Raw genomic sequence first — 57671 nt, 5'->3', positions numbered from 1 at the left:
CCAGTTCGCGGTTGGTGTTCTCGATCGAACGCACGACGCCGTTGACCTGCGGGTGCCAGGCATCGGTGACGATCACCAGCCTCTCGGGCAGGTTTCCGGCGGCTGCGGAATTGGCCCAGCTCTCGCCGCTATTAGTGTTTGCCGGACGTTGCAGCATGTCACGATTTCCATCCGCGTTGCAGTGATATGCCAACGCTCAACCCCAAAGCGGGGTTCCGGAACGGCGATTCCCGCTTCTCTATTTTGAGGCATGACCATGATGGAAATATTACAGCCCATATTGCAAGGATTGCAGGGCTTTCGCCTGACCGATCGCCCCGATTATGTCGGTAGCCGGCGGCGGTTTTCATACGGGAAAAAGAAGGTCACGGCGCCGATCGAGGACCGGCGCCGTTCGGGAGGTTAAGCGGCAGCGGAGGCCGAGCTTGCAGTCGGAACTTCCGAGATCGTCTTCAGAACCTGCGAAGCGATCTGGTAGGGGTCGCCTTGCGAGTTCGGGCGGCGATCTTCCAGATAGCCCTTGTAGTCGTTCTTGATGAAGGAGTGCGGCACGCGGATCGAAGCACCGCGGTCGGCAACGCCGTAGGAGAACTTGTTCCACGGAGCCGTCTCGTGCTTACCGGTCAGGCGCTTGTCGTTATCGGGGCCGTAGACCGCGATGTGGTCCATGAGGTTCTTGTCGAACTGCGCCATCAGCGCTTCGAAATATTCCTTACCGCCGACTTCGCGCAGGTACTTGGTCGAGAAGTTGCAATGCATGCCCGAGCCGTTCCAGTCGGTGTCGCCGAGCGGCTTGCAATGATACTCGATGTCGATGCCGTACTTTTCGGTCAGGCGCTGCAGCAGGTAGCGTGCGATCCAGATCTGGTCGGCGGCCTTCTTGGAGCCCTTGCCGAAAATCTGGAATTCCCACTGACCCTTGGCCACTTCGGCATTGATGCCTTCGTGGTTGATGCCGGCAGCGAGGCAGAGGTCGAGGTGCTCTTCGACGATTTCGCGGGCAACGTCGCCGACGTTCGAGTAGCCGACGCCAGTGTAATAGGGACCCTGCGGAGCCGGGTAGCCCTGCTCAGGGAAGCCGAGCGGACGGCCGTTCTGGTAGAAGAAATATTCCTGTTCGAAGCCGAACCAGGCATCTTCGTCGTCGAGGATGGTCGCGCGGGCGTTCGATGCGTGCGGCGTGACGCCATCCGGCATCATGACTTCGCACATGACGAGAGCGCCGTTGGTGCGGGCCGGATCGGGATAAATGGCGACGGGCTTCAGCACGCAGTCAGAGCTGCGGCCCTCGGCCTGCATGGTCGACGAACCGTCGAAGCCCCACAGCGGAAGCTGCTCCAGCGTCGGGAATTCATCGAATTCCTTGATCTGCGTCTTGCCACGCAGGTTCGGTACCGGTGTGTACCCATCGAGCCAAATGTACTCGAGCTTAAATTTTGTCATCGCGACTCTCTCAGTGCTACAAAGGTGAGCAAATCCGGAGGCAATCTCGGCGCGCAAGCGCATCCGATCGCCAGGGATGACGATTTAAAAGCATGTAGCGTGCCAGTTTTGGCGCCGCGCGAAAGAAAAATCGCGAATCAGCGTACCGACCGATTTTTTCCCTTTTGGTTAATCGGGCTGTTTTTAACGCTCGCAGGCGGTATCGGCCATCAAAACGCATCTTTTCCATCTGGGCTCGGATGAAAAATGCGGCGTTAAGCTCAAATGATGAAGTGTTAAACAAATTGGCGGAAGCTTTTGGTCGAGACAGCATACCGACCGGCTACAATTGCAACATTGCTCTTATTTTGTGCAATTTGCATAAACTATGTGCATTATGCTATGGTAGCGGTCCTGAAATGTTGATGCGCCGAGCTGAATGGAGGCGATCTCATGCCCACCGGTTTCCACCGTGATTCCGCGACGATCTACCAGTTTCCCGTCAAGGCGATACGCAACGCCAACCGGTTCGAACGCGCCCGCCTGATGGAGCGCGAGGCAGCCGAAGTCTGCGATGCCGCGCTCGACAGCTGCTGGTACCATGACGAGGCAGTTCGCGAATCCGACCGGCCGACGAAGTCCTGATTTCCCCTGGTCGCGAGGCAAGGACGCCGACAAAGCGGAGCGCGCCCGCACATGGCGTTCATACTGCGTCACAAAGACCTAAAGCTCGGTAAGCTGAAAGTTCACGAGGCTCAGCTGCCATCCAATCCAAGCTTTTCCTTTACGACCAATGCACCATGTTCGCTGACGACGCGGGCAGCGACCTTTGCTGCGAAACGGGCGGCGGCAGGCGCATCACCTGCTTCGAGATATCGTGCGAGAAACGCGCCGTTGAAGCTGTCGCCGGCGCTGGTCGTGTCGACCACCTTCTTCACCTTTTCGGCCGGAACGAAGGTTTGCTCGCCGGCAAAATTCAGCGTGACACCGTCAGCGCCGTTCTTGACGACGATATCGATGGCACCTAGCGCGCGGTAGCGATGGATCGTCGCCTCGATGGAATCATCGCCGAAATGGGCGGCCTCGTCGTCGAAGCTCGGCATGACGAGCACGGAGGAGCGGGCGCCTTCGCTAATCGTCGTGTGCATCACGTCGTAGCTCGACCAGAGGCGCGGGCGGATGTTCGGATCGAAGACGACGAGCTTGCCGGCGGCCTTGGCGCGACGAACTTCGGCGAGCAGCGTCTCGGCATCCTCATGCGGCAGGATGGCAAGGGTGATGCCGGAGAAATAGATGACGGCAGCGCTTTCCACCGCCTCGCGCAGACTGTCCGGATCGGCAGCCAGGCTGCGGGCGGCCGAGCTGTCGCGCCAGTAGCTGAAGGAGCGTTCGCCATTTTTCAGGTTGATCATATAGAGGCCGGGCGTCCTGCCCCGGATACGGCGGATGAGGCTCGTGCCGATGCCTGACGTGTCGATGAAGGCCAGCATCTCATCCGACATGGCGTCGTCACCGAGGGCGGTGAAATAATCGACCGACCAGTCGGCGGCAAGGCAGGCGCGGGCATACCAGGCGGTGTTGAAGGTATCGCCGGCAAAGCCCTTGCGCAGCAGGCCGTCGCCTGCTTGCGAGAGTTCCACCATGCATTCACCGATCGATAGAAACCGTCCGCTCACTCTGTCCTCCCGGCATTTAGGGCGCCGCGCGTCCAACAGGACGCGCTATCACTTTGAATTGGCGCACAATCGCTGATACGCGGAGCCGGGCAGAGTGACAAGCGTCGATATTGCGAGAGATGAAAGCCCGCCTTCACGGACGAGGCGAAGGCGGGCTCTTAATACCTATTCGTGGATGGTGTAGCTGCCCATCGCGCAAAGGTCCTGCGTATCTTCGGTGGTTTCGAGGTTTGAGTCTTCCTCGAATTCGAAGCGCATGTCGTATTTGCAGACGGTTCGGCCGTCGGCGATGGTGATATCCATGGTTTCGCCCGGATCGAGAACATTCTCGCCGAAGACGTCTTCTTCCCAGTTGTCGACGCCGGTCGGCGAGCTGTAGAAGCGCGTCAGCACGGAGTTCGTTCCGTTGATGAGCTTGAACGTCAGATCTTCGGCATGCGACGAAACGGCGGAGACGGCAATCATGGCCGCGGTAAGTGCGATTACACCTGATATTTTCGATTTCATATATGCGTTCCCCTGGCTTGCGATTAGGCCGAAATGGGATAACACATGCTTATAAAGGCTTTCTTATCAGGGTCTTTAGACCCAAAATAAGTCTGCTTCGCCCCGAAACGACCGGGCATTCTTATGAGCTGACGGCCGCTTGCGCGACCGCCGTTCCATTCACGGCCTGTCCATATGATAACAGGCGGCTGTCTGGCCGGGGCGGACCTGCTCTGTTGGCGGCATTTCGGTGCGACAGATGTCGGTCGCCTTCCAGCAGCGCGGTGAGAAGACGCAGCCTTTCGGCGGGTTGAGCGGCGACGGCGGATCGCCCTGCAGGCGGATGCGCGTGCGCAGCCGTGCAAGTTTCGGATCCGGGACCGGCGCGGCGGAAAACAGCGCCTGCGTATAAGGGTGGGCGGGATGATCGAAGACGGTGGCGCAGTCGCCGGCTTCCACCACCCTGCCGAGATAGAGCACCAGCACATCGTCGGAGATCAGGCGCACGACGGAGAGGTCGTGGCTGATGAAGATCAGCGTCAGGCCGAATTCCTTGCGCAGCTTGCGCAGAAGCGTGATCACCTGTCCCTGGATCGAGACGTCGAGGGCCGAAACCGGCTCATCGCAGATGATGAGCTTCGGCTTGGTGACCACCGCGCGGGCGATGCCGATGCGTTGCGCCTGGCCGCCGGAGAATTCGTGCGGATAGCGGTTGATCATCTCCGGCACCAGGCCGACGGCGGTCATGATGTCGCGGACGCGTTCGGTGCGCTCGGCCCTCGTAAGCTTCGGCTCGAAGACGGTGAGCGGCTCGGCGATGATATCGCCGACCGTCATCCGCGGGTCGAGCGAGGCGATCGGATCCTGGAAGATGATCTGCATGTCGCGGCGGGCGGCGCGCATCTCCTCATCCGTGAGGTCGAGCAGGTTGCGGCCCTGCCAGAGGATGCGGCCCTTCTGCGATTTCAGCAGCCGCAGGATGGAACGGCCGAGCGTCGACTTGCCGCAGCCGGATTCGCCGACTATCCCGAGCGTGCGACCTTCGCTGAGGTCGAAGCTGACATTGTTGACGGCGGTCAGGAAGACCGGCGGCTTGAAGAGGCCCTTGGCTGGCAGTTCGAATTGGGTCGTCAGATTCTCGACCCTCAGGAGCGATCGATCAGCCATGGTTCAACAGCTCCTCGCGGCGGGGAAAGGGGTGGTAACAGGCCGCGCAATGGCGCAGCGCCAGCGTTTCGAGCGGTGGCGGGCGGTCGATGCAATCGTCCTGGACCTGCGAACAGCGCGGCGAGAAATTGCAGCCCTTCGGCAGGTGCTGCAGGTTCGGCGGACGGCCCGGAATGACGACGAGGTCGTCGACGTCCTGGTCCGGGCGCGGGATCGAGGCATGCAGCGCTGCAGTATAGGGATGGGCGGGGTTGTCGAAGAGTTCGTCGACGGGCGCCTCCTCGACGATGCGGCCGGCATACATGACGGCGACGCGGTCGGCGAGGCCGGCAACGACGCCGAGATCGTGGGTGATCATGATCAGCGCCGTGTTCATCTCCGCCGTCAGATCGTTAAATAGATCAAGGATCTGCTCCTGGATTGTGACGTCGAGCGCTGTCGTCGGCTCGTCGGCGATCAATAGCTTCGGCCGGGTGAGCAGCGCCATGGCGATGACGATGCGCTGGCGCATGCCGCCCGAGAGTTCGTGAGGGTAGAGGTGGAAGCGCCGCGTCGGGTCGGGGATGCCGACGCGTTTGAGCATGTCGAGGGCAGCAGTGGATGCGGCGCGTGCCGTCAGCCCGCCGTGAACCTCAAGCTGTTCCGTCAGTTGCCTTGAAATCTTCAGCGAGGGGTTCAAGGCGGTCATCGGGTCCTGGAAGACCATGGCCATGTCCTTGCCGCGGATCTGGTCGAGCTCGCGCGGCTTCAGCGCCAGCACGTCCTTGCCTTCGAGCAGCGCCTGTCCCGTTGTTTTGCCGTTCTTGGCAAGCAGGCCCATGATGCCGAGGAAGGTCTGGCTCTTGCCGGAACCGGACTCGCCGACGATGGCGATGCGTTCGCCGCGCCTGACCGTCAGGTTCATGTTGGAGACCGCCTTCACCTCTCCATCCGGCGTTTTGAAGGTGATCGAGTAGTCTTTGAGTTCGAGAAGGGTGTCTTTTTGTGTTTCGTGGAGCATTCTTAGCGATCCTTCGGGTCGAACGCGTCGCGCAGGCCGTCGCCGATGAAGAGCAGGCTGAGCAACAGGGCCACGAGGAAGCTTGCCGGGAAGACGAGCAGCCACGGCATGCTTTCCATGGCATCGGTTCCCTCGGCGATCAGCGTGCCGAGCGAGGTCAGCGGTTCCTGCACGCCGAAGCCGAGATAGGAAAGGAAGCTTTCGGTGGCGATGATTTCAGGCACGGTCAACGCTGCGAAGATGACCACCGGTCCGACGAGGTTCGGGATAATGTGCTTGATGATGATCTTGAACGGCCGCTGCCCGGATGCGCGAGCCGCTTCGATGAATTCGCGATGCTTGATCGACAGCGTCTGGCCGCGCACGATGCGGGCCATGGTCAGCCATTCCAGCGCGCCGATGGCGGCAAAGAGCAGATAGACGTTGCGGCCGAAGATCACCATCAGCAGGATGACGAAGAGGATATAGGGAAGCGCATACATGATATCGACGAAGCGCATCATGATCGCATCCAGCCTGCCGCCGATATATCCCGATACCGCACCGTAGAGCACGCCGATGAAGACGGAGACGACGGTCGCCGTCAGCGCCACGGCCAGCGAGACGCGGGTGCCGTAAAGGGCGCGGGCGAGAAGGTCGCGGCCATTCGGGTCGGTACCGAAATAGTGGCCGGTCTCGAGCGAGGGCGGGATGCGGAAGGCCGCCCAATCCGGATCCTCGTAGTTGAAGGGAATGAACCAGGGGCCGAGGAAGGCGGCGAGGATCAGAACCGTTAACACGACGATCGACAGGACGGCGGCCTTGTTGCGCCCGAGGCGGCGCAAGGCATCCTTGGTGAGCGAGCGGCTTTCAGGCGCAAGGCCTTCCGCCTCCAGCAGCTCCTGCGCGAGCAGCTCGCGCTTTGCGGGGTTGAGGATCATCTGTTTCTCACTTTCGGATCGAGCCACGCATAGGCGATATCGACGAGAAGGTTCAGGAACACGATCAGCACCATGTAGAAGATGACGGTGCCGAGAACCATGCCGTAGTCACGGTTCAGCGCTGCGTTGACGAAATAGCGGCCGATGCCGGGCAATCCGAAGATGCTCTCGACAACCAGCGAGCCGGTGAGAAGGTAACTTGCGGCCGGCCCGAGGTAGGAGACAACAGGCATCAGCGCAGGTTTCAGCGCATGGCGCATCACGGTGAGCCGCGGGCCGATGCCCTTGGCCTTGGCGGTGCGGATGAAGTTCTGGTTCATGACCTCGATCATCGAGCCGCGCGTGATGCGCGAGATACGGCCGGCATGCGGCAGGGCGAGCACGACGATCGGCAGGATGAGGTATTTGATCGAGCCGTCACCCCAGCCGCCAACCGGAAACCACGCGAGATGGATGCCGAAGACGAGCTGCAGGATCGGCGCAATCAGGAAGTTCGGCAATACGACGCCGATCAGGATGAGCGCGCCCAGAATATAATCCGGCGCCTTGTTCTGATAGAGCGCCCCAAGACAGCCGACGGCCACGCCAACAATGATAGCAATCAGGAAGGCGGCCGTACCGATAGTGAAGGTATAGGGCAGACCGATCATGATCTGCTGGGCGACGGTGAAATCTTCGCTGGCGAAGGACGGGCCGAGATCGCCTCGGAGCAGGTCACCGACATAAATCAGGTACTGCTGGATGAGCGGCTTGTCGAGATTGTAGTGGATCGCAAGGTTCTTCAGGATCACCGGCGGCAATGGCCTTTCGCCATCGAAAGGGCCGCCGGGGGCAAGGCGCAAAACAAAAAACGAGGCTGTCACGGCGATCCACATGACGGGGATCGTCGACAGCAGGCGACGGAGGGCGTATTTGATCATGGTCGTGGGCCGGTCCTTTCCGCAACGCGCGGAAAGGACCGTTTTCCCTTACTCTTTCATCGACAGCCAGCGGGTGCGGTGGATGTCCTGAATGTTGTCGACGAAGCCTTCGATCTTCGGCGAAACGACATTCTTCGAGACGTAGTAGTAGATCGGCAGGGCGGCGGACTCATCGAGCGCCAACTGTTCGGCCTTCTTGAAGATTGCGGCACGCTTGGTGAGATCCGTCTCGGCGTTGCCTTCCTTGATCATCTTGTCGTACTCGGGATTGGACCAGCGGCCGTAGTTCATCTGCACGCCTGTCACCAGGAGGTTCAGGAAGTTGTCCGGGTCGTTGTAGTCGGCGAGCCAGCCGGCGCGGCCGATTTCGACCTGGCCACGCTGCATCTGGTCGTAATGCACCTTGGTTTCGGCGTTGACGAGCTCGACATCGACGCCGAGCGGCTTCCACATGGAAGCGATGGCGACGGCGATGCGCTTGTGGTTGTCGTTGGTGTTGTAGCTCAGCACGGCGTGCAGCGGCTTGTCCGGGCCGAAACCGGCTTCGGTCAGAAGCTTCTTGGCTTCGGCGACCTTCTCGCTATAGGGCAGGTCCTTCCAGCTGACATAGGCCGGCTCGCCGTAATTCGCCGTGCCCGGCGGAACCCATGAATAGGCCGGCAGTTCGCCGGTGCCGAGAATCTGCGGGCCGATGACTTCACGGTTGATCGCCATGGAGAGCGCCTGGCGGACGCGCTTGTCGCTGAAGGGCGGCTTCTGCGAGTTGACGACGTAATAGTAGAGGCCGGAGAAGGGGGCGACATGCGCCTGGCCAGGCAGGTTCTTCTTCATCCATTCGTATTGGTCGGTCGGGAAATCGGTGAGGATATCGAATTCGCCGGCGCGGTAGCGTTTCAGCGCCGCTTCCTGGTCTTCAAGCACGAAGAACTTCGCGCCGTCGATCTTCAGGTCCTTGGTGTCATACCACTGATCGTTCTTGACTGTGGTGACATGCGAGCCCGGAACCCATTCGACCGGCTTGTAGGGGCCGTTGGTGACGATGTTGCCAATCTTGACCCAATCCTGGCCCTTCGCCTCGACGACATGCTTCGGCAGCGGATAGGCAGTGTAATGCATCAGGGCATTGAGGAAATAAGGGGTGGCATTTTCAAGCGTGATTTCGAGCGTCTTGTCGTCGATCGCCTTGACGCCAAGCTGGTTGAGGTCGGTGATCTCACCCTTGTTGATCTTTTCCGCGTTCTTGATGGTGAACTGCAGATAGGCATAATCGGCGGCATTCTTCGGGTCGACGAGGCGCTGGAAGGCGAAGACGAAGTCTCCTGCCGTTACCGGCTGGCCATCGGACCACTTGATGCCGTCGCGAAGCTTGAAGGTGTAGACCTTGCCGTCAGGCGAAATCGTCCAGCTTTCAGCCTGACCGGGGACCGGATTGTCCTTGGCGTCCTCGGTGACGAGACCTTCGAAAATGTCGCCGGCGATACGGTTCTCCCAGTCGCCGGAAAGCTTCTGTGGATCGAGCGACTGCGGGTCGCCACCATTGTGAATGTTGAGCGTGGCCGCATGGGCCGAAAACGCCAGCAATGTGCCAAGCATTGCAGAGGCGAGAAATTTTTTCCCGAAATGGTTCATGGTGGGTCCACCTTTCTAGGCTTTGCGCCTTTATTAGACATTTGTTCCCGGTGTTTGACCTCTTACGTGCAGGTCAGTGCGCACATTATCGCAAAGGCTTCGCGTTGCAACCCCAAATCCGGAGGGTATAAACGGGTTGTGGACAAGCCTATATACGTCTCCCCCTTGTCGGATCGCGACGACCCGCCGCTGCCTTCGCAGGGCCTTCATAAAGGCTTCACATGGTTGTCTTTTGTTTCGTCCGCTTTAGTGTGGCGAGCGCAAACGAGGCAGGAGATGTAGCCGATGGCATTGCAGGCAGGCGGGAGTGCGGACTGGTGGCGCGGCGCGGTGATCTATCAGGTCTATCCGCGCTCGTTTCAGGACACCAACAGCGATGGGCTCGGCGATCTCAGGGGAATCACCCGCCGGCTGCCGCATATAGCCAGCCTCGGCGTCGACGCGATCTGGCTCTCGCCCTTCTTCAAGTCGCCGATGGCCGACATGGGCTACGACGTTTCCGATTATTGCGACGTCGATCCGATCTTCGGGACGCTTGATGATTTCGACGAGATGATGGCCGAAGCGCATAGGCTCGGCATCAAGGTCGTGATCGACCAGGTGATCTCGCACACCTCCGACCGGCATCCCTGGTTCGTCGAGAGCCGATCGAGCCGGACCAATCCGAAGGCCGACTGGTATGTCTGGGCCGATCCGAAGCCCGATGGTACGGCGCCGAACAACTGGCTGTCGATCTTCGGCGGGCCGGGCTGGGAATGGGACGGTGTGCGCCGGCAATATTACCAACACAATTTCCTGACCTCGCAGCCCGACCTCAATTTCCACAGCGCAGACGTGCAGGAGGCGGTGCTGGAGACGGTGAAGTTCTGGCTCGACCGCGGCGTCGACGGCTTCCGGCTGGATACGGTCAACTATTATTTCTGCGACAAGCAGCTCCGAAGCAATCCGCCGCATGAGCCCGATACCAGCGACGGCGGCCTCGATGCGCCCGACACCAACCCCTACGGCATGCAGAACCACCTCTATGACAAGACGCAGCCGGAAAATGTCGATTTTCTCAAGCGCTTCCGGGCGCTGCTCGATCAGTACGAAGATCGTACGACCGTCGGCGAAGTCGGCGATGGGGCGCGTTCGCTGAAGACGGTTGGCGCCTATACGAGTGGCGGCGACAAGCTGCACATGTGCTACACATTCGATCTCCTCGGGCCGGATTTCACCGCCGAGCATATTCGCGGCTGCGTCGAGGCCTTCCAGAAGGCCGTCACGGACGGCTGGGTCTGCTGGGCTTTTTCCAACCACGACGTCATGCGCCATGTCAGCCGTTTCGCGCGAACGGAGGAAGAGCGGTCTGTCATCGCCAAGCTGGCGATCTCGGTGCTTGCGGCGCTGCGCGGTTCGATCTGCCTTTATCAGGGCGAGGAGCTCGGCCTGCCGGAGGCGGAGCTCGCCTTCGAGGATCTGCGCGACCCCTACGGCATCCGCTTCTGGCCGGCCTTCAAGGGCCGCGACGGATGCCGCACGCCGATGCCTTGGGAAGCTGGCAAGGCGCATGCAGGCTTCACCTCGGCCGAGAAGAGCTGGCTGCCGGTGCCTTACGAGCAGGCAGCGCTTTCCGTGGATACGCAGGAGGCGAGCGACAGCTCGGTGCTGCATCACTACCGCAGGACGCTTGCATTCCGGAGGAGCCATCCGGCGTTGATCGACGGCGACATGACCTTCATTGGCACCAACCAGGATCTGCTCGCCTTCACCCGCGAAAAGGGCGGAGAAAGACTGCTCTTCGTTTTCAACCTGACGCGCAAACCGGCGGAATTCCGCCTGCCTGATGGCCTGGTGCTCGGGGAACCGCTTGAAATGCCGGGCTTCGAGGCGGTGGCTGACGCGGGGCTGGTGAAGCTTGCTGCGCTGGACGGGTTTTGCGCGCGGGTTTGACGGCTATTTCGGAAGCTTATCGTAATCTGCATGCGAGCCGATCCAAAACCAGATGATGTCATCTCCATCCCTGACGGCTAGAGCGGGATTGTTTTATGTCCGTTCATATCCGGCTTCCTTGAAGTAGTTTTGGCACTCTTTCGGCGAGACGGTTTGAAGGGTGGCTGCCAGCGCGTCGTCGATGGCCTGTCGGGTTCGAGCCTGCGCCTTGCGCAGCTCGTGCTTGATCTTGGCGAAGAGTTTTTCGATCGGATTGAGATCGGGGGAATACTGCGGCAGGAAGAACAATCTGGCGCCGGCCTTGCGGATGGCGGCACGGATAGCGCCGGCCTTGTGCGAGCCGAGATTATCCATGACGACGATGTCGCCGGGTTTGAGCTCCGGTACCAGCACCCTCTCGACATAGATGCGAAAGCGTTCGCCATTGATCGGGCCGTCGATGATCCACGGTGCGCTGACGCGGTCGGCCCTGAGGGCTGCGACAAAAGTCATGGTATTCCAGTGGCCGAAGGGCGCATGGCCCAACAGCCGTTCGCCGCGCGGCGCCCAGCCCCTGAGCGGCGTCATATTCGTCTTCGTCCAGGTTTCGTCGATAAAGACAAGGCGAGATGGATCGATGCGATGGCGATGCTTCAGCCAGCGCGCCCGCCGGGCGGCAACATCGGGCCGCTCGCGCTCGCTGGCGACCAACGTCTTTTTTTATAACTCAGCCCTTCCTCATGCACGAAGGTCCGGACGGCGCTGTAATCCACTTTCAGGCCGCGCTCTCCGAGTTCCGCCACCAACCCGCGCAAGGTGAACGCCTGCATGTGGCAGCGATCGATCAACCAGACCCGATGTTTACCTGAGATCGCCCGTGGCTTGTGCCCGCCCATCTGGCCGGGAGCCGCGCTGCCCGTCTCACGCAAGCGCCGGACCCAGTCGATCGCGGTGCTGATGCCAATGCCGAAGCGCTTTGCCGCCGCTCGACACGACAGGCCCTCGCGCGTTACTGCGCCAACAACGCGTTCCCGAAGATCATCCGAAAAAGGTTTCGCCATCCAGACCGGCCTCCTGCACCGGCCAGAATGGTGAATCTGATTTGCACCAGAAAGGGAATCCCTGTTCCGATTCCGACTAAAACAATCCCGCTCTAAAGCTCTCCAGGATGTGCCGACGCGCGCCGACCAGAAGCGGCCGACGCGCTTGAAATGCAAGGAGGGATGCCTGGGATCTTGTTTGAGCAAATCGAAGTTTCCGCCGGCCAACTTCCGTATCTGCTCAGGTAAGCAGTCATAGGCCTCCCAGAAGACGGGAGTGGCGTGGTGTTTCAAAGCCGTCTTGTCTTTCCGGCACGAAAATCGGTAAAGGCTTTCTCGGCGAGATGATCGAGGTTGCCACTCGCTGCGTCCGCTTCCATCTGCCTGTCCCAGCGTTCGGCTTGAAGGGCTTCAAACCACGCCGAAAAGGCTTCGAACTCGTACTTATCGAGTTCGGCAACGATTTTTTCAATCTGTTCCAGCTTCGTCATGATCGGCTCCAACGTTACCGCAAAATAAGCGCTGTCGCGGAACTTGCCAAGGATGCCGTCACCCAATCAGCGCGAACTTGCCCACGTCCACCATGCCGCGGTCTGATATCTTCAGGTGCGGGATGACCGGCAGCGGCAGGAAAGCGAGTTGGAGGAAGGGTTCTTCCAGCGTGGCGCCCAGCGCCAAGGCGGCTTTTCGCAGATGGTGCAGCGTATCGCGGACCGCCTCGTAGGGCTCAAGGCTCATAAGACCGGCGATCGGCAGGGCGATTTCACCGGTGATCTTGCCGTCTTCGACGACCACGAAGCCGCCCTTGATCTCGCCGAGGCGGTTTGCGGCGCAAGCCATGTCGTCCTCGCTGACGCCGACGACGCAGATATTGTGGCTGTCATGGCCGACAGTCGAGGCGATCGCGCCCTTCTTCAGGCCGAAGCCCTGGACGAAGCCGTTGGCGTGGTTGCCGTTCTTGCCGTGGCGCTCGATGACGGCGACCTTGATGATATCATTGGCAAGATCGACCGCCGTCTCGTTGCCGCTGACGGGCAGGCGGTAGCGGTGATGCTCGGTGATGATCTTGCCCGGGATGACGCCGATGACAGGCGTTTCGCCTTCGGCGACCGGGACGCCGAAATGGGCGGCGTTGACGGGTCGGGCCTTGACGCTGTCGAGGCCGATCGGGGCAACCGGTCGGCGCGAGGAAAAGAGCGCATCGGTGACGCGGCGGCCGGCGGAAAAGACCATGTCGGCGCGGCAGCTTTCCAGGCTGTCGAGTACCACCAGATCGGCGCGCCAGCCCGGCGCGACCAGGCCGCGGTCCCTCAGACCGAAGGCGCGTGCAGCCGAAATCGAGGCGGCGCGGTAAATCGCCAGGGCCTCGACGCCGCTTCCGATGGCTGTGCGGATCATATAATCGAGATGGCCCTGTTCGGCAATGTCGAGCGGATTGCGGTCGTCGGTGCAGAGCGCGAGGAAGGGTGAAAGCCGCTCGGTGATAATGGGTATCAGCGCCGCGAGATCCTTGGATACCGAACCCTCGCGCACGAGGATGTGCATGCCCTTGCGGATCTTTTCCATCGCTTCGCCGGCAGTCGTGCATTCATGCTCGGTTCGGATACCGGCGGCGAGGTAACCGTTGAGGTCGTTGCCGGACAGTAGCGGCGCATGACCGTCGATATGGCCGCCCTGGAAGGCGTCGAGCTTGGCCATGCAGACGGGATCCTTGTGGATCACGCCGGGAAAATTCATGAATTCGGCAAGGCCGATGACCTTCGGATGGTGGCGGAAGGGCAGGAGGCGCTCGATCGGCAAGTCGGCGCCGGAGGTTTCGAGATGCGTCGCCGGAACGCAGGAGGAGAGCTGGACGCGGATGTCCATGATCGTCTCCAGCGCGGATTCGAGAAAGAATTCGATGCCGGCGGTTCCGAGCACGTTGGCGATTTCGTGCGGATCGCAGATGGCGGTGGTGACACCATAAGGCAGAACGCAGCGATCGAATTCATGGGGTGTGACGAGCGAAGATTCGATATGCAGATGCGTGTCGATGAAGCCGGGAACGACGATCCTGCCCGATATATCGATCTCGGTTTCACCTTCGTAGCTACCTGAGGTTCCGACGATGCGATCGGCGCCGATGGCAATGTCCGACAGGACGAGTTCGCCGGTGACCAGATTGAAGAAACGGCCACCCTTCAGTACGATATCGGCCGGCACGCGGCCGACGCCCTGGTCGATGAGACGTTCGAGCTTGGTGGTCATGGCATTGCTCACATTACAACCGATTCCAAAACTTATAACCGATCTGCCGCCACAAGCGAGTGCCGCAAAACGAGACCGGGCGCCGTAGGGGCGCCCGGTCGTCGACGGTCAGCGATGGTTTATTCGGCGGCGACGATCTTGCCGGCTTCCCACTTGTAGAGCGAGAAGCTCTGCGAGGTCAGGTCGCCGGTCTTGCCGTAGGTGACCTTGCCGATGGCAGTCGGGATCTCCTTGCCGTCCTTCAACGCGGTCGCGACGGCTTCCGCATCCTCGGCACTGCCGGCCTTCTCGATGCCGGCCTTCAGCACCTCGACGGCGGCATAGGCGTTCAGCGTGAAGGCCTCGGCCGGGATGTTCTTGGCGGCGAGCGCGTCGGCTGCGGCCTTGGAATCCGGGCTCTTGGTGGCGTCCGAAGCGTTGGTGAAGATCGTGCCTGCTGCCGCATCCGTGCCGATTGCCCAGAATTCGGTGTTGGAGAGGCCATCGCCGCCGATGATCGTCGCGTTGGCGGCGAGGTCATGCAGCTGGCGGGCCAGCAAGCCGCCTTCCGGGTGGTAGCCGCCGAAATAGACCACATCGACCTTCTCGGACTTGATGCGGGTGGTGAGCGCGCTGAAATCCTTGTCACCAGGCGTGATCGCGTCATTGACGACTTCGGTGATGCCGCCGGCGTTCAGCGTCGCCTTGAAGGCATCGGCGAGGCCCTTGCCGTAGGCGCCCTTGTCGTTGACGATGGCGACGCGCTTGTCCTTGAAATTCTTCAGCACATATTTGGCGGCGACTTCTGCCTGCTGGTCGTCGCGGCCGCAGGTGCGCAGCACGTTGGTGAGACCGCGCTTGGTCAGGTCGGGGGCCGTCGCGGTCGGGGTAACCATCAGCACGCCGTTTTCAGCAAGCACGTCCGAAACGGGAATGGCGACGCCCGAGGTTACCGGGCCGACGACGAAGCGGATGCCGTCGCCGACGACCTTGTTGGCGGCGGAAACGCCCTGCTTCGGTTCGCCGGCATCGTCGGCCAGTTCGAGAACGACCTTCTCTCCGAGAATCCCGCCCTTCTTGTTGATCTCGTCGACGGCCGTCTGAGCGCCGTTCTTCACCTGATCGCCATAGGCGGCGACGGGGCCGGTCAGCGGCGCGATCAGGCCGATGGTGATATCGGCATGGGCAAGCGGCGCAAAGGCGAGTGACGCGACGAGGGTCGCCGTCAATGTCTTGAGGGTCATTGTCTGTCTCCTTGGATGGGGTCATGCGACCCGCGATGAAGCGTCGCGCCGGCTTTTCCGGATCGTTCAACGGCCCAGGAGCCGTGCCAAGAACGATCGATATCGGCGCGATCAATGCACCCTCCGGCCATATTTGGCTCGAGTGGTGCAGCGACAAGATTTCTAGGAATTTTGGTGAGATTGCGCAAGTTGATAACAAAATGGAACGAAAATCGGCTCGATCCGACACGAAGTCTTGCCAAAATCGTCGATTTTGGCGCCGTCTGGTGATTGTTTCGAGGGTGGCGGTACCCGCACAATCGCGGTGCGCCGATGAACCTGCTGCATTTCGCGGAAGCTCGCTTGGTCTTTCCGAATATTCAAATTCTGTTTTGAGATTAACACTTGATTCTACCAATTAGAGTAGAACCATTGTTCCCGCATATATTGCTGCGATGCAAAAGAACGGTCGGTCATAAACAGAGAGATATTTCAGGAACTGAGATCTGGATGCTGAAGCGTATCGAAGCCAGACAGGTGCGCAACGGAATGTTTGTGGAGGCGATCGAGGGTGCATGGCATGACCCTCTTCTGTCCAAGCGAAGATTTCTGCTGCGCCGTGAAGCCGATGCCCTAAAACTTCGCAAGAGCGCTATTGAAGGTGTTGTCATCAACACCAGCAGAGGCCTCGACATCGACGGCCTGCCAGGCGGCAATATCGAGATCGACACCAAGGCGGCACGCGAGACCATCCAGAAATCCGTGCAGGTGCTGGAAAGCGTCTTCAGCCGGCTCCAGCATGGCGATGGCATCAGCGTCGATCAGGTGGCGCCGGTGATTTCCTCTGTCTCCAAGTCGATTGATGACAATCCCACTGTCTTTCTCAGCGTTACGCGTCTGAAATCCAAGGACGAGGCAACGTTTCTGCATTCCCTTTCGGTGAGCGCGCTGATGATCCTGTTCGGCCGTCATCTCGGACTTGACGAGACTACCGTGCAGATGCTCGGCACGGCAGGATTGCTGCACGACGTCGGCAAGCTCGAAATTCCGCTTGAGATACTCAACAAGGAAGGGCGCCTGGACGAGGACGAGATCAAAATGATCCGCGATCATCCGGAAAAGGGGCATGCAATCCTGTCGCGCCAACAAGGCATGTCGGAGATCGTTCTCGACGTCTGCCTCAACCATCATGAGCGTATCGATGGCAAGGGCTATCCCCGCAGGCTTTCCGAGGCGCAGGTGAGCTTCCATGCTCGTCTTGCTGCGATTTGCGACGTCTATGACGCCGTGACCTCCGTGCGGCCGTACAAGGCGCCATGGAGCGCGAGCCAATCACTGACATGGATGCTTGGCAGCGAAGGGCAATTCGATCGCCGGCTCCTGAAGAAATTCGCCCTCTGCCTTTCCGTCGCCGCGGTGAGCTGAAATCTATCTGGCTTCGCAACAAAAGGGCCTGCGTGGGCTTCCAGCGCCGCGCGTCTTTTCAGACGCGCAAAGGACGCTGTAACACTTTCAATTGCCGCGTAATTTTATCCTTAAATCGACTCCGACTTAAGGAATTATAACAGGAGGTCCGCCGCAGGCCCTGTTGCCGGAAGCCTCAGAGCTTTCTCAGACGTTGTTCTGCAGGATGGTTCGCAGCTTGCCGAAGAGCTCGTCGATATGGTGCTTCTCGATGATCAGCGGTGGTGAGAGCGCGATGATATCGCCGGTGGTGCGGATCAGCAGGCCGCTTTCATAAGCTTTCAGGAAGGCGGTGAAGGCGCGCTTGGTGGGCTCGCCGGCGATCGGGTCGAGTTCGATCGCGCCGATCAGGCCGGTGTTCCGGATGTCGATGACATTGGGGCAGTCCTTCAGCGAATGCAGCGCGTCGGCCCAGTAGTCGGAAAGCTCGGCGGCGCGTGTCAGCAGGCCCTCCTCCTTGTAGGTGTCGAGCGTGGCGAGCGCGGCGGCGGAAGCGATCGGATTGCCGGAATAGGTGTAGCCGTGGAAGAACTCGATCATGTGCTCCGGGCCGTTCATGAAGGCATCATGGATCTCGGAGGTAACGAAGACCGCGCCCATCGGAATGACGCCGTTGGTCAGCCCCTTGGCGGCGGTGATCATGTCAGGCTTGACGTCGTAATATTGCGCGGCGAAGGGAGCGCCGAGGCGGCCGAAGCCGGTGATGACCTCGTCGAAGATCAGAAGGATGCCATGCTTGGTGCAGATCTCGCGCAGCTTTTGCAGGTAGCCCTTCGGCGGGATCAAGACGCCGGTGGAACCCGCCACCGGCTCGACGATGACGGCGGCGACGGTGGAGGCGTCATGCAAGGTGACGATACGCTCGAGTTCGGTAGCGATGTCGCCGCCATGCTCGGGCTCGCCGCGAGTGAAGTTGTTTTTGCCGGGCTGGTGGGTGTGCGGCATGTGATCGACGCCGGTCAGAAGTGTGCCGAACATCTTGCGGTTGGTGACGATGCCGCCGACGGAGATGCCGCCGAAATTGACGCCATGATAGCCGCGCTCGCGGCCGATCAGGCGGAAGCGTGATCCATTGCCCTTCACGCGGTGATAGGCGAGCGCCACCTTGAGCGCCGTCTCGACGGATTCCGAACCCGAATTGGTGTAGAGAACGTGGTTCAGGCCTTCCGGGGCAATGTCGACCAGGCGGTTCGCCAGTTCGAAGGCCTTGGGATGGCCGAGCTGGAAGGCCGGCGCGTAATCGAGCTCGCCGGCCTGCTCGCGGATCGCTTCGGTGATCTTCGGGCGGCAGTGGCCGGCATTGACGCACCAGAGGCCGGCCGTTCCGTCCAGCACCTGACGGCCGTCATGGGTCGTATAGTACATGTCCTTGGCGCCGACGAACAAACGCGGCTCCTTCTTGAACTGGCGATTTGCCGTAAACGGCATCCAGAAGGCGCGAAGATCGTTCGGTGCATTGAGGCGATTGGACATGCTGTTCTCCTGGCCGGTGACGGCCCTTTCCCGGGGCTTTACGCCCATATTTTTACTGCCCGGTCAAATTATCAGGGCTTCCCAAGGCGTCAACGGGAAAAGTCCCGAAAGCTCCTCCTGACAGCAGGCTGAAGCTGCGTCGATCGATCACGGGGCGAGCGCTTCAGCGCGATAAGGCTGCAATTCCTTCGCGGCCGGCGAAAGAAGCAGAACGACCAGGGCACTCAAAGGCACGACCGGCAAATCGGAAGATTTGCCGGTCGTGCCATAAGGTTCATGTGCTGAAATATCGTTGCCAGGCCTCGGGGAATATCCCCTTCCCGCACGGCATCGGCCGACATTCATGTCAGCGCTATCATCAAGCGGCGGATCTGTTTCTCTTCTGCACGAGGTAGATGTCTTCGAGCGTTGCCAGGATCTTCATGACCGGCTCGGAGGTGCTCGAATAATAGATGGTTTGTGCGTCTCGGCGGGTCTTGACCAGTTTTTGAGCGCGTAGTTTCGACAGGTGCTGAGAGAGAGCCGACTGGCTGAGGCCGACCTGCGTCGCAAGCACGCCGACGGCCACTTCGCCCTTCACGAGGCTACACAGGATCAGCAATCTTTTCGGGTTTGCCATGGCCGACAATAAAGCTGCCGCCACGTTCGTGTGATCGGCCAAATCAGAGGTTTCCATATGTTATCTTCCTAATGCGAAACGTACATCATTCGTGCTGGCACAGGCCGTCAGCCGGGATTTTGACTGACGCTAAAAACTAGCAACTGGGCTCGAAGATTGTATATACCTAAATTTAAGGTATCGAGTATGCTATTTTAGTCATGTTTGAACAAATGTGATCGGTATCCACAGCGAGGGTTTCGAACTCGTATCGCAGCAGCAAGTCGCTGGAAATCATGTCAAAACCTGAGGAATCGATACCACAAATGCGCCAAGGACCCGATTCCGGCGCCTTCAGCCTGATAGCGAGGGCTTCGGCGACATCGGGATGGCGTTCTACTAAATCTCGCACTGTCTCTTCCGCCTCGGTGGCAATTGCCTCATTCGCGGCCGACTGGATTATGAGATCGTTTCCATCGAGTTGGTAGGCGCGGCCGAAGCCGCCATTGAGGCTGGCCTGTTGCGGCTTAAGACGGAAGAACAGGAAATCAGGAAAGTCGATATAAATCTTCGCCTTGGTATGGCGAGCGAGAAAACGCGTGCGGATACGCTCGTAGAATGCACTGCTGCGCTCGACGGGTTCTGCCAGGCACTGGGTCGTCAGACGCGGAAAGGCGAGGGGATCGCCCTTGCCAGGCTCGCCGGTCAGGAGCGAGGCGCGCGGGTCTCTGGCAAGCGCCCTCGTATGGGCCGATAGCATCGAAACGAGGATGACGGGGGCGCCGTCGATATCGGTGGCGACCAGCACGCGACTGGCAAAGGGAAAGCCGGTCTCGGGGTCGAGAACGGCAATCGCCGCGTGCCGGGCGGAGCGCAGAAGCACGCGGGCGAGCTTGCGGGCATCGTCGTCGGTTTCGCGTAAGGGTGAGGCCGGATCTTTCATATCCGCTTTGTGGCAAAGCGCATCGAAAACATCAAGCTTCCTGCTTGCGGCGATGGCGGGTGAGGCCGGCGACAATATCTTGGGCGGAGATGGTACCGACAATCGCGCCGTTCTCGACGATGCCGATACTGCCGGGTTGGCGGGCCAGGGCGTCGAGGACATCGATCAGCGGCGTCGCGGCACGAGCCGTGGCGCTGACACTCATGCCGGCGGCAGTCTGGCCAAGGCCGGGCTGCATCACGTCGGCCGCAGTCAACATGTTGATCGGATTGAGGTTCTGCACGAAATCGGCGACATACTGGTCTGCGGGATTCTTGACGATGTCGTGCGGAGTTCCGCATTGGATGATGCGGCCGCCCTCCATGATGGCGATGCGATTGCCGATGCGGAAGGCCTCGTCGAGATCGTGGCTGACGAAAAGAATGGTCTTCTTCAACCGCCGCTGGAACTCCAGGAGCTCGTCCTGCAAGCGGGTGCGGATCAATGGATCGAGCGCCGAGAAAGGCTCGTCCATGAGCAGGATCGGGGCGCCGGTGGCAAAGGCGCGGGCAAGGCCGACACGCTGCTGCATGCCGCCGGAAAGCTCGTTGACCTTGCGGCCTGCCCATTTCGTCAGGTTGACCAGTTCAAGCTGCTCGCCGACGCGGAGCTTGCGTTCGGCTTCCGGCATGCCGGCGAGTTCGAGGCCGAAGCCGACATTTTCGGCGACCGTGCGCCAAGGCAAAAGGGCGAACTGCTGGAACACCATGGAGACGGTGTGGGTGCGCAAATCGCGCAGCGCCTTGGCATTGCATCTGTAGGGGTTGACGGGGCCGGTGGTCGTGGAGACCGCAACATCGCCGCGCACCACGGGAGCGAGCCCATTGACGGCGCGCAGCAGCGTCGACTTGCCAGAGCCGGAAAGGCCCATCAGCACCAGGATCTCGCCTTCCTCGATCGTCAGTGAGGCATCGGCGACGCCGAGCACCAAGCCGGTCGCGGCGCCGATTTCGTCTCGCGATTTGCCCTGATCGACCATGGCAAGCGCTGTTTCCGGCCGATCGCCGAAGATGATGCTGACATTGTTAAAGTTTACCGCGGTCATGCAGCGCCTCCTTCACCCGCCGTGCGGAACATCCGGTCGAGAATGATTGCCAGGATGACGATGCAGAAGCCCGCCTCGAAGCCCTTGGCGATATTGACGGTGTTAAGCGCACGGACGACGGGCACGCCAAGCCCGGGAGCGCCGACAAGGGCGGCGATGACGACCATCGACAGCGACAGCATGATGGTCTGGGTGAGACCCGCCATGATCTGCGGCGTGGCGAAGGGAAGCTCGATCTTGCGTAGCACCTGTATCGGCGTCGCGCCGAAAGCGACGGCGGCTTCGACGAGGGACGGCGGCGTCGAGATGATGCCGAGGCGCGTCAGCCGGATCGGGGCGGGGATTGCGAAGATGACGGTCGCGATCAGGCCTGGCACCATGCCGAGGCCGAACAAGATGAGCGCCGGGATCAGATAAACGAATGTCGGTATGGTTTGCATGAGATCGAGCACGGGGCGCATGGCCGCATAGACCCAAGGGCGGCGAGCAGCGGCAATGCCGAGCGGAATGCCGATCACCATGCAGACGAAGGTGGCGGCGAGCACGAGGGCGAGCGTCTCCGTCGTTTCCTTCCAATAGTCCTGGTTCACGATCAGCAGCAGCCCGAGACAGGTGAAGACCGCGACCGCGATCGATCGGCGCAACCAAAAGGCGATGGCGGTGATGGCGGCGATGACGATCAGCGGATGAGGCTTCTGCAGCACGAAGAGCAGGCCGTCTATGGCGCTCGACAGCAGGAAGGCGACCTGGTTGAAGAACCATTCGCCGTTCGAGGTCAGCCAGTCCACGAAGGATTTGGCCCAGGAGCCAATGGGAATCTTAAATTCGGTGATCCAATTCAACGGCGCGCCCATCCAAAAAAACAACAACCGGACAAAAATGAACCGGGGCGGCGAGCCGCCCCGGTCGTATCGTCAGAGGCCGAGGCCGGTCTTGGCGGCCGCGAGAGCGTCGCCCTTGCCATCGCGGGTCTTGACGCCATTAAGCCAGGGCTCGAGTGCTGCGGGGTTCGCCTTCAGCCATTCGGAAGCTGCAGCCTCCGGCTCTTTGCCGTCGTTGAGGATTTTGCCCATGATGTGGTTCTCCATGTCGAGGGAGAACGTCAGGTTCTTCAGCATCGTGCCGACATTCGGGCATTCGTCGAGATAACCGGCGCGGACATTGGTGAAGACCTTGGCGCCGCCAAAATCCGGACCGAAGATATCGTCGCCGCCTGTGAGGTAGGTCAGCTTGAAGTTGGTGTTCATCGGATGGGGTTCCCAGCCGAGGAAGACAACGGGCTTGCCTGATTTGTCGGCGCGCGCGACCTGGGCGAGCATGCCCTGCTCGGAGGATTCGACGACTTCCAGATCTTTCATGCCGAAGGTGTTCTTTTCGATCATGTCCATGACGAGGCGGTTGCCGTCATTGCCAGGCTCGATGCCATAGATCTTACCGTCGAGATCGTCCTTATGAGCGGCGATGTCCTTGAAGTCCTTGATGCCGAGTTCCGCACCCTTGGCGTTGGTTGCGAGCGTATACTTGGCACCGACGAGGTTGGGGCCGAAAGATTCGACCGACTTGTCGTCGAGATAGGGCCGGACGTCCTTTTCCTGTGTCGGCATCCAGTTGCCGAGGAAGATGTCTATGTCCTTGTTCTTCAGCGAGGTGTAGGTGACCGGCACCGAGAGAACCTTGATGTCGGTCTGATAGCCGATGCTCTTCAGGACGACGGATGCGGTGGCGGTGGTGGCGGTGATATCCGTCCAGCCGACGTCCGAGAAATGAACGGTGGAGCAGCTGTCGGGATCGGCGGCGAAGGCGGCGGTCGCAACGGAGAGGGCGGCGACGGCAGTTGCGGTAACGAGTTTGAACGTGCTTGTTGTTTTCATTTTAGACTCCCAGTCTTTAAGTTCCCAAGCCAACCATCAATAACCGAGTTTGACAAGCGACCTCAGCGCGTTTGCGTCGTATCGACCTATGCGATTGCGACGTCGGCGGATTTTTTCCGAGCGCCTGGTTTTCAAGGCTTTCGCCGGTTTTCGAGCCGGATTCCTGTGATTATCGTTCTCTCGGGGCTTTTCTTTGCCATTCCGAGCTTTCAATAAGCCGATTAAGGAGAAATCGGATGGCAAAACTCTATTTCAACTACTCGACGATGAACGCCGGCAAGTCGACGATGCTGCTGCAGGCCTCCTACAATTACCAGGAGCGCGGCATGCGCACGGTGCAGCTGATCGCCGCCTTCGACGAGCGCGCCGGCCGTGGCGTCATCGGCTCGCGGATCGGCTTGGAGGCGAGCGCCATTCCCTTCGAGCCGCATGAGGATCTGTTCCGGCTCGTCGCGGCGCTGAGCGGCGAAGGCGCGCCGATTTCCTGCATCTTCGTCGACGAGGCGCATTTCATGACGCCTGTCCATGTCTGGCAGCTTGCCCGCGTCGTCGACAGGCTTGGTATCCCTGTCATGGTCTATGGGCTGAGAACCGATTTCCAGGGCAAGCTGTTTCCGGCCTCGCAGGAACTGCTGGCGATCGCCGACGAAATGCGCGAGGTGCGCACGATCTGCCATTGCGGGCGCAAGGCGACGATGGTTGTGCGGCTCGGCGCGGAAGGAAACGTACTGCACGAAGGCGCCCAGATCGATGTCGGCGGCAACGAGAAATATGTCTCGCTCTGCCGCAGGCATTGGGACGACGCGATGAACGGAGCCTGGATCGCCGAGCCGGTCTGAAGCCGGCGATGCCGCCTGTTTTCTTTAGCGCCGCAAGCGACTAGCTTGAGCAGGAGATTCCCTGGAGAGATCAGGTGCGCAAACCCCCGCCATTCGATAGCCAGTACGAAGCTGTAGGCAGCTTTGCCGAGAGGATTGCGGCCGAAGGAGCCTATTGCGTGGCGGCGATCGGCGCCTTCAGCGGCGAGGAAACGCGGTCGGCTGACGAGGTTTTCCTGGAACAGAATGCCCGCTTCCAGGCCCATATCGCCGATGCTGCGGCGCTCGACGCCCAGCTGGCCGAGCTGGTCTTTTCTCTTGACCGGCTGACGGCCGAGGTTTCTGCCGATCTCGATAGTTTCCGGGGGCTGACGCTGGGTGAGAAGATGGCCGGCTGGGTGTCGCGCCAGCGGATGTGGCGCATGTATACCGAACGCGTGCGCGAGGCGCCGGTCATCGAGCGGCTGCTCGACCTTTTGACGAAATCGGACGCGCTCGCCAAGCTGATCGCCGGCCAGCGCGCCTCGCTCACCGAACGGCACAGGGCAGCCGAACGCAGCCTTGTCGATATTGTCGAGCAGCGGCGCCGGCTGGTCGATTCCATCGATATCGCCCGCCTCAAGATGAAGGAGCTCAATGCCAAGGCGCTGACCACGCAGGGCCGTATCGGCGTCTATGGCAACAGGGCTCATTGGGAGCAGATGGAGGCGGAACGGCGGGCGCTGAAGGCGGAGGCCGAGCGAAATTCCGCCGAAGAGCACGAGATGCGAGACGACAGCCAGCGGCGCGAGCGCTTCATCGGCCTGTTCCAGGCCTTTGTCGATTCGCTGAACGGCCGGATCGCCGCCTGCAATGTGCTGCTGCGCAAGCTGTTGATAGACGTCGAGGAGCGGCTGATCATCTACCAGGCGCAGGTCGATACCGACAGGCCGGGCATGAAGGCGAGGATCAAACCGGAACTCTTTCCCGATATCGCCACGCCGATCAGGCTGTTCGAGAAGGGCATGCTGGTCGCCCAGGATCTGGAGCGGCGCAAGAGCCGCGCCGATCTCGAATTCACAAGAAGGTTTCCGACCTATGCCGAGCCGTCGGCGGAAACATCGGGAGCGCCTCTGATCGATACGGCGCGCAGGTCCTTGCGCTTCCGCCTGCCTCTCCTGCGCTCCTGACCGGCAGGGCGCGGGCAATACCCCTCTTGCGCAATGCTTTCATTCCGAAAAATCGAAGGGCTCGTGTTGTGCTCGGCCCATCGAGCGCATATGTGGGATGCAGCGGGGCGGCAATGTCCCGATGTTCGCCTCGCCTGACAGGAGACGACGATGCTTGACCGGATAGCCGGTTTTTTCAGGCTGATCGGCCAGACGATCGGCCGCTGGGCCCGCCTGTTTTTCGCTTGGGCTTTCTGGCCCTTTCTTGCCGCGCAGGGCTGGTATCAGCGCCGGAGTTGGATGATCCGGCTGCCGGTGATCGCGTTCGTGGCGCTGCTGGTCGTGCTCTACGGTTATTTCTTCTGGCAGACGCAGGTCTGGTCGAATTTCAACCCCGCCTTCGTCGACGAGTACCGGCTTTCCGAACGCAAGGTCGCAGCCGGGCAGGACGTGCCGGCGGCCGGCGGCGCGGCGGCGACGGCGCCGAAGACCTGCCAGCGCTCGGCGATCGTCGACGTCGCGGCCGATCTGACCGATTTCAATGTCAACCAGAACGCATGGATCTCCTCCATGCTGCTCTACAAGATGGGCTTCTTCGGCATCGACTGGGATCACACGCCCTTCCTCGACAACAAGGCGTCGTTCCAGCGCGGCGTCAACCAGGCGGTCCGGCGGACTTCGGCGGAGCTTGTCGATACGCTCGGACGCGTGCGCGGCACATCGGGCATCAACAACGACCTGCAGAGCGCGCGCGGCAATCTGCAGTTTGACGAAAACAGCTGGTATTTCGGGCTCAATCCCTTCGGGCCGAAGACGCCGACGCCTTCCTATTACCGCTCGGCGATCGGCAGCCTGCGCAAGTTCAACACCGATCTCGCCCTCTGCAATGTCATTTTCGACGGCCGCGCCGACAACCTGATGCAGTTTATCGACCGCATTGCCAACGATCTCGGCGGCACCTCCGACATGCTCGCCGAGCGCTCGGAAAACCACAATCGCGGCTGGTTCGATACACGCGCCGACGACCGGTTCTGGTTCGCCTATGGCCAGCTCTATGGCTACTACGCGATCTTGGCTGCCGCCCAGGCGGATTTCTCGCAGGTGGTGGCGGAACGCAATCTCGGAACGATCTGGGGCGGGACCATGCGGCAGTTCCAGGCGGCGCTCCGCATCCAGCCGGCGATCATCTCGAACGGGCGCGAGGACGGCTGGATCATGCCGAGCCATCTCGCCACGATGGGCTTTTATATTCTGAGGGTGCGCTCAAACCTCGTCGAGATCCGGTCGGTGCTCGATCGCTAGGTCATCAAGTCGCGAAGAATCCCCACTTGCCTTAACGAGGCGGGGCGATGGAAGCGCGCAGGATTAACTGGCATTCCATCTTCAGCCGCACTGGTGTCCTCTTCGGCTGCGCCACCTTTTCCAGAAGCTCAGCCACCGCCCATTGGCCCATCTCCTCGTGCGGCAGTTTCAACGTGGTGAGTGGCGGCAGGATTTTTCGGACAAGGCTGTCATCATCGAAGCCGACGACGGAAATGTCTTCGGGGATTTTCAAGCCTCTTATTCTGATTGCATCATAGGCACCCATCGCCACCCGGTCTGAAAAACAGAATACCGCAGTCGGCGGGGATGGCAGGTCGAGCAACTGCAGCATTTTCTCGCGCCCGAGGTCGAGCGACCAGGCGCCGGACACAATCAGCTCTGGATCCACCGCGATATCGTAGGTGGTGAGCGCCTGGCGGTAACCGCTTAAACGATCTCGGGACGCTTCAAGCCGCTCCTTGCCCGCGTCGATCATGGCTATGCGGCGATGTCCGGCCTTGATTAGTGTCTCCGTCGCCGCAAAACCGCCGGCAAGATCGCCAGGAATGATCGACGAGAATTCGGCCCGCTGCTGATGGCAGTTCAAGAGCACGGTCGGGTAGTTGGCAAGTTTGGAGGGCAGCACTGGCGCCAACTGGGTGATGAGGGTGGCGTAGACCACTCCGACGATCTGACGCCGGCCCAGATAGTCGAGAATGACCTCTGCGAATTCGACCTGTCCGCCGGTAACGACGGTGATCGCCGCCAAGCCCCGTTCTTCTGCTGCCTCACGCACGCCTTCAATCAGCGGCGCGGCGTGATGCGAAGCCATCAGATCGTCGATCAAAAGCACGATGATGCCGCCGATCGGGCCATTGACGGGCCTGGTCTTCTGATAGCCAAGCTCCTCGGCCACAGCCAGCACATGACTACGCATCTTCTCGGAAACGCGCTTGCCGGGCGCCTCGTTCAGCACCAGTGAAACCGTCGCATGCGAAACGCCGACCTTTGCAGCGATGTCGGACATTGTCGGTCGTTTCGTTATTTTGTCGTTCACGCAGTTTCTCTCTCAGACAGTTGGCATGCACGTTAGAAAATCTAACGGACAATGTGAAGCGGCGGGCTTGCGGGAGTTACATTTTTGAGTTACGAAACCTATCTGTAACTTATTTTGTGACTACATCCAACTGGAAAGCTTGCGGCTCATGACCATCGCCTCCCGCCGTTTCGCCGACACCCATTCCGGGCCGCGTGCGCGCCTCTCTCTCGACGGGACCTGGGACTTTCAGCTGCAGGGACACGAGCCCGCGACGATTGCCGTGCCCGCTCCTTGGCAGGCGTACCTTCCGGATCTACGCGCCGCTGCGGGCGTGGCAACTTATTCGCGCACGCTTACCGTGCCGCAGAAATGGCAAGGTCGTCAGGTGATCGTGCATTTCGGCGCGGTGAACTATTTCGCCGAAGTGTCGGTCAATGGCAGGCACCTTGGCTCTCACGAAGGCGGCTATCTGCCGTTTGAATTTGTCATCCCCGCCGATCTGCTGGGCGGTGAAATGCGTCTTGACGTACGGGTCACGCTGCCGAGTTCTGACGGACAGGCTTTCCCCGACTTTCCATTCGATGAAATCCCGCACGGCAAGCAGAGCTGGTACGGTATGTTGGGCGGCATCTGGCAGTCGGTCTGGCTGGAGTGCCGCTCCGAGGCGCATATCGCTCACCAGGGCATTCGCGCCGACCTCTCCACCGGCGGCGTGACGGTTGATGTCGAACTGGCCGCGGCCTTCACTGGTGCGTTGAACATTAGGCTTCTCGACCGCAATGGCGCGGTGGCGGCGTCCGCCGAGCTTGCTCTCAACGGCGCGGCACACGCCTCCGTCGCGCTCAAGGTCGCCAAGGTCGAGGCCTGGTCGCTCGATGATCCCGCGCTTTACCGGGCTGTCGTCGAACTGCGTCAGGGCGACGTCGTCATCGATGCCGACGTCCAGGATTTCGGCTTTCGGACGTTTGAAGCGAGAGATGGAAAGTTTTTCCTGAACGGCCAGCCATTCTACATGCGCGGCGCGCTGGATCAGGATTACTATCCCGAGGGCATCTACACGCCGCCGTCACTGGAGTTTCTGGAAGACCAGGCGCGTAAATCGAAGGAGCTTGGCCTCAACCTCCTGCGCTGCCATATCAAGGTTCCCGATCCGCGCTACTATGATGTGGCTGACCGCTTTGGCCTGCTGGTCTGGACGGAAATCCCCAACGTCCAGACGTTCACCGAGAAGTCGGCGCAGCGCCTGCTCGATACGATGGAAGGGATCCTGCGCCGCGACAGCAACCATCCCTCTATCGTGATCTGGACCATCATCAACGAAGACTGGGGGACGCGTCTTGTCGAAAGCGCCGATCAGCGGAGCTGGCTGGACAACGCCTACCATTGGCTGAAAAAGAAGGACCCGACACGGCTGGTGGTGGACAATTCCGCCTGCATTCCAAACTTCCATGTCGTCTCCGACATCGATGATTACCACTATTACGCCTCGGTTCCGGAAATGGCGCGCGAGTGGGCCGATTGGGTTTCGGCCTTCGCCAAGCGGCCCGACTGGTCCTATTCGCCGGACGGCGATGCGAAACGGCGCGGCGACGAGCCGCTCGTCGTCTCCGAGTTCGGCGTCTGGGGCCTGCCGCGTCCAGACAAGCTGCTGCAGGACGGCAAGGAGCCGTTCTGGTTCAGCAACGGACTGGAGTGGGACAGCGAAGGTGCGACCTATCCGCATGGTGTCGAGCAGCGCTTCCGCACCTTTCAGTTCGACAAGGTTTTTCCGTCCTTCGACTCCTTCATCGAGGACACGCAATGGCATCAGTTCAATGCCCTCAAGTTCGAGATCGAAGAAATGCGCCGCCATGCCTCGATCCAGGGCTATGTCATCACCGAGCTGACCGATCTGCACTGGGAAGCCAATGGCCTCATGGACATGGAGCGCAATACGCGCGCCTATCACAACCGTTTCCATGAGATTAACACCGACGTGGTCATCGTGCCGCGCATGCAGCGCTATGCGGTCTGGGCGGGCGACACGGCCAGCATCGAGCTCGAAATCTCGACGGGCGGCAAGGCGCTGCCAGCGACCGAATTGGGCTGGAGTGTCGATGGCGCAGCTGCTGGCAAGATGGCGGTCGAAGCGGTGGATGCGACGTCAGTGTGCCGCCTGCCAGCAATTGATCTATCCTTCGCCGCAGAAAAAGCCGGCAATCAGGCCAGTGTCCAGTTCACGCTGACCGCCGGCGACAACGAGCTGGCGCGCAACAGCCTCGATATCAGCGTCTATGCCCGACGGTCCAAAACTGTGCGTTCGGTTTCGTCGGCAGAGCCCGAGATCGCGCAATATCTGACCTCCCTTGGCTATGAGGTCGTAAACGCCGACAAGGCGCATGTGCGGGTTGTCTCGACATTGAGCCAGGCCGATATCGATGCCCTGGAGCACGGCGCCCATTACGTGTCGCTGGCCGATGTTGCGCTCCTGTCGTTTGGCAATCTGCGCAATGATCAGCCAAACTGGAATTATCCGACCGGAGGCGATCGCGGGCAGCCCATGCCGCAGATGCGCGTCACCGAACGCAACGGCACCATCTGGAAGGGTAACTGGGTCACCGGCTTCAGCTGGGTGAAGCGTTCCGGGGTATTTGAACGTCTGCCGGGCGGCCCGCTCACCGACCTATCCTTTGTCGGCGTCAACCCCAACCGCGTCATCACCGGCTTCCGACCGATCCATTTCGATGGGCTGGTCCATGCCGGCACGATGGCGGGCTGGATTCACAAGCCCTGCGCGACCATTGCCGAACGGCGGGTCGGCTCAGGTCGTATCGTGGCGACGACCTTCGGCCTGATGCGCGAACCCGCGGGCGCCGATCCGGTCGCAGCGACCTTGCTTGATTGCATCATCGAGACGGCCGCCGCGGGATAGGCCGTTTGTAGAATTGAACCGCCGCACATGACCGGGAGGAGGTTTAGGTGGCCAAGACAGATGCAGGCGTGAACATCCGCAACGTTTCCAAGAGTTTTGGGGCGGTGGAAGTGCTCAACGACATCTCGCTCGGGATAGACAGCGGCGAGTTCATCGTCTTCCTGGGCGCTTCCGGCTGTGGCAAGTCCACCCTTCTGCGCATGATCGCCGGGCTGGAGACGGTTTCGGGCGGCGAAATCTGGATCGGCGGGCGCCGTGTCGACCAGCTTGCCCCCGGCCAGCGTGAGGTATCCATGGTGTTCCAGTCCTATGCGCTCTATCCGCATATGAGCGTGCGAGAAAATCTTGCCTTTGGACTGGTCAATGTCGGTACGCCGAAAGCCGAGATTGCAACCCGCATTGCGACGGCGGCCAGGATGCTGGAGATGGACCATCTCCTCGACCGCAAGCCGGCGCATCTGTCCGGCGGCCAGCGCCAACGCGTTGCGATTGGCCGCGCCATCGTGCGTGAGCCAAAAGTCTTCCTCTTTGACGAACCCCTGTCGAACCTGGACGCCGGCCTGCGTACACGCACCCGTTTCGAACTGTCGCAGCTGCATGATCGTCTTGGCGCCACGATGGTTTTCGTAACCCATGATCAGGCCGAGGCAATGACGCTGGCGACCCGGATTGTCCTTCTGAACAAAGGAAGGATCGAGCAGGTCGGCGCGCCCATGGATATTTATGCCCGCCCCAGCACCCGCTACGTTGCCCAGTTCGTCGGCTCGCCGCCGATGAACTTCCTGCCGGCGGCACGGATTGAGAGCGGTCTGGACGGCGCGATTGTCACAACCGGCGGCGGCGTCGGGCTGCAAACCTCGGTTCCGTTCGACAGTTTGCCTGGTGCCAACCTCACGCTTGGCTTGCGGCCGGAGAGCCTGACGGTCTCGCCGCACGGCACGCTAAGGGGCAAAGTCGTCACAGTGCAGCAGATGGGCGACCGCTCTCTGGTCCACGCCGAACTCGCCGACGGGACGCAGGTCGTCGGCGTTGACGCCCCAATCACCACGGCCCGTGGTGGTTCCGAAATCGCGTTTGCCGTCGAAGGAGCGACGGCGATGCTGTTTGATGAAATGGGCAAAGGTTATCACGCGGCCGGCTAGGCTGCGGCGCGAGACAGCAAGGCCGCCCTCCGAAGGAGGTCCCGGCAGGAAAACCGATCATTCTGGAGGAGTGAGAATGCGTAACCTGTTGAAAACATCGATTGCGGCGTTCGCCGTCATGATTGCCTTCCCGGCATTTGCAGCCGAAAATGTCGTTTGGTGGGACTTTTTGTCGGGAGGCGACGGCGTGCGAATGAAGGCGCTGATTCAGCGCTTCAACGACGAACATAAGGACAAGATCCAAATCAAGGGCACCACCCTCGAATGGGGCATCCCTTATTACACCAAGCTGCAGACATCAACTGCTGTCGGCCAGGGACCTGACATCGCCACCTACCACCTGTCGCGCCTGGCCGGTGCGGTTTCGGCCAAGACCGTGTCGCCAATCGATCCGAAGGAGCTTCAGGCTGTCGGTTTGAAGGACAGCGACTATCCGCCGAATGCAATCGCCGCCTCGACGGTCGACAATATGCGCTACGCCGTACCGTTCGACGTGCACGGCGAGGTGCTCTACTACAACAAGAATGTACTGAAGGAACTTGGAGCATTGGGCAAGGACGGCAAGCCGACCGGCATCGATACGCTGGAAGGCTGGCGGGCGCTGTTGGCCAAGGCCAAGGAAGCCGGCAAGAACGGCGTCGTCATCGCGTCGTCCAGCGGCGATTTGCGCGACATCTATACTTTGTTCGGCCAATTGGGCGGTCAATTGACCACCGATGGCAAATTCCTGCAGGGCGACAATTTCGACAAGATGCAAAAGGCCTATGGCGAGATCACCAATTGGGTGAAGCAAGGCTGGGCGCAGCCCTATATCGACCCTGAAACCATCACTCCGACCTTCCTGGCCGGACAATCCGCCTTCTTCTTGAACGGCAACTGGGAGCTGCCGACCATGGAAACCGAAGTGGCCAAGGGCAGCGGCTTCGATTACGGCATGGTGAACATTCCCGCCTGGATGGGCAAGCCTGCCAACTGGGCGGACTCGCACTCGTTTGTCATGCCCAACAATGTCGGCGTGACCATGACGCCGGAAAAGCGTGCCGCAGTTCTCGAAGTCATCAGATGGATGAATGTGAACTCACTGGAATGGGCCGGCGCCGGCCATATCCCGGCTTATTTGCCGGTCAGCACGTCTGACGCCTATAAGGCGCTCAAGCCGCAAGCGGACTATGCCGCCATGGCGCTCAACGCCTTCTATATGCCGAAGACGCCGCTCACCGGCGCTGCGTCCAAGTTCGACGACGACTGGCAGAACATGGCGTCCGGACCGCTGAACGGCGACGGCGATCTGAAGGAGACACTGGAGACGTTCCGCGATCATATGAACTCTCAGTGACGTTTTCCTTCAACAGTCCCCGGGGCAGTTCCTGGCCCGGGATCGCATAACCGAGGCAGGTGATAGATGGCTGCAGTCAGCAACAAGAAGCAGGACAGCCTGATTGCAGCGCTGCTGGTCGCACCGGCCGTCATCGCGTTTCTGGTGATCTTTGCCTATCCGACGTGGCGCATGGTGGCGATGAGCTTCACCAATGCGCCGCTGATCGGTCCCGGCGAGTGGGTCGGCCTCGACAATTACGCGCGCCAACTCTATTCGCCTCAATTTCAGAAGGCGCTTCTGAACACGCTGTACTTCATCGTTCTGACCGTCATTCCCGGCACGTCTCTGGCGCTGTTCGTTGCCATGGGGGTCAATCGTCTGACCGGGCGCATACAGATGTTGGTCCTGGCGTGCTTTTTTCTGCCTTCCATTCTGCCGGTATCGGTGGTGACCCAGATCTGGACCTGGATCGCAAACATGCAATATGGCGTCATCCAGAATGTCATCGGCCTGTTTACCGGCGGCCGCCCGCTGCCGGTGCTGCGTTCGCCGACCTATTTCATGCCCTCCGTCGCCGTCGTCACGATCTGGTGGACGATCGGTTTCAACATTCTTCTGTTTCTTGCCGCCTTGCGCAGCATTTCGTCCGACATCTACGAAGCGGCGGCGCTCGACAATGCCAGCCGCTGGCGGGTGTTCTCAAAGATAACCTGGCCGCTGATCTGGCCGGTGACAGCGTTGGTGCTGACGCTGCAGCTGATTGCGCAGTTCAAGATTTTTTCGCAGCCGTATCTGCTCGGCTATTTCGCCCACACGCCGGCTGACGCGCAATCCGTGGTCATGACCGTCATCTACGACCTCGCCTTCAAGCAGAACAAGGGTGGAGAAGGTGCAGCCGTCGCTACCATACTGTTCATCATCATCCTGATTGCCTCCGTTTTCCAATATCAGTTCCTGCGGGCGCGAGGTGAAAAATGAGCGTTCTGGCAACCGATCAACAAGCGGCTCTGGCGCGGACGAACGGTAGCATTGCCGCAAGCAATTGGAGCGGCCGCGCGCTGACTGCTCTGGCCGTGCTCGGGGCGCTGATCTGGTTCTTCCCGCTTTACTGGGCGATCGTGACTTCGCTGAAATCCGACACTGAGGTGGCGAGCCCAGCATCCGGGTTGTTACCTAAAGAACCGACGATCGAGCCCTATCTCTACGTGATCGACCGCTCCAGTATCGTGCAATGGTATATCAACTCGGTCGGCACATCGACGATCATTGCGTTGGTGGTGCTGGCAGCCAGCGTCTGCTGTGCCTATGCCTTGAGCCAAATTCACTTTCCCGGCCGCCGCCTGATCTACGGCGCGCTGATTGCCTCGGTGATGGTCCCGGCGGAGGCGCTTATCATCAACCATTTCGTGCTGATGAACTCATTCGGGCTGATCAATAGCTGGGGCGGCATCATCATGCCGCAACTCGTGGTGCCATCGGTCATTATCATCCTCAAACAGTTCTTCGACCAGATCCCGAAGGAATTCCGCGAGGCGGCGATGCTCGACAATGCGGGCCATTTGCGAACGTTATGGAAGATCTATGTGCCGATGAACTGGGGCGTGATCATCGCGCTTGGTATCACGACCTTTATCGCGGCATGGAACAATTTCCTATGGCCGTTCCTGGTCGCGACTTCGGACGCCACAATCACCATTCCCGTCGGCATCACCCAGGTGAAGGACGTCTTCGGCGTGCGCTTTGCCAAGGACATGGCTGCGGCGGTATTGGCCGGTCTTCCCGTCGCCATACTCTACCTCCTCTTTCAGAAGCAGGTCACGCGCGCCATCATGCTCTCCGCCGGAATAAAGGGATAATGGGGCTTCGTGGGCATTTCTGTAATAACACCCTAGAGCGCCGCCCAAGTCGACGACACGCAGTTTCCCGACGAATTCATAGGTGATGCCGACGATGCCGCCGCCGATTTCATCGTCGCGGAAGCGACCGACGCTGCGCACCATCTTGTGGCCGCCAAGCCGGTTGTCGACGCGATAGACGAAATGGAAGCCGACGCCGTCAAGGCTCGCGTCTTCGAAGGTTTGGGCGATCAGGCTGCGATCGTCCTCGTGGAAACGTGACGTTAGCCTGTCAGGTTGATAGGGCCGTCGCTGTAGGGGAGGTCGAAGATCGCGTGGACGTCCTCGCTTGCAAAGAAATGTCCTGTCTCGATATCGATGCGCCAGAAGCCGAAAAGACGATAGGCAGCAAGCATCTGGACAACTTCAGCATCGGTGATGCCGATTTGAGCGCGGGATTGCTCTGTCTTGTTAGTGACGGGCTGTTCGAAGTGAACAGGCACGATTCCCCCAGATCACGGGACGACGTGCCGACTCTCTTCCGATTCCTCAGTTGATCAGCTTCAATCGAATTGCCTTAGCTACCAACTGGGTGCGGTTGACGCAATCGAGTTTTTTGATCGCGTTCGTCATATAGGCGTTCACCGTATGATCCGAGAGCGTCAGGATCTGGCCGATTTCGATCGAGGTCTTGCCCTGAGCAGTCCAGCGTACAACTTCTAGTTCTCTGGTCGATAGCGCGTTATGCGCGCATTCCTCGTTGCGCTTGACTGCATTGTATGCATCGAGTGCATGGAGAATGATCATTGCCAGCTCATTGATCTCGCTCTGGCCGAGTGCGGCGCGGTCGCCGCAGAACCAAAAGACCAGGCGCTGGCCGTCGGCTGCAATGGTCGGCATGGCAACACCCGCCGGTATGGCATGGCGCAGCATCAGGGCACGAAGTTCGGCGGGAAAGGCCTGGCCATTGACAGCGTCGTTGAGATGCCAGGCCGGCGGCACAACGGACTGCCTCAGCCTTAGGCCGAAAGGGCAGCCGCGCATCATGTGGGCGTGGTCGAAATCCCTGATATAGGCGGCCGGAAGCGAGCTCTCGATCAGCAGGGGTTTTAAGAGAAGATCTTCGGGGGAAGGAGCGTGCATCAGCGTCGCATGCGACAATCCGAAGGCTGTGGACACTCTGCCGAGCGCGTGCGCAAACAGGCTGCGGGTTCGAGCGGTCGCAAGCTCTGCCGAAAGCAATGACTGTCTTTCAGAGGTAGTCATGTAAGACATTTGTGCGCCCCGCCAGCCTCAATGTTAACGCTATCAAACATGGAAAGGCGGCCGGATGCTAGTCCCAATTGACTTAACGTCGGCCGATTTACTCATATTGTGTAAAATTATTGACAGCAGATCGCGCTTTAGTTGAGTTTCGACTTGCGGATATAGCGTTGTGGTATCTTTGATTTCCTCCATGCGCATCCGTCATGGGTTTCGCGCAGTGATGTAGGAAGAGAATCACCTTGGAAGAGCCTGGCGGCAACACTTGTCGAAAACCGGCTTGCTGGCGATCAATGCAATTGCTAAGCGTCTTACCATGTATAATTGAGGCAATTCAACCGTGCGTTCTGCGATTTCTTTTTCAGTGAAGTCCCTATTTTCCCTGATATTACTCGTTTTATTATTTCTAACCCTGCCGATAGGAGCGGCAACCTCGCAGGCCGCCGGGCAGAAGAAGCAGGCAGGGCAGCCGCCGATGCGCTTCATCCTCGTGCGCAGTCTCCTCTGCATGGAAGACTGTCCGGAATGGATATCGGCAGAGGGACGCATAACCTCCGATACGCCGGCCCAGCTCCGAAAAATTCTGAAGAAGATCGGCGATCGGAAATTGCCTATTGTCCTGCTTTCGGAGGGTGGCGAAGTAGACGCGGCCTATGCAATGGGCCGAATGATCCGCAAGGCCGGGCTGGAAACAGCGGTCGGCGGCACCCGGTTGAAGGATTGCCCGGCGGAAGATATGCGTTGCGATGCTGCTGTCGCGAAGGACGGGCCCTCGCTTGGCGACGCCTATTCCTATGGTGCATACTGCTTTTCCGCTTGTCCACTGGTGTTCGCCGGCGGGACTGTGCGTGCGGCGCCGCAATGGGCTTTCATCGGCGTCCACCAGATCACGACCATCTATAGCAAGGTGCGCGTTTCCTATCGCATCGAATACAAGATCGTGAACGGCAAGAAGACGGAAATTTCCCGCAAGGAGGTTGGACGCAAGTCAGCGGGGCAAAGCAGTTCGACCAAACTTGGAAAGAAGGCAACCGCTGCCCTGACAGTCTATCTGAAAGAAATGGGCGTCAGTGCCGATCTCATCGGTGTGATGATGAGTGCCACACCTGACAAAATCAATGTCGTACCGCCCGAAGACGCACTTCGAATGGGTCTCGCAACGGACGTGCTGGCGTATAACGAATGGCCCGGCATGCCGCTTTGCGCGTTGGATGCGGCGGCTGAGGCTGTTTGTCACCGCCGTCCGGCGACCGAGGGGCGGGCGCAGGATGCGGCGGCGATAACCAGCGAGACTCCGGCGGAAAATCGGCCGATGGATTTTCTGCTGCTGTATGACGGCAATTGCCAGGACGAATGCACACAGTGGATTTCTGCGGAAGGAGACATCACGCCGGAGACACCGGCTCAGTTCAAGGCAATCTTGAAAACGCTTGGCGAAAGAAAGCTGCCGGTCGTCCTTCAGTCTAATGGCGGGGACATGGATGCGGCTTTCGCGATGGGGCGTATGATCCGGGCTGCTGGCCTGGAGACCTCGATTGGCAGAACGCGGTTGCCGAACTGCCCGACGCTGGATCCGCGTTGCAAGGCGAGCATGGCAAAAAGCGGCCCGACCAAGGGCGAGGTCTCTGCCGGCGGCGCATACTGCCTTTCGACCTGTGCTCTGGTCTTGATCAGCGGAACGCCGCGGCTTGTCGGATATTCCGATATCGGCCTCGCCAGACCCACGACGGCTGAATATCCAAAATTCTTCGCCTATTTCGACGAGATGGGTGTCAGTTCCGCGACATTCGAGACGATGATGCTTGTGACATCGATCGAGCAAAAAACCATGCCTCGTTCTCAGGCGCTCGAGCTTGGCCTCATCAATGGTATCATCCCTTATGGTGACGAACCCGGCTATCGCTTGTGTGGACCTGATGCCAAGCAAAGTCTTCGATGCCCCAGAAAAGCTGAAGCAGAGATCGCTCCTGCTGCTGCTTCGCTAAATTGAAATCGGAATGCGGAACAGGCACAGCTCAGCGTTTCGCGTCCGGCTGCCGCTTGGTCAAGCTCCGAAGGCGCCCGTGCCGCCCGCTAATCCTTAACTGACGCAAGGCGCAGCACTATTCACACCCCGCCGATATTTCGCTATCTCGATCAAGAGAAAAACAACGGCTCCGCGCCCGCGGATGTCGGACGGGGGAACATCCATGCCATCCATCAAATCCGATATCGAAATCGCGCGCGCCGCGGCCAAAAAGCCGATCTTCGAGATCGGGGCGAAACTCGGCATTCCGGTCGAGCAGCTCGTTCCCTATGGTCACGACAAGGCAAAGGTCAGCGCCGAGTTCATCGCCGCCCAAGCGGGCAAGAAGGACGGCAAGCTGATCCTCGTCACCGCAATCAATCCGACACCGGCGGGCGAGGGCAAGACGACGACCACCGTCGGGCTCGGCGACGGCCTGAACCGGATCGGCAAGAAAGCCGTCGTCTGCATCCGCGAGGCCTCTCTCGGCCCCTGCTTCGGCGTCAAGGGCGGGGCGGCCGGCGGCGGTTACGCGCAGGTCGTGCCGATGGAAGACATCAACCTGCATTTCACCGGCGACTTCCATGCGATCACCTCGGCACACAATCTGCTGGCGGCGATGATCGACAATCACATCTACTGGGGCAACGAAGAGAATATCGACATCCGCCGCATCACCTGGCGGCGGGTGATGGACATGAACGACCGGGCACTCAGAAGCATGGTCTCCTCGCTCGGCGGCGTCGCCAACGGCTTCCCGCGCCAGGGTGGGTTCGACATCACAGTCGCCTCCGAGGTGATGGCGATCCTCTGCCTTGCCACCGATCTCAAGGATCTGGAGCGGCGGCTCGGCGACATCATCATCGGCTATCGTTTCGACCGGACACCGGTGCATGCGCGCGACCTGAAGGCCGACGGCGCCATGGCGGTGCTCTTGAAAGATGCGATGCAGCCGAACCTGGTGCAGACGCTGGAGAACAATCCGGCCTTCGTGCATGGCGGCCCCTTCGCCAACATCGCCCATGGCTGCAACTCGGTGACTGCGACCAAGACGGCGCTGAAGCTCGGCGATTATGTGGTGACGGAAGCGGGCTTCGGTGCCGATCTCGGGGCTGAGAAATTCTTCGACATCAAGTGCCGCAAGGCAGGGCTGAAGCCGGATGCGGCGGTCATCGTCGCGACCGTCCGGGCGCTGAAAATGAATGGCGGGGTGAAGAAGGAAGATCTCGGCTCCGAGGATGTCGTGGCGCTGAAAAAGGGCTGCGCCAATCTTGGCCGGCACGTCGCCAATGTGCGCCGGTTCGGCGTGCCCGTCGTCGTGGCGATCAACCATTTCGTCTCGGATACCGAGGCTGAGATCGCGGCAGTCAAGGAATTTGTCTCGAGACTTGGCGCCGAGGCAATCCTCTGCCGTCACTGGGCGCTGGGTTCGGCCGGCATCGAGGACCTGGCGCACAAGGTGGTGGAACTGGCAGAATCCGGGCAGGCGAAATTCCAGCCGCTTTACGGCGATGATCTTTCGCTGTTCGAAAAGATCGAGATCGTCGCCTCGAAGATCTACCATGCGGGCGAGGTGACGGCCGACAAGGCGGTGCGCGACCAGTTGCAGACATGGGAGGAACAGGGCTACGGCAAGCTGCCGATCTGCATGGCGAAGACGCAATATTCCTTCTCCACCGATCCAAACCTGCGTGGCGCGCCGGAAGGCCACATCGTCACCGTGCGGGAGGTGCGGCTTTCCGCGGGAGCGGGCTTCGTTGTCGCCATCACCGGCGAGATCATGACAATGCCCGGCCTGCCGAAATCGCCGTCGGCGGAGCGGATTTTCCTGAACGATCAGGGTTATATCGAAGGTCTGTTCTGATCCGGCGACGGCCTACCGGGATGATTAGTGGCAATAGCGATAGCCACCCTTCCTCTCGATCACGTCGAGATGGAAATGCGTCTCATGGGCGGCGTCGCTTTCGGGGTCGAGGACGGTGGTGAAATAGAGGCAGCCGGCGGCGCTGACGGTGCGCTGGAAGGCGCCGGTCAGCGTCGGATCCTCGCGGCGGGAGCGGACGGCAACATCCTCGCCCTTTTCGAAATGGAAGCTCGCAATGTCGATGGCGTTGCCGCGGGCATGTTCGGAGATCTTGCCGGTTCCAGCGCCGTTGCGCAGGCGGCACATATAGGCCGTTGCCTGGTTGACGGTGGTGATGCGGCCCTGCTCCGGCAGGGCGGCGGAGGCCGCCGGGATGACGCTGTCTTTCATCCAGCGGGCAAGGGCAAGCGCTGCCGGACAGCGGATCGTCGCCTCCGGCTTCAGCTTGATGCCGGGCAGGGCTTCGGAGACGATGATCGGCTTGTCGATGCCGCAGCCATTGCCGTCGTCGATGCGCGGCGCTTCCTTGAAGACCACACCCAGGGCCTGAAGCGCAGCCGTGCATTCGGCATGCTCGGCATCGCTTTCGGGCTCGATCGTCAGGTGTTGCTCTTCCAGTGTCTGCTCGCCGGGCGGCTTACCTTCTTCAGGGCTGCCGGGCGGTCGTGGCGGACCTTGCATCTGCTCTGTCGGCCCAGGCTTTGACGGTGCGGCCTGCGCTGGCGGCTGGCTCGGCACCGGTGCCTCCGGATCCTCTAGATCGGGTTTCGGCTGAGGGGCCGGGACCTCTTCGGGCGCGGGCGGTTCCGCCTTTTCCGAGGACGGGGAAGTGGGGTTGGTCGCCTGTCCGGCATCTGGCCGAGGTTCGGGCATCGGGCCTTGCGGGGGCAGGCGGGCGCCGGCAAGAAAGGCGCTAGCGGCGAAAAGGATCGCTAATATCGAAAGTTTTCTCAACGCGTCCGATTCCTCGTGTCCGTGGCCGAAGACAACGCATGAGGGCGTTTTTCGTTGCAATTGTGCAACGTCCTTGAAGATCGCTAAAACGTGATTGATATATTCAACATAAGGCGGTCAACTTATGTTGACAATATTAATCATGTTTTTTAAGCGCGAAAAGAAGGCGGAATTCTGCTCCGCCTTCATCCGCAAAAGCCTAGCCAGCCCCTCGAGCGTGCGACACGCCACGACCAGCCAGCCCGGTAATCATCATTAGAGGGTAGGTTATGATCGTCCGGCATTGGCGCTCGGTTCTATTGGTCTGCACGGCAGCCACAGTTGTTCTTCCTGTTTCGCAGTCTTTTGCGCAAAGCGCTCCGGCAGCCACGCCGCAAGCCGCGACGGATGACAGCACCGTCCTGGAGAAGATCGTCGTCAAGGGCAAACGCGTGGCGCCGGGCAGCGTCGCCGACACGCCGCTGGCGACCGAGATCACCGCCAAGCAGATGGCAGAAAAGCAGGTCACCAATTTTGACGATATCGGCCGCAGCGTCGATGCAGGCGTAAATTATTCGCGTGGTGACGCAGGCTTCAACCTGCGCGGCCTTTCCGGCGCGCGCATCCTGACTACCATTGACGGCATTCCGATCCCTTATATTTCGAACAGCGCGCGCCAGGGTGCTTTCGCCCTCAGCAACGCCAACGGCGGCGGCGACACCTTCGATTTCGATTCGCTGTCCTCGCTCGATATCGTGCGCGGGGCAGATTCGAGCAAGGGCGGTTCCGGTATGCTCGGCGGCGCCATCGTCCTCAATACGCTGGAGCCGGAGGATCTTATCCCTGAAGGCCGCGACTGGGGCGCGATCGTCAAGTCGACCTATGACAGTGAAGACCGCAGCATTTCCGGTTCGGCCGCCGCAGCCAAGAAGATCGGCGGCACGTCGATCTTGTTTCAGGGCGGTTACCGCAAGGGCCATGAACGCGACAACATGGGCGACAATGACAGCTACGGTCGTTTCCGCACCGAGGCAGATCCGGCTGATTTCGATCAACACAATCTGCTCTTCAAACTGCGTCAGGAGATGGAAGGCGGGCACCGCATCGGCCTGACGGCCGAGCGTTTCCGTCGCGACCTGCAGACCGACCTGCGTGAACAGCAAGGCACCGGACGCACCTATATGATCGGCAACTACGACGGTCGCGAACTGCGTGACCGCGATCGCGTATCGCTCGATTATGATTATGAGGCCCAGTCTTCCGACGCATTCTTCAGCAGTGCGCGAGCCACGCTCTATTGGCTGGATTTGAAGAAGGAATCCGGCAGCAAGGGCCGTACGGCAGCGAATGTGGCTTATGGCCGTAACAACGAGATCGAAAACGAAACCTGGGGCTTCAGCGGCACGGCGACGAAGGATTTCGAATATTCCGGTCTCAGCCACTCCGTTCGCGTTGGCCTCGATGTCGGCGTTTCCAGCTGGAGCCAGTATGGCTGGGCACTTTGCCCCACACCGACGACCTGCCCCTCGCTGAACAACCAGGCGGAAGTGCCCGATGTCGACAGTCAGAACCTTGGGTTGAGCTTCGAAGACAAGATCGAAATCGGCAATACCGGCTTCGCGCTGACACCCGGCTTCCGCTTTGACTGGTTCAACTACAATCCCTCAACCGGCGGGAGTTTCGCAAGCAATACCGGGCTTACCCGTTTCGGGGACCTGAACGACCGAACGGAAGCCGGCCTGTCACCGAAGATTCTTGCGACATACGACCTGACGCCTGACGTGCAGCTCTACATGCAGCTGGCAGTCGGCTTCCGCGCACCTACCGTGGACGAACTCTACAGCCGCTTCTACAACCCGACGGGCCGCTACGCCCAGCTCGGCAATCCCGATCTTGAACCCGAAATCGGCCGCGGCGTCGAAATCGGCGCCAATTTTGACACGGGCGATTTTACTGGTCGGGTCGCGGCTTTCCACACCCGCTACCAGAACTTTATCGAGACGGTGACGAGCATCGATGCGACCGGCTTCACGACGTTCAACTACGCGAATGTGTCAGCGGCCACGATCTCCGGTATTGAAGCCAGCGCCGTCAAGACGTTCAACAACGGCATCAATCTGCATGCGTCACTTGTCTATGCCTATGGCAAGAACGAGGATACCGCCCAGCGCCTGCGCTCGGTGGCGCCATTCAAGGCGATCGTCGGCGGCGGTTGGAGCAATGAGACTTTCGGCTTCGATCTTTCTTCTACGCTTTCGGCCGGCATGCTCACCGACCATCTCAAGACACCCGTCACCAACACCGCCGACACAACCTTCGATGCGCCCGGCTACGCAATCGTCGACCTGACCGGCTGGTGGACGCCGGACCAAATGCCGGGCCTGCGCGTGCAGGCAGGCGTCTACAACATCTTCGACCAGGAATATTTCAACGCGCTCGCCGTGCGCGATGTCAACCTGAGCTCGGCGACGGCGTCCCAGCCGCGGGAGTGGTATTCGGAGCCGGGTCGTACGTTCAAGGTGTCGCTGACCAAGACCTTCTGATCGCGATCACGCTTCCAGGGCTGGGGATGGGCGGCTTTCGGGTCGCCCTTTTCATTCCCGCATTCGCCTCTTGCGCAATGGCTGATCTCAGGCTAACAATTTTCTCCATGATCAAGTCCTTGAACATTGCAGTTTGGTGGTGGGTTCGCTAAGGCGGCCTCGACCAATCGTGTTCAAAGACGACGAGTGAGCCGCCCGAAACTTCGAGGCGGCTTTTTTTGTTTTATGGCCGCCTGTCGTCCGGGCCCCGATAACGGAGTGGAACAATGGTAACGATCCTGCGGGATGATGGTGCGGAAATCTACGAGACCAAGGGCGGCATATCCGTCACGCGGCAGCGGCGGGCGATCCCCTACGGCGATGCGGTCTCTTCCTATGTCGACAAGCTCGACGAGCGCCGCGGTGCGGTGTTTTCGTCGAACTACGAATATCCGGGCCGCTATACGCGCTGGGATACTGCCGTCGTCGATCCGCCGCTCGGCATCTCCTCCTTCGGGCGTGACGTCTGGATCGAAGCCTATAATGAACGCGGCGAAGTGATCCTCGGCTTCGTGACCGAGCGGCTGAAGACGGTGTCCGACATCGTGCTCGGCGTGTCCTCCGCCCGTCGCCTCGACCTGACCGTCAAGACGCCGGACCGGGTGTTTACCGAGGAAGAGCGCTCGAAGATGCCGACGGTCTTCACCGTGCTGCGCGCCGTCACCGACCTGTTCTATTCGCAGGCGGATGCGAGCCTCGGGCTCTACGGCGCCTTCGGATACGACATCGCCTTCCAGTTCGATGCGATCGATCTGAAGCTGACGCGGCCCTCAGACCAGCGCGACATGGTGCTCTATCTGCCGGACGAGATCCTTGTCGTGGACAACTACGCCGCCAAGGCCTGGGTCGACCGTTACGACTTCGAAAAAGGCGGCGTGTCGACCGAGGGCAAGGCCCAAGATATCGCGGCGGAGCCCTTCAAACACACGGATGCCATTCCGCCGAAGAGCGATCACCGGCCGGGCGAATATGCCGAGCTCGTCACCAAGGCGAAGGAAAGTTTCCGCAAGGGCGACCTCTTCGAAGTCGTGCCCGGGCAGAAATTCATGGAGCGCTGCGACAGCAGGCCGTCCGACATTTCCAAGCGGCTGAAGGCGATCAATCCGTCGCCCTATTCCTTTTTTATCAATCTCGGCCATCAGGAATATCTGGTCGGCGCCTCACCTGAAATGTTCGTGCGCGTTTCCGGCCGTCGCATCGAAACCTGTCCGATTTCGGGCACGATCAAGCGCGGCGACGATCCGATCGCCGACAGCGAGCAGATTCTGAAGCTCCTGAATTCGAAGAAGGACGAGTCCGAGCTTACCATGTGCTCTGATGTCGACCGCAACGACAAAAGCCGCGTCTGCGAGCCGGGTTCGGTCAAGGTCATCGGCCGCCGGCAGATCGAGATGTACTCGCGCCTCATCCACACGGTCGACCATATCGAAGGGCGGCTGCGCGACGACATGGACGCCTTCGACGGTTTCCTCAGCCACGCCTGGGCGGTCACTGTCACCGGCGCCCCGAAGCTCTGGGCGATGCGCTTCATCGAGAGCCATGAAAAGAGCCCGCGTGCCTGGTATGGCGGGGCGATCGGCATGGTCGGCTTCAACGGCGACATGAACACCGGCCTGACGCTGCGCACCGTGCGCATCAAGGATGGTATCGCCGAGGTGCGCGCCGGTGCGACGCTGCTCAACGATTCCATTCCTGAGGAAGAAGAAGCCGAAACAGAACTGAAGGCCTCCGCCATGCTTTCCGCCATCCGAGACGCCAAGACCGGCAATTCCGGCAGGATCCAGCGCGACGTCGCGAGCGTCGGCAAGGGCGTCAGCATCCTGCTCGTCGATCACGAAGACAGCTTCGTCCACACACTCGCCAATTATTTCCGCCAGACGGGGGCGACGGTTTCGACCGTGCGCACGCCCGTTCCGGAGGAAATCTTCGACCGGCTGAACCCGGACCTCGTCGTGCTGTCGCCAGGACCTGGAACGCCCAAGGATTTCGATTGCAAGGCGACGATCAAGAAGGCGCGGGCGCGCAACCTGCCAATCTTCGGCGTCTGCCTCGGCCTGCAGGCGCTCGCCGAAGCCTATGGCGGGGAACTGCGCCATCTGGCGCTGCCGATGCACGGCAAGCCCTCGCGCATCCGCGTGCTGGAGCCTGGCATCGTCTTCTCCGGCCTTGCCAAGGAGGTGACGGTCGGCCGCTACCACTCGATCTTCGCCGATCCCTCGACGCTGCCGCGCGAGTTCATCATCACGGCGGAAAGCGACGACGGCACGATCATGGGTATCGAACACGCCAAGGAACCGATCGCCGCAGTGCAGTTCCATCCGGAGTCGATCATGACGCTCGGTGGCGATGCGGGAATGCGGATGATCGAAAATGTCGTGGCGCATCTGGCGCGCAGGGTGAAGACGAAGGCTGCGTGACGGCAATTTCGCCTGGCCCTTCCTACTATGGGAAGGGCCAGGCGTCAGGCCGCCGGGCCGCGACTTGACTTCTTCCGGCAAATCAGAACATTTCAGGAACGATCAATCGGAACCTGTCGCCGTGGCCAATGCTGAAAAGTTCATCGTTCTCCCTTACCGCAAGAACCGCGGCAATCTCGTGGCCGGCGAAATGCGCCAGGCATCGAACTCCGTCAGTGCGGAAAAGATCGCCTCGGCGATGGCTGAGCGTTTCGTCGGCGTGGCGGCCTATGCCGTGATCGTCGATGAAGAAACCGGCGACATGTCGTCGCCGCGATTGCTTGCACGATATGGCGAGATTGCCGATCTCAACGCCGCCTGAGGCGCCGTTTTTACCATGGAGACGTCGCTCTACCTGCCGGTCAAAGCTTTCCTGGAGGCGGCTGGTTATGTCGTGAAGGGCGAGGTCGGCGGATGCGATCTCGTCGGCTTGAGCGGCGCCGAGCCGCCGGTCGTGGTGGTCTGCGAACTGAAACTCTCCTTCAATCTCGAATTGCTTCTCCAGGCGGTTGACCGCGCGGCGATGAGTGATGAAGTCTGGGTCGCGGCCCGCGTTTCTGCCAAAGGCCGAGGGCGGGAGGCCGACAAACGATACCGCGACCTCTGCCGGCGACTTGGTATCGGCATGCTTGGCGTCTCCGATGGCGGCGAGGTCAGCGTCATCGTCAGCTCTGTCTCGCCTATGCCGCGCACCAATCCGAAGCGGCGCTCGCGCCTTGTCAGGGAGCATCAGCGCCGCCGTGGCGACCCCGCCGTCGGTGGCGGCTCGCGGGCGCCGATCATGACCGCCTATCGCCAGCAGGCGTTGCTCTGCGCCTCAGCACTCGATGGAGGGCTCAAGCGGCCGCGAGATATGAAGGCGCTTGTGCCCAATGCCGGCCCGATCCTGCGCGACAACGTCTACGGATGGTTCGAGCGGATAGAAAAGGGTGTTTACGCCCTGACGTCTGCAGGACAGGCTGCTCTTTTGCGCTGGCCGCAGCCTGTCCTTTCCGACCCGGCTCCTTGAGCCGGCGCAGTACCAAGCAAAGGGGATCGTTCGACGAGCGCTGCTTTCCGGCTACTGCATAGCCCCGTAAAGCGGAATCGATTTGAGGATAAAATTATGCAGTAATTCAAAGTGTTACGGCGTCTTTTACGCGTCCGAAAGGATGCGCGGCGCTGTAAGGCCGGCAACGCTTGTGAACGGCGTGTCATTCCCCTTTGACAAATCCTCCGTCATCGCCCATATCACCCTAGACTGAACCGCCTGCGCGACATTCGCGTGGGCGGTTTTGCGTTTCAACGGCTTAAAAGCTGCAATTCATTCGCAACCGCAGGGGGACGATATGAGTGACGACGGCGATCTTACGGTTCGGAAGCTGGCGATGTGGGGGATTCCGCTGTCGCTCGGCGTCATGGGTCTGAAGATGGTGGCGTGGTGGGTCACCGGGTCGGTGGCGCTGCTATCGGACGGGCTCGAATCGTCGGTCAATGTCGCCGCCGCCTTCATCGCCTTCTTCGTCATCCGCTACGCGCAGAAGCCGGCCGATCACGACCATCCCTTCGGCCATCACAAAGCGGAATATCTGTCTGCCGTCACCGAGGGCGCGCTGATCATCGTCGCCGCCCTGCTGATCGTCAACGAAGCGATCGGTTTCCTCGCCGAACCGCGCATGCTCGATGCGCCGGTACTCGGCCTTGCGATTAATTTCGCGGCCGGCGTCATCAATGCGATCTGGGCGCGGCTGTTGATCCGGACGGGGCGCCAGCACCGCTCGGCGGCGCTCGCGGCGGATGGGCAGCACATCATGTCCGATGTGGTGACCTCTGTCGGCGTGCTCGTCGGCCTGCTGCTGGCGCTGGCGACGGGCTATGCGATCTTCGACCCGATACTCGCCATCCTTGTTGCCGTCAATATCCTCTATCAGGGGTGGAAGGTGATCTCGCAATCGATCGGCGGCCTGATGGACCAGGCGGTCGAGCCGCAGGAGGAGGAGGCGATCAAACAAGCGATCGCTACCCACGCCGAAGGCTCAATCGGCGTGCACGACCTGAAAACGCGACGTGCGGGTAAAGTCACCTTCATCGATTTTCACATGGTGGTGCCAGGAGCGATGTCCGTTCGGCAGGCGCATGATATATGCGACCGCCTTGAGGATGCCATCAGGGCGGTGCACGAGGGCGCCACTATCGCAATTCATGTGGAGCCGGAGGGCGAGAAGGCTCACGGCATCCGCGTCAAAGTCGTCAAGGAGGCATGATGCCGAATACCGATGTTTCCAGCCTGTCGATGCTGGGTCAGCAAACCGAAACCGCAAGATCGCCGGAAGAGGCAGTGCTTGAGAAAGTGCCGTCCAACCATGCCGGCACCGATTATGTCGTGCGCTTCACCGCGCCGGAATTCACCTCGCTCTGCCCGATGACCGGGCAGCCGGATTTCGCCCATATCGTCATCGACTACATTCCAGGCGAATGGCTGGTGGAATCGAAGTCGCTGAAGCTCTTCCTGCATTCCTTCCGCAATCACGGCGCTTTCCACGAGGATTGCTCGATCTACATCGCCAAGCGCATCGTCGAGTTGCTCGATCCGAGGTGGCTGAGGATAGGTGCCTACTGGTATCCGCGCGGCGGCATTCCGATCGACGTCTTCTGGCAGACGGGCACACCGCCGGAGGGCGTGTGGCTGCCGGAACAGGGCGTCGCCACCTACCGCGGCCGTGGGTGAGCCGCGGTCGGGCAAAGCCCGAGCAATCGATCCAGCGAATCGATTGCAGCGGCGAACGCCTTGAGCTTAAGCGAAGGGCCGGGATACGGTGCGGCAACCGCTGCCCGTCTCCAACCGCCAAACCTCACACATCCGTAACGTCGTCACTGGACGAATCGTCGGTGTAGTCGTCGCCGTCGTCATAATCGGCCTGCTGCAGATTGTCGTTGTCGTTATTATCGGCCGCATTGTCGGACGCCTGGCGGGTGTCGTCATTGCCGTAATAATTGTTGATGACGGTTTCCTCTGTGGGCGCGCTGGCATTGCCAAAGGGGTTGGCGCCGAAGGGCGAGCCCCAACCAAGTGAGGACATGTGATTGCCGAAGATCCCGCTCAGCGAATTGGCAAGCAGCATGCCGCCGGCAACGCCGGCTGCCGTGCCGAGCGCACCGCGCAGGAAGCTGCCGCCGGCCGACGGCGCCGAGACCTGCTGGCTCCAGGGGCCGGTCGGCTGTTGCTGCTGCGGATGGCGGCCATCGCGGTCATAGCCGCGTGAATCGTCATCGGCGCGGGACTGCTGACCCCAGGGACCGGGATTGGAGGGGACGGGTGCCGGTTGCTGCGTCTGGGTGTTGCCGAAGATCGAGCTCAGGAAGCCGCCGCCCCGCTCGGCCTGGTGGTGTTCACTCTCGCCGGCTTCCAGCTGGCGGACACGCTCTTCGAGTTCCTTGATGTGGTTGGCCGCCGCCTCCAGCCCCTTTTCCTGAACGATGACGGCCTGGGCCAGATAGTAGGTGGCGGAGGGCTGTTCGCGTGTCGCCTGTTCGATCAGGGCCTCAGCGTCGCGGTCGCGCGGCTGGGCCGCTGCGGTGCGCACACGGTCGAAGAGGGCGGTCAGCAATTGGCGTTCTTCGGGTGACATGTTCTGCCTCCTGTTGGTCCGGAGCACTCTCGTATCCGACCGGACGCGTACAGCGCTCCATGGTTTTTCGGTGCAGCTATCGCTGCGTGAGGTTGAGGTAGGAACCGATTCAGGCTTTTCAAAGCCTTTCACCGTTACATTTCAGTAAGGCTTGCAGAACGGCGCGCGGCTTCTTAAGGATATCTCCATCGCTTCGGTGCCTTGTGTTTTTCCCACATTGTTTTAGGCATTGAGTCGCACTATGTGCGGGGAAGCCGAATTCATCTCCAAGAGGTTCGAATGAACGACGAAGACCAGGACGACAAGACGAAGGAACTGCCGCTCGGCAAGGAAACGGAGGCGAATCTTTTCAAGTCGCGTTCGATCTTCATCTACGGGCCGATCAATCAGGAATTGGCGCAGAAGGTCTGCTCGCAGCTCGTGGCACTGGCCGCGGCCAGCGACGAGGACATTCGCATCTATGTCAATTCGCCCGGCGGTCACGTCGAATCCGGCGATTCCATCCATGACATGATCAAGTTCATCAAGCCGAAGGTCTGGATGATCGGCACCGGTTGGGTCGCCTCCGCCGGCGCGCTGATCTATGTCGCCACTCCGAAGGAGCGGCGCCTGTGCCTGCCGAACACGCGCTTCCTGCTGCATCAGCCCTCCGGCGGTACGCGCGGCATGGCATCCGACATCGAAATCCAGGCGCGCGAAATCATCAAGATGAACGAGCGCCTGAACAGGATCATGGCAGAGGCCACCGGCCAGCCGCTCGACAAAATCGCCAAGGATACGGATCGCGACTACTGGCTTTCGGCCGAAGAGGCGAAGGAGTATGGCCTCGTTTCGCGGATCGTCACGTCGCAGGCCGATATCTGAGCTTTCTCAGCCAAAGCTGCCGAGAACCCGCCCTTGCCTGCCGATGGCAGGCGAGGGCGCTTTGTTTTCGGATAAGGCTTGAACGGAGATGGTCTCCTATCGACAAGGTCTGAACGGAAAGCACAGAGTCCGGACTTGCGCCTGCGGCAACCATCATGCTCCATGCGCCATTCCCGCAGCCCGCGAGTCCTGCCATGCTCAAAGATTTTTCCGTCCAGGCCCTGTTCATGGGGCTGCTGACTGCCTTCGTCGGTTCTGCCAGCTCCTTCGCCGTCGTGCTGCACGGGTTACAGGCGGTCGGCGCCACGGACGTACAGGCGGCTTCGGGGCTCATGGCATTGTCGATTTCGATGGGCATCTGCGCGATCGTGTTGAGTGCCGTGACCCGATTGCCGGTCAGCATCGCCTGGTCGACACCGGGTGCCGCACTGCTGGCAAGCACCGGGGCGATCGACGGCGGCTTCAATGCGGCGGTCGGGGCATTCCTGATCTGCGCTGTACTGATTATCGTTGCGGGACTGTTCAAGCCGCTCGGGCGAGCGGTTGCCGCGATTCCGACACCACTCGCCAATGCGATGCTCGCCGGCGTGCTCATCGGCCTGTGCTTCGCACCGGTGAAGGCGATCGGCTTCAATCCGCTGTTCGGCCTGCCGATAGCCGTCGCATGGATCGTCGTCGGCGTCTTCAAGCGGCTTTGGGCGGTGCCGGCAGCACTCGCAGCCTTCGCGCTGGTGCTCGCCTTCGGCGTCGATATCCCCGACGGTGCGCTCGGCTCGCTGGAACAATCACTCGTGCCAACGGCGGAAATCGTCCGGCCGGTGTTCAATTTGGCCGGCCTCATCTCGATCGCGCTGCCGCTCTTCATCGTCACCATGGCTTCACAGAACATTCCGGGTATCGCGGTGCTGAAGGTCAACCACTACGATCCGAAGCCCGGTCCGCTCTTTGCCGTCACCGGCTTCTTCTCGCTGCTGTCGGCGCCGTTCGGCGGCCACGCGGTCAATCTGGCGGCCATCACCGCGGCGATGTGCGCCGGACAGGATGCCCATGCCGACCCGAAGCGGCGCTATTGGGCGTCGCTGATCGCCGGCGTCGGTTATATCATCCTCGGGCTGCTTGCCGGCGCGGTGACGGCCTTCGTCGCGCTGGCGCCTTCGATCCTGATCGAGGCGGTAGCGGGGCTGGCGCTGGTCGGCGCCTTCTCGTCCTCGGCGATGTCGGCCTTCCAGGCGCCAGCCTCCCGTGAGGCGGCGGCAATCACCTTCCTCGTCACCGCATCCGGGGTTTCCTTCGGCGGCATTTCCGGCGCCTTCTGGGGCCTGATCGCGGGTGGGCTGATGCTGGCGCTGTCGCGGCTGGTGAAGATTTGGAAAGACCGAGCTCAGTCGAGGTAACGGAAGGTCGTTGTGCTCCCCAAATGCCGGATCCTGGCGCTTTCAAGCAGCTCCGCCGGCAATAAGGACAGTTCGTCGATCGTTGGCGGCGACCAAAAGCCGGGCAAGGACTTGCCAGTCTTACTGCCCGAGGTTATAAGCGCGGTCATGAAGACCACTGGCGCCAGAATTTCTGAGACGATTGTACGCGGCCGCATCGCCCTGCGTGACGTCTCGCGCGCCCTGACCTCGCTTCTTCTCCTCGGCCTTACACGCGGTTGCCGGGTCCTTTGAGGAGCGCCCGGCGGCCGAAAGCCCGCCCGGCCATCGCTCCTCGCGACTCATTTTCAAAATTGACCTAACGACCGACGAGGTCCGCATTTGTTTATCGCCAAGCCCGACCTGATCGGCTAAGAGCGGGCAAATGCCGGGACGAGGAGACGATACGATGGACGCAAAGACGCAATCCTCCGAAAATAAGATGGCCTCCAAGAGCGGAACGAGCTCCGCAAAAGGCATGCCTGACGCCGCGGTGAAATACCGGGCCTATCCGCAGGTGAACATTCCTGACCGCACATGGCCGACGAAGACCATTACCAAGGCACCGGTCTGGTGCTCGGTCGACCTGCGCGACGGCAACCAGGCGCTCGTCGACCCGATGGGACACGATCGCAAGGCGCGGATGTTCCATTTGCTGATCGAGATGGGCTTCAAGGAAATCGAGATCGGTTTCCCCTCGGCCTCGCAGACCGATTTCGACTTCGCCCGCTGGTGTGTGGAGGAGGGCAATGTGCCCGACGACGTCTCCCTGCAGGTATTGGTGCAGTGCCGCCCGGAACTCATTACCCGCACCTTCGAAGCACTGGAAGGCGCAAATCGGCCGATCGTGCACTTCTACAACTCCACCAGCGAGTTGCAGCGCCGCGTCGTCTTCGCCAAGGATGTGCAGGGCATCAAGCAGATCGCCGTCGATGCGGCCAAGATGATCACCGATATGGCCGCGAAGGCCGGCGGCGGTTACCGTTTCGAATATTCGCCGGAGAGCTTTACCGGCACGGAACTCGATGTGGCGCTGGAGATCTGCAACGCCGTCATCGAGGTCGTCAAGCCGACGCCCGATAACAAGCTGATCATCAACCTGCCATCTACCGTCGAGATGGCGACGCCGAACGTCTATGCCGACCAGATCGAATGGATGTGTCGCAACCTCGACAATCGCGAGAACCTGATCGTTTCGCTGCATCCGCATAACGACCGCGGCACCGGCATTGCCGCTGCCGAATTGGCTCTGCTGGCAGGTGCCGACCGCGTCGAAGGCACGCTGTTCGGCAATGGCGAGCGCACCGGCAATGTCGACATGGTGACGATGGCGCTGAATATGTTCACGCAAGGCGTCGATCCCGAGATCGACTGCTCGAATATCGAGCGCATCAAGGAAGTGTTCGAATATTCGAACCAGATGGCGATCGGCGAGCGTCATCCCTACGTCGGCGAACTGGTCTATACGGCCTTCTCCGGCTCGCATCAGGATGCGATCAACAAGGGTATGAAGGCAGCACAGGTCGCCAATCATCCCGTGTGGGAGGTCCCGTACCTGCCGATCGATCCGCGCGATGTCGGTCGTTCCTACGAGGCGATCATCCGCATCAACTCTCAGTCCGGCAAGGGCGGCATCGCCTATATCCTGCAGCAGGATTACGGGCTGAACCTGCCGCGTAACCTGCAGGTGGAATACCGCGAGGATATCCAGCGCATCACCGACGTAGAGGGCAAGGAGCTTCCGTCCCGGCGCATCTACGACCGCTTCATCGAGCGCTACGTGACGCAGCCGGAAGGGCGCCTGCGCTTCGTCGACCATCACACCTATCCCGACACCGAGCACAAAGGTCAGCGGATCGTCGCAGCCGAGATTAACGACAATGGGGAGATCAAGCGCATCGAAGGGCGCGGTAACGGTCCGATCGACGGCTTCATCAATGCGCTGTCGCATTATCTCGGCATTGAGATGTCGGTCGAGGACTATTCCGAGCATTCGCTCCAGCATGGCTCGAACGCGGCGGCGATCTCCTATGTCGAGACCTCCTATCCCGGCGGCAAACTCTTCGGCGCCGGCATCAATACCAACATCGTCGCGGCATCGCTGGAAGCGATCGTCTCGGCCGCCAACCGCGTGCTCGACGTGAAGGCCGGCAAGGCCTGATCTTAAAAGGACTCAGGCCGCGACCGCAGCAATTCAAAGTGTTACAGCGTCCTATCCGCGTCTGAAAAGATGCGCTGCGCCGTCGCGCGGCGCGGCCTGACGATGCAGTCGGCGATATCGCCGGCTTCGTTGCGCGCCTCGGCATGGCGCTGGCCCCGTTGGCAGAGCGCCAGCAGCACCGGCTCGAGGCCGAGGCAATCAGATCGCGGTGGCGATCTCCATGGCGAGGTGTCCGAGGGTTGCCTCGGCGGAGGGGCCGGCAAGCACATACGAGGTGCCGGCATTGTGCCAGGTCACGAGGCCGATCTCGTCCTTGATCGTTTCCTTGAAGTCGTCGGTCTCGGGCGGCTGCGCGTCCTTGCGGAAACAGATGGAGATAACGTCGCCGTCGGCGTTGGAATAAACGAGCTGCCCGACAGGGCGGCTGTCGCCGAGGATGACGCGCGCGCCCTGGAAGGTCCAGGCTTCGGCGCTGAGATCAGGCACACGGAAGGGCACGCCGATCGCGGTCGTCAGCCAGCTGGAGATTTCCTCGGCCTGCGAGGCAGGCACTTCGACGAGATGGCGGGGCTGGCGGATCAGCAGGCGCTGATAGGCGGTGACGTCGCCCAGCCAGTCGTTGGTATTGGTCGGTGCCGTATTGGTGGTGGTGGCCATGGTGGCGATCTCGTCGGCATCGGGGGCTGCGCCGACGAAATAGCCGATGCCGCAACCGACGACGAAGAGGATGAGAGCGGCGGCCAGCGCCTGCGGGCCGCTCGGCGCCAGTTTCACCTGCGGACGCGTGGCGCGCTGGGCGATCGGCGTTTTTGGCGGCTGCGTGCTCTTGATGGAGCGGACGAGGGCGAGCGGCACCGGCTCCTTGAGGATATCGTCGAGGCGGCGGCGGCCAAAATCGGCGCCGTGACGCAGCTTCTCATGCAGCCGGCGCGCATTCTCGTCACTTGCCAGACGCTGTTCCAATTCGTGCCGCTGTTCGGGCGAGACTTCGCCGTCGAGAAGGGCGGTGAGCTGGGCTTCGAGCGGCAATTTCCTAAAATCGAGCAAATTCAGTACCTGTGGATCGGGTGAGTGCCGGCGAGCCCGGCGAAATGCAGCCTCGCGGTGGCGAGCTGAGAGACGACGTTTGTCAACGGAATGCCCATGATGTCGGCCGCCTGCTGATAGCTGTGGCCTTCGACGTCGACGAGCAGGAACATGCTGGAAACGCCATCCGGCATATCGGAAATCATGTGATGGATGGTGTCGGGATCGACCGCAGCCGAGCGTTCGCGCGCGGCCTCGCGAATATCGGTGACGTTGCCGCGGACGGAAGCCTTCGGCTTGCGCTTGCGGATGTCGTCAGTCCATTGCTGGCGGGCAAGCGTGTAAATCCAGCTTTCCAGCCGGCCTTCGCCGCTCCATTGATGACCTTTGGAAATGGCGCGCTGACAGACGGCCTGAACGAGTTCATCGGCCACGGCAACCTCACCCGCGAGCGTGATCGCGAAGCGGCGAAGGCGGGGTAGGAGGCCGACGAGATCACGCCGGAGATCGATGGTCGTTGCGGGCTGACGCATTGTCTATCCAAGAAGCATTCACAATGGTCTCGCGGACGAAGGGTTCGCCGTCGGGCGCGAAACCGACTTTATCGACGCTGTCGATGCATGAGCTTTATGAAACAAGTCTCCTGCACTTCGCAAGCATCCGGTCGTCTTCATCCCTCTTTCCCGAGAGATTTTCGTATTGTGGCCCGCAAAGCTTGCGTCAATATGTCTTGTAGCCGTTCAAGCTTTGCAGCAGGGAGCGATAGGCCCAGGTGCCTTCGCCGCCGCGATCACGGATTTCGACAAGCTGGACGCGGGCGCCCTGGATGTCTCCCTGTTCCACCAGCGCCATGCCCATATAGGAGCGGGCGAGGATATAATTCTCATCCGCCTGCAGCGCCTTGCGGTAGTAGGACATGCCGAGCTCCATGCGGCCGGCCTTGCGATTGGCGTAACCGAGATAGTTCAGGACGCGCGGGTCGTTCTGGTTGCGAGCGAGATTGAGCACCGTGATTGCGTTGTCATACTGCCCGGCATATGCAAACTCGCGGGCGAACTGATAGAGATCGTCGTCATTGAAGCTGCTCTTCTTCGGGTTGACACATTCTTTCTTGGCCTTGTCCCAGACCTTGCCGCCGGTGCAGGTCTTGGTCGTCTGGGTCTTCGGCGGCGGATTGGTGTCATCGTTGCTGTCGCCGGCCGCAAAAGCGGCCGTGGCGATGCCGAAGGCAAAGCCGGCGGCGAGCGAAAGTCTGGACAGGTAACGGAAAGAAGAAGTCATCGGCGCGCTCCATTCTCAGGCAATGCAGTTGCTCGGATTGTACGCTTACCACTAAAAATACCAAGAGGGTAAGCAACCTCCATGGCAAATGTTGCGACGGTGGCCCGATGTCCTCGCAGATCGATTCAAGTGCTGCATAAAAAGCGTTCAGAAGTGACGCTAAGGCGCGAAAATATCGGCACTTTCCGGCATCACCGCGTCGCCGGCCCTGTTGAGGCTGAAGCGCTCGCCGCTGAGCTCCCAGGCGCCGGGAGAGCCGTCGATGGAGAAGAGGTTGTAGGCGGCGGGCGGCTTGACGCTACCCGGTCCCTGCGAGGCTGAGGCAATGCCGACGACCGGCACCGGCTGCACCTGGCCGCGCAGCCAATGCAGCGTGTTCAGGTGCGTATGACCGTGTAGCACGAGTTCGGCGCCGCCCGTCGAAATCACGGCGGCGAAGCGGCGGATGCCGATCATCCGTTTGTAGAAGGCCGTGGCGCCGCGGATTGGCGGATGATGGATCATGACAACGCGGAAGAGCCCGGCTTCCCCAGCCGCGCGCAACATGTTGACAGTATCGCGGGCCTGTCGCGCGCCGAAAAAGCCGGAGGCGGCGAAGGGAGGAGTGGCGACCGCCGTCGAGCAGCCGACAATCGCGACTTTGCCGCGAACACGCAGATAGGGGAAGATATGGCGGTCGTCCTGCCACTGCGGCGGAGCCAGATCGCCGCGGACATAATCATACCAGGCGCGCATCGACTTCTCATAGGCGCCTGGTACATAGGCGTCATGATTGCCGGGAACGACTGACGTGTTCGCGGGATCGCCGAACGCGCGCAGCCATGCAGCCGCGGCGCGAATCTCAATGCCGCTCGCCAGATTGACGAGGTCGCCGGTGACGGCCAGGTGATCGGCCTGGTGGGCGCGAATGTCGTCGAGCAGCAGATCCAACGTGCTGCCGAAAAGGTGCTTGCGTCGATTTCGATGCCAGTTCACAAAGCCTGTTATGCGTTTTGAAAACAGCTCTTGAACGGAAAGACTGGGCAGCGGCCCGAGGTGGACGTCGGAGATATGCGCGAGCTTGAACATGTTACGAGACATAGACCAGCTTATTGACAAATCAAACACATCGGGCGCGATGAAGAGCTGAAACGGAGTGATAGTGGATAAAGAGAACCGGCCCCTTCACATGAGGCTGGCATTGCGCCTGCTGCATGTCTATTTCAGTTTCGTCCGCAGCATGACCGTGGGCGTGCGGGCCGCTTGTTTCGATGCGGACGGGCGCATCTTTCTCGTGCGCCACAGCTATGTCGGCGGCTGGCATATGCCAGGCGGCGGGCTGGAGCGCAACGAGACGGTCGAGGAAGCGCTTGCCAAGGAATTGCGCGAGGAGGGCAACCTCAGGATCATCGGCAAGCCGCAGCTGATCCAGGTCTATTTCAATACCACGACCACAAGGCGCGACCATGTCGTCTTCTACCGGGCGACCGTCGAGCAGACGGCTCCGCGGCCGCCGGACTGGGAGATATCCGACAGCGGCTTCTTTTCCCTCGACAGCTTGCCCGAGGGCACGACCAAGGCGACGTATCGCCGTCTCGCGGAGCTTCGCGGCGAGCGGGAGTCCGACCACCGCTGGTGAACCTCAGGCGGCGGCAAGCGACTGCATAATTT

Annotated in this window: 51 protein-coding genes and 2 pseudogenes (1 of these 53 only partly in view); 24 read left to right on the top strand and 29 right to left on the bottom strand. The window is 60.6% G+C overall.

Annotation, left to right across the window (positions count from 1 at the left end; genetic code table 11):
• Both N2A41_RS15560 and N2A41_RS15555 read right to left on the bottom strand, forming a co-directional pair.
• Positions 1-157: the start of a glycosyltransferase family 4 protein gene (locus N2A41_RS15560; protein WP_260109182.1), read on the bottom strand. It extends 1028 nt beyond the left edge of the window; the window shows 157 of its 1185 coding nt (coding positions 1-157); it begins with the start codon at positions 155-157; its stop codon lies beyond the left edge, outside the window.
• A gap of 245 nt (positions 158-402) precedes the next feature.
• Positions 403-1443, bottom strand: coding sequence for a glutamine synthetase beta-grasp domain-containing protein (locus N2A41_RS15555; RefSeq protein ID WP_222331350.1), 1041 nt, complete (start codon positions 1441-1443; stop codon positions 403-405).
• Between the two features lie 432 nt (positions 1444-1875).
• On the opposite strand from N2A41_RS15555, the gene gstI reads away from it, so the two are divergent.
• A complete protein-coding gene (gstI, locus tag N2A41_RS15550; protein WP_017965407.1) occupies positions 1876-2067 on the top strand; it encodes a glutamine synthetase translation inhibitor GstI in 192 nt (63 codons plus the stop codon).
• A gap of 110 nt (positions 2068-2177) precedes the next feature.
• Here the strand turns inward: gstI and N2A41_RS15545 are convergent, their stop codons facing one another.
• From N2A41_RS15545 to N2A41_RS15515, 7 genes are all read right to left on the bottom strand, one after another.
• Positions 2178-3098 (bottom strand): sugar kinase, encoded by a 921-nt coding sequence (locus N2A41_RS15545; protein ID WP_017965406.1) that lies wholly within the window; start codon positions 3096-3098, stop codon positions 2178-2180.
• A 165-nt stretch (positions 3099-3263) separates the two neighbouring features.
• Complete coding sequence (locus tag N2A41_RS15540; protein ID WP_017965405.1) at positions 3264-3605, bottom strand: hypothetical protein; 342 nt, start codon at positions 3603-3605, stop codon at positions 3264-3266.
• Positions 3606-3764: 159 nt separating this feature from the next.
• Complete coding sequence (locus N2A41_RS15535; protein ID WP_017965404.1) at positions 3765-4751, bottom strand: ABC transporter ATP-binding protein; 987 nt, start codon at positions 4749-4751, stop codon at positions 3765-3767.
• Positions 4744-5751 carry an ABC transporter ATP-binding protein gene (locus N2A41_RS15530; RefSeq protein ID WP_260109181.1) on the bottom strand — a complete coding sequence of 336 codons (1008 nt, stop codon included), beginning with the start codon at positions 5749-5751 and terminating at the stop codon, positions 4744-4746. Before N2A41_RS15530 ends, N2A41_RS15535 begins: the two co-directional genes overlap by 8 nt.
• A gap of 2 nt (positions 5752-5753) precedes the next feature.
• A complete protein-coding gene (locus N2A41_RS15525; RefSeq protein ID WP_162116480.1) occupies positions 5754-6671 on the bottom strand; it encodes an ABC transporter permease in 918 nt (305 codons plus the stop codon).
• Positions 6668-7591, bottom strand: a complete 924-nt coding sequence (locus N2A41_RS15520; protein ID WP_017965401.1) for an ABC transporter permease subunit — start codon at positions 7589-7591, stop codon at positions 6668-6670. The genes N2A41_RS15525 and N2A41_RS15520 overlap by 4 nt, the downstream gene beginning before the upstream one ends.
• A gap of 48 nt (positions 7592-7639) precedes the next feature.
• Positions 7640-9220 (bottom strand): peptide ABC transporter substrate-binding protein, encoded by a 1581-nt coding sequence (locus tag N2A41_RS15515; protein WP_017965400.1) that lies wholly within the window; start codon positions 9218-9220, stop codon positions 7640-7642.
• Positions 9221-9505: 285 nt separating this feature from the next.
• Between N2A41_RS15515 and bglA the strand changes: the two genes are divergently transcribed.
• The gene (bglA, locus tag N2A41_RS15510; protein ID WP_017965399.1) at positions 9506-11152 is read left to right on the top strand and encodes a beta-galactosidase BglA; all 1647 of its coding nucleotides are present in this window, start codon (positions 9506-9508) and stop codon (positions 11150-11152) included.
• 93 nt (positions 11153-11245) lie between these two features.
• On the opposite strand, the gene N2A41_RS15505 is transcribed toward bglA, so the two are convergent.
• The 4 genes from N2A41_RS15505 to N2A41_RS15485 form a co-directional block, all read right to left on the bottom strand.
• A protein-coding gene (locus tag N2A41_RS15505) for an IS630 family transposase (protein WP_222282285.1) occupies positions 11246-12192 on the bottom strand; the annotation gives its coding sequence in 2 pieces (ribosomal slippage) (positions 11246-11851 and positions 11854-12192; 945 coding nt in all).
• A 269-nt stretch (positions 12193-12461) separates the two neighbouring features.
• Positions 12462-12662, bottom strand: coding sequence for a hypothetical protein (locus N2A41_RS15495; RefSeq protein WP_170281371.1), 201 nt, complete (start codon positions 12660-12662; stop codon positions 12462-12464).
• 58 nt (positions 12663-12720) lie between these two features.
• Positions 12721-14418 carry an adenine deaminase gene (gene ade, locus N2A41_RS15490; RefSeq protein WP_260109180.1) on the bottom strand — a complete coding sequence of 566 codons (1698 nt, stop codon included), beginning with the start codon at positions 14416-14418 and terminating at the stop codon, positions 12721-12723.
• Between the two features lie 119 nt (positions 14419-14537).
• The gene (locus N2A41_RS15485) at positions 14538-15641 is read right to left on the bottom strand and encodes a branched-chain amino acid ABC transporter substrate-binding protein (RefSeq protein WP_162116484.1); all 1104 of its coding nucleotides are present in this window, start codon (positions 15639-15641) and stop codon (positions 14538-14540) included.
• Between the two features lie 23 nt (positions 15642-15664).
• Between N2A41_RS15485 and N2A41_RS15480 the strand changes: the two genes are divergently transcribed.
• The gene (locus N2A41_RS15480) at positions 15665-16042 is read left to right on the top strand and encodes a hypothetical protein (RefSeq protein ID WP_162116413.1); all 378 of its coding nucleotides are present in this window, start codon (positions 15665-15667) and stop codon (positions 16040-16042) included.
• Between the two features lie 88 nt (positions 16043-16130).
• Entirely contained in the window at positions 16131-17045 is a 915-nt protein-coding gene (locus N2A41_RS15475) for an HD-GYP domain-containing protein (RefSeq protein ID WP_222386602.1), read from the top strand.
• A 186-nt stretch (positions 17046-17231) separates the two neighbouring features.
• On the opposite strand, the gene N2A41_RS15470 is transcribed toward N2A41_RS15475, so the two are convergent.
• From N2A41_RS15470 to N2A41_RS15445, 6 genes are all read right to left on the bottom strand, one after another.
• Positions 17232-18557 carry an aspartate aminotransferase family protein gene (locus tag N2A41_RS15470; RefSeq protein ID WP_003561419.1) on the bottom strand — a complete coding sequence of 442 codons (1326 nt, stop codon included), beginning with the start codon at positions 18555-18557 and terminating at the stop codon, positions 17232-17234.
• Between the two features lie 358 nt (positions 18558-18915).
• Positions 18916-19233, bottom strand: coding sequence for an ArsR/SmtB family transcription factor (locus N2A41_RS15465; protein WP_260109179.1), 318 nt, complete (start codon positions 19231-19233; stop codon positions 18916-18918).
• 115 nt (positions 19234-19348) lie between these two features.
• Positions 19349-20098, bottom strand: a complete 750-nt coding sequence (locus N2A41_RS15460; protein ID WP_260109178.1) for a HugZ family pyridoxamine 5'-phosphate oxidase — start codon at positions 20096-20098, stop codon at positions 19349-19351.
• Positions 20099-20129: 31 nt separating this feature from the next.
• On the bottom strand, positions 20130-21182 hold the full coding sequence (choV, locus tag N2A41_RS15455) for a choline ABC transporter ATP-binding protein (RefSeq protein ID WP_222246773.1): 1053 nt from the start codon (positions 21180-21182) through the stop codon (positions 20130-20132).
• Complete coding sequence (gene choW, locus N2A41_RS15450; RefSeq protein ID WP_064247862.1) at positions 21179-22024, bottom strand: choline ABC transporter permease subunit; 846 nt, start codon at positions 22022-22024, stop codon at positions 21179-21181. The genes choV and choW overlap by 4 nt, the downstream gene beginning before the upstream one ends.
• A gap of 72 nt (positions 22025-22096) precedes the next feature.
• Positions 22097-23053 (bottom strand): choline ABC transporter substrate-binding protein, encoded by a 957-nt coding sequence (locus N2A41_RS15445; protein ID WP_260109177.1) that lies wholly within the window; start codon positions 23051-23053, stop codon positions 22097-22099.
• 236 nt (positions 23054-23289) lie between these two features.
• Here N2A41_RS15445 and N2A41_RS15440 point away from each other — a divergent pair, with 236 nt between their 5' ends.
• The 3 genes from N2A41_RS15440 to N2A41_RS15430 all read left to right on the top strand — a co-directional run bounded on the left by N2A41_RS15440 (position 23290) and on the right by N2A41_RS15430 (position 26321).
• Positions 23290-23892 carry a thymidine kinase gene (locus N2A41_RS15440; protein ID WP_260109176.1) on the top strand — a complete coding sequence of 201 codons (603 nt, stop codon included), beginning with the start codon at positions 23290-23292 and terminating at the stop codon, positions 23890-23892.
• 74 nt (positions 23893-23966) lie between these two features.
• Positions 23967-25040, top strand: coding sequence for a hypothetical protein (locus N2A41_RS15435; RefSeq protein ID WP_260109175.1), 1074 nt, complete (start codon positions 23967-23969; stop codon positions 25038-25040).
• Positions 25041-25190: 150 nt separating this feature from the next.
• Entirely contained in the window at positions 25191-26321 is a 1131-nt protein-coding gene (locus tag N2A41_RS15430; protein ID WP_260109174.1) for a DUF2333 family protein, read from the top strand.
• 31 nt (positions 26322-26352) lie between these two features.
• On the opposite strand, the gene N2A41_RS15425 is transcribed toward N2A41_RS15430, so the two are convergent.
• Positions 26353-27348 carry a LacI family DNA-binding transcriptional regulator gene (locus N2A41_RS15425; RefSeq protein ID WP_260109173.1) on the bottom strand — a complete coding sequence of 332 codons (996 nt, stop codon included), beginning with the start codon at positions 27346-27348 and terminating at the stop codon, positions 26353-26355.
• Positions 27349-27526: 178 nt separating this feature from the next.
• On the opposite strand from N2A41_RS15425, the gene N2A41_RS15420 reads away from it, so the two are divergent.
• From N2A41_RS15420 to N2A41_RS15400, 5 genes are all read left to right on the top strand, one after another.
• Entirely contained in the window at positions 27527-30271 is a 2745-nt protein-coding gene (locus N2A41_RS15420; RefSeq protein ID WP_260109172.1) for a glycoside hydrolase family 2 protein, read from the top strand.
• A 47-nt stretch (positions 30272-30318) separates the two neighbouring features.
• The gene (locus tag N2A41_RS15415; protein ID WP_260109171.1) at positions 30319-31413 is read left to right on the top strand and encodes an ABC transporter ATP-binding protein; all 1095 of its coding nucleotides are present in this window, start codon (positions 30319-30321) and stop codon (positions 31411-31413) included.
• A gap of 76 nt (positions 31414-31489) precedes the next feature.
• Positions 31490-32749 (top strand): hypothetical protein, encoded by a 1260-nt coding sequence (locus N2A41_RS15410; protein ID WP_260109170.1) that lies wholly within the window; start codon positions 31490-31492, stop codon positions 32747-32749.
• Between the two features lie 66 nt (positions 32750-32815).
• On the top strand, positions 32816-33709 hold the full coding sequence (locus tag N2A41_RS15405; RefSeq protein ID WP_017965380.1) for a carbohydrate ABC transporter permease: 894 nt from the start codon (positions 32816-32818) through the stop codon (positions 33707-33709).
• Between the two features lie 95 nt (positions 33710-33804).
• Positions 33805-34587 carry a carbohydrate ABC transporter permease gene (locus N2A41_RS15400; RefSeq protein ID WP_050561851.1) on the top strand — a complete coding sequence of 261 codons (783 nt, stop codon included), beginning with the start codon at positions 33805-33807 and terminating at the stop codon, positions 34585-34587.
• A 51-nt stretch (positions 34588-34638) separates the two neighbouring features.
• Here N2A41_RS15400 and N2A41_RS15395 read toward each other — a convergent pair.
• Both N2A41_RS15395 and N2A41_RS15390 read right to left on the bottom strand, forming a co-directional pair.
• Positions 34639-35069: pseudogene (locus tag N2A41_RS15395) on the bottom strand (diguanylate cyclase); the annotation flags it as partial.
• 46 nt (positions 35070-35115) lie between these two features.
• Entirely contained in the window at positions 35116-35841 is a 726-nt protein-coding gene (locus N2A41_RS15390; RefSeq protein WP_260109169.1) for a helix-turn-helix transcriptional regulator, read from the bottom strand.
• Between the two features lie 328 nt (positions 35842-36169).
• Here N2A41_RS15390 and N2A41_RS15385 point away from each other — a divergent pair, with 328 nt between their 5' ends.
• Together N2A41_RS15385 and N2A41_RS15380 are read left to right on the top strand one after the other, a co-directional pair.
• A complete protein-coding gene (locus N2A41_RS15385; RefSeq protein ID WP_260109168.1) occupies positions 36170-37819 on the top strand; it encodes a hypothetical protein in 1650 nt (549 codons plus the stop codon).
• A gap of 199 nt (positions 37820-38018) precedes the next feature.
• Positions 38019-39698 (top strand): formate--tetrahydrofolate ligase, encoded by a 1680-nt coding sequence (locus N2A41_RS15380; protein ID WP_222295067.1) that lies wholly within the window; start codon positions 38019-38021, stop codon positions 39696-39698.
• A 24-nt stretch (positions 39699-39722) separates the two neighbouring features.
• Here the strand turns inward: N2A41_RS15380 and N2A41_RS15375 are convergent, their stop codons facing one another.
• Positions 39723-40712, bottom strand: a complete 990-nt coding sequence (locus N2A41_RS15375; protein ID WP_260109167.1) for an extensin-like domain-containing protein — start codon at positions 40710-40712, stop codon at positions 39723-39725.
• Positions 40713-40921: 209 nt separating this feature from the next.
• Between N2A41_RS15375 and N2A41_RS15370 the strand changes: the two genes are divergently transcribed.
• The 6 genes from N2A41_RS15370 (at position 40922) to queF (ending at position 48376) form a co-directional block, all read left to right on the top strand.
• Positions 40922-43174, top strand: coding sequence for a TonB-dependent hemoglobin/transferrin/lactoferrin family receptor (locus N2A41_RS15370; protein ID WP_260109166.1), 2253 nt, complete (start codon positions 40922-40924; stop codon positions 43172-43174).
• Between the two features lie 266 nt (positions 43175-43440).
• Entirely contained in the window at positions 43441-45630 is a 2190-nt protein-coding gene (locus N2A41_RS15365) for an anthranilate synthase (protein ID WP_260109165.1), read from the top strand.
• A 121-nt stretch (positions 45631-45751) separates the two neighbouring features.
• Entirely contained in the window at positions 45752-45991 is a 240-nt protein-coding gene (locus N2A41_RS15360; protein WP_260109164.1) for a hypothetical protein, read from the top strand.
• Positions 45992-46006: 15 nt separating this feature from the next.
• Positions 46007-46678, top strand: a complete 672-nt coding sequence (locus N2A41_RS15355; RefSeq protein WP_170260649.1) for a DUF2161 domain-containing phosphodiesterase — start codon at positions 46007-46009, stop codon at positions 46676-46678.
• Positions 46679-46997: 319 nt separating this feature from the next.
• Positions 46998-47912: a CDF family cation efflux transporter EmfA gene (gene emfA, locus N2A41_RS15350; protein WP_170260650.1), complete on the top strand. Its 915-nt coding sequence runs from the start codon at positions 46998-47000 to the stop codon at positions 47910-47912.
• A complete protein-coding gene (queF, locus tag N2A41_RS15345) occupies positions 47912-48376 on the top strand; it encodes a preQ(1) synthase (RefSeq protein WP_170281354.1) in 465 nt (154 codons plus the stop codon). The genes emfA and queF overlap by 1 nt, the downstream gene beginning before the upstream one ends.
• A gap of 124 nt (positions 48377-48500) precedes the next feature.
• On the opposite strand, the gene N2A41_RS15340 is transcribed toward queF, so the two are convergent.
• On the bottom strand, positions 48501-49277 hold the full coding sequence (locus tag N2A41_RS15340; protein WP_260109163.1) for a DUF2076 domain-containing protein: 777 nt from the start codon (positions 49275-49277) through the stop codon (positions 48501-48503).
• Between the two features lie 279 nt (positions 49278-49556).
• Between N2A41_RS15340 and N2A41_RS15335 the strand changes: the two genes are divergently transcribed.
• The 3 genes from N2A41_RS15335 to leuA all read left to right on the top strand — a co-directional run bounded on the left by N2A41_RS15335 (position 49557) and on the right by leuA (position 53714).
• Positions 49557-50141, top strand: a complete 585-nt coding sequence (locus tag N2A41_RS15335) for an ATP-dependent Clp protease proteolytic subunit (RefSeq protein ID WP_017965367.1) — start codon at positions 49557-49559, stop codon at positions 50139-50141.
• A gap of 194 nt (positions 50142-50335) precedes the next feature.
• A complete protein-coding gene (locus N2A41_RS15330) occupies positions 50336-51535 on the top strand; it encodes a benzoate/H(+) symporter BenE family transporter (RefSeq protein WP_260109162.1) in 1200 nt (399 codons plus the stop codon).
• Positions 51536-51962: 427 nt separating this feature from the next.
• The gene (gene leuA, locus N2A41_RS15325) at positions 51963-53714 is read left to right on the top strand and encodes a 2-isopropylmalate synthase (RefSeq protein WP_260109161.1); all 1752 of its coding nucleotides are present in this window, start codon (positions 51963-51965) and stop codon (positions 53712-53714) included.
• Between the two features lie 41 nt (positions 53715-53755).
• Here leuA and N2A41_RS15320 read toward each other — a convergent pair.
• The 5 genes and pseudogenes from N2A41_RS15320 to N2A41_RS15300 form a co-directional block, all read right to left on the bottom strand.
• Positions 53756-53908 (bottom strand): annotated as a pseudogene (locus N2A41_RS15320) (winged helix-turn-helix transcriptional regulator); the annotation flags it as partial.
• Between the two features lie 4 nt (positions 53909-53912).
• Complete coding sequence (locus tag N2A41_RS15315; protein ID WP_017965362.1) at positions 53913-54761, bottom strand: anti-sigma factor family protein; 849 nt, start codon at positions 54759-54761, stop codon at positions 53913-53915.
• 2 nt (positions 54762-54763) lie between these two features.
• Positions 54764-55273: an RNA polymerase sigma factor gene (locus tag N2A41_RS15310; RefSeq protein WP_017965361.1), complete on the bottom strand. Its 510-nt coding sequence runs from the start codon at positions 55271-55273 to the stop codon at positions 54764-54766.
• A 187-nt stretch (positions 55274-55460) separates the two neighbouring features.
• Positions 55461-56021 carry a tetratricopeptide repeat protein gene (locus N2A41_RS15305; protein WP_064247836.1) on the bottom strand — a complete coding sequence of 187 codons (561 nt, stop codon included), beginning with the start codon at positions 56019-56021 and terminating at the stop codon, positions 55461-55463.
• A 159-nt stretch (positions 56022-56180) separates the two neighbouring features.
• Entirely contained in the window at positions 56181-57089 is a 909-nt protein-coding gene (locus tag N2A41_RS15300) for a metallophosphoesterase family protein (protein WP_162116574.1), read from the bottom strand.
• A 73-nt stretch (positions 57090-57162) separates the two neighbouring features.
• Here N2A41_RS15300 and N2A41_RS15295 point away from each other — a divergent pair, with 73 nt between their 5' ends.
• Positions 57163-57639: an NUDIX domain-containing protein gene (locus N2A41_RS15295; RefSeq protein ID WP_260056503.1), complete on the top strand. Its 477-nt coding sequence runs from the start codon at positions 57163-57165 to the stop codon at positions 57637-57639.
• Positions 57640-57671 lie beyond the last annotated feature (32 nt).

Origin of the sequence: Rhizobium sp. SRDI969 (assembly GCF_025152725.1) — a bacterium.
GTDB classification, from domain to species: domain Bacteria; phylum Pseudomonadota; class Alphaproteobacteria; order Rhizobiales; family Rhizobiaceae; genus Rhizobium; species Rhizobium leguminosarum_I.
Note: the sequence above shows the minus strand (reverse complement) of the source record. Positions and strands in the feature narration are given on the sequence as shown.

What these genes read in the sequence shown, in the direction of transcription:
- N2A41_RS15530 (WP_260109181.1), bottom strand. Translation starts at nt 5,751, where the DNA reads ATGCTCCACGAAACACAAAAAGACACCCTTCTCGAACTCAAAGACTAC.
- N2A41_RS15495 (WP_170281371.1), bottom strand. Translation starts at nt 12,662, where the DNA reads ATGACGAAGCTGGAACAGATTGAAAAAATCGTTGCCGAACTCGATAAG.
- N2A41_RS15465 (WP_260109179.1), bottom strand. Translation starts at nt 19,233, where the DNA reads ATGGAAACCTCTGATTTGGCCGATCACACGAACGTGGCGGCAGCTTTA.
- N2A41_RS15460 (WP_260109178.1), bottom strand. Translation starts at nt 20,098, where the DNA reads ATGAAAGATCCGGCCTCACCCTTACGCGAAACCGACGACGATGCCCGC.
- N2A41_RS15310 (WP_017965361.1), bottom strand. Translation starts at nt 55,273, where the DNA reads ATGCGTCAGCCCGCAACGACCATCGATCTCCGGCGTGATCTCGTCGGC.
- N2A41_RS15405 (WP_017965380.1), top strand. Translation starts at nt 32,816, where the DNA reads ATGGCTGCAGTCAGCAACAAGAAGCAGGACAGCCTGATTGCAGCGCTG.
- N2A41_RS15305 (WP_064247836.1), bottom strand. Translation starts at nt 56,021, where the DNA reads ATGACTTCTTCTTTCCGTTACCTGTCCAGACTTTCGCTCGCCGCCGGC.
- N2A41_RS15365 (WP_260109165.1), top strand. Translation starts at nt 43,441, where the DNA reads ATGGTAACGATCCTGCGGGATGATGGTGCGGAAATCTACGAGACCAAG.
- N2A41_RS15425 (WP_260109173.1), bottom strand. Translation starts at nt 27,348, where the DNA reads ATGTCCGACATCGCTGCAAAGGTCGGCGTTTCGCATGCGACGGTTTCA.
- N2A41_RS15430 (WP_260109174.1), top strand. Translation starts at nt 25,191, where the DNA reads ATGCTTGACCGGATAGCCGGTTTTTTCAGGCTGATCGGCCAGACGATC.
- N2A41_RS15355 (WP_170260649.1), top strand. Translation starts at nt 46,007, where the DNA reads ATGGAGACGTCGCTCTACCTGCCGGTCAAAGCTTTCCTGGAGGCGGCT.
- N2A41_RS15410 (WP_260109170.1), top strand. Translation starts at nt 31,490, where the DNA reads ATGCGTAACCTGTTGAAAACATCGATTGCGGCGTTCGCCGTCATGATT.
- emfA (WP_170260650.1), top strand. Translation starts at nt 46,998, where the DNA reads ATGAGTGACGACGGCGATCTTACGGTTCGGAAGCTGGCGATGTGGGGG.
- N2A41_RS15470 (WP_003561419.1), bottom strand. Translation starts at nt 18,557, where the DNA reads ATGTCCAATCGCCTCAATGCACCGAACGATCTTCGCGCCTTCTGGATG.
- choV (WP_222246773.1), bottom strand. Translation starts at nt 21,182, where the DNA reads ATGACCGCGGTAAACTTTAACAATGTCAGCATCATCTTCGGCGATCGG.
- N2A41_RS15370 (WP_260109166.1), top strand. Translation starts at nt 40,922, where the DNA reads ATGATCGTCCGGCATTGGCGCTCGGTTCTATTGGTCTGCACGGCAGCC.
- N2A41_RS15535 (WP_017965404.1), bottom strand. Translation starts at nt 4,751, where the DNA reads ATGGCTGATCGATCGCTCCTGAGGGTCGAGAATCTGACGACCCAATTC.
- N2A41_RS15525 (WP_162116480.1), bottom strand. Translation starts at nt 6,671, where the DNA reads ATGATCCTCAACCCCGCAAAGCGCGAGCTGCTCGCGCAGGAGCTGCTG.
- N2A41_RS15475 (WP_222386602.1), top strand. Translation starts at nt 16,131, where the DNA reads ATGCTGAAGCGTATCGAAGCCAGACAGGTGCGCAACGGAATGTTTGTG.
- leuA (WP_260109161.1), top strand. Translation starts at nt 51,963, where the DNA reads ATGGACGCAAAGACGCAATCCTCCGAAAATAAGATGGCCTCCAAGAGC.
- N2A41_RS15335 (WP_017965367.1), top strand. Translation starts at nt 49,557, where the DNA reads ATGAACGACGAAGACCAGGACGACAAGACGAAGGAACTGCCGCTCGGC.
- N2A41_RS15300 (WP_162116574.1), bottom strand. Translation starts at nt 57,089, where the DNA reads ATGTTCAAGCTCGCGCATATCTCCGACGTCCACCTCGGGCCGCTGCCC.
- N2A41_RS15440 (WP_260109176.1), top strand. Translation starts at nt 23,290, where the DNA reads ATGGCAAAACTCTATTTCAACTACTCGACGATGAACGCCGGCAAGTCG.
- ade (WP_260109180.1), bottom strand. Translation starts at nt 14,418, where the DNA reads ATGACCACCAAGCTCGAACGTCTCATCGACCAGGGCGTCGGCCGCGTG.
- queF (WP_170281354.1), top strand. Translation starts at nt 47,912, where the DNA reads ATGCCGAATACCGATGTTTCCAGCCTGTCGATGCTGGGTCAGCAAACC.
- N2A41_RS15485 (WP_162116484.1), bottom strand. Translation starts at nt 15,641, where the DNA reads ATGACCCTCAAGACATTGACGGCGACCCTCGTCGCGTCACTCGCCTTT.
- N2A41_RS15330 (WP_260109162.1), top strand. Translation starts at nt 50,336, where the DNA reads ATGCTCAAAGATTTTTCCGTCCAGGCCCTGTTCATGGGGCTGCTGACT.
- N2A41_RS15480 (WP_162116413.1), top strand. Translation starts at nt 15,665, where the DNA reads ATGCGACCCGCGATGAAGCGTCGCGCCGGCTTTTCCGGATCGTTCAAC.
- N2A41_RS15380 (WP_222295067.1), top strand. Translation starts at nt 38,019, where the DNA reads ATGCCATCCATCAAATCCGATATCGAAATCGCGCGCGCCGCGGCCAAA.
- gstI (WP_017965407.1), top strand. Translation starts at nt 1,876, where the DNA reads ATGCCCACCGGTTTCCACCGTGATTCCGCGACGATCTACCAGTTTCCC.
- N2A41_RS15340 (WP_260109163.1), bottom strand. Translation starts at nt 49,277, where the DNA reads ATGTCACCCGAAGAACGCCAATTGCTGACCGCCCTCTTCGACCGTGTG.
- N2A41_RS15420 (WP_260109172.1), top strand. Translation starts at nt 27,527, where the DNA reads ATGACCATCGCCTCCCGCCGTTTCGCCGACACCCATTCCGGGCCGCGT.
- N2A41_RS15520 (WP_017965401.1), bottom strand. Translation starts at nt 7,591, where the DNA reads ATGATCAAATACGCCCTCCGTCGCCTGCTGTCGACGATCCCCGTCATG.
- N2A41_RS15445 (WP_260109177.1), bottom strand. Translation starts at nt 23,053, where the DNA reads ATGAAAACAACAAGCACGTTCAAACTCGTTACCGCAACTGCCGTCGCC.
- N2A41_RS15390 (WP_260109169.1), bottom strand. Translation starts at nt 35,841, where the DNA reads ATGTCTTACATGACTACCTCTGAAAGACAGTCATTGCTTTCGGCAGAG.
- N2A41_RS15555 (WP_222331350.1), bottom strand. Translation starts at nt 1,443, where the DNA reads ATGACAAAATTTAAGCTCGAGTACATTTGGCTCGATGGGTACACACCG.
- bglA (WP_017965399.1), top strand. Translation starts at nt 9,506, where the DNA reads ATGGCATTGCAGGCAGGCGGGAGTGCGGACTGGTGGCGCGGCGCGGTG.
- N2A41_RS15540 (WP_017965405.1), bottom strand. Translation starts at nt 3,605, where the DNA reads ATGAAATCGAAAATATCAGGTGTAATCGCACTTACCGCGGCCATGATT.
- N2A41_RS15515 (WP_017965400.1), bottom strand. Translation starts at nt 9,220, where the DNA reads ATGAACCATTTCGGGAAAAAATTTCTCGCCTCTGCAATGCTTGGCACA.